The following is a 57,251-nucleotide window of genomic DNA, read 5'->3' on the forward strand; positions in this document are numbered from 1 at the left end:
GCCACCCCCGCCCGCCGGCGCGCTGCCCGGTTCACCCGCTGTCCGGACGTACGTCTATGTCGACGACCTGGACCGCTGCGACCCTGCCACCGCGGCTGGGGTGCTGCGGGCCGTCGACGAGCTGGGCGGCCAGGACGGCGTCGCGGTCGTCGCGGCGGTCGACGCGCGGGCGATGCAGAAGTCGCTCGAGGGCCGGGTGGCGGAGCCCGCGGCGTACATCTCTCGGGTGTTCGACGTGCCGTTCGCGATGCGCGCGTTCGCGGGCGACCCTGCGGTGCGTTTCATGCGGTCGCTGATGCGTCAGGCGGTGCCGTCGTGGCCGGCGGCGCTGGCCACGGGCTCCGGCGACCGGTCCGGGCGCCAGGTCGTGGTGGAGAGCTTCGAGCTGTCGCCCGGAGAGGCGCTCTTCACCAGCGAGCTTGCGAGGTTCTGCGCAACTCCCGGTGGCGCGAGGAAGCTGCTCACGGTCTACCGGCTGGCGCGCACGGCCCCGGTCGTGAGCGCCACCGCCGAGCCGTCGGTCCTCCGCGCTCTCGGGATCCTCGTCGCGATCCTGGTGGGAGCGCCGGCCCAGGCCGCCCAGGTCCTCGGTGCGGTGGTCGAGGAGCTGGCGGCCGGGGCCGAGGGAGCCACGTTCCAGAAGGTCCTCGAGAAGGTCGCACGCGAGCACACGGCCGGGTGTGGGCGGGCGACGTGCGGCTCGTGCGCCGATTGGTCGCGGGTCAACCGTGCCTTCGCCGACCTCGTCCGGGGGCAGGACGTGCCGATGGAGGTCGGGGCGTACGCCGAGTGGGTCGACGAGGTCGCCAGATTCGCTCTTCCCGGCTGACCCTTCCCGAAAAGTGAAACACGTTCTACTCTAGGCGCCATGACTGGACTCCTGGATGGCAAGGTCGTCGTGCTCTCGGGGGTCGGCCCCGGTCTCGGCCGCTCGCTGGGCGAGCAGGCCGCGCTGATGGGCGCCGACCTGGTGCTCGCCAGCCGCACCGAGAAGCGACTGCAGAAGATGGCCGGCGTGGTCGAGGAGCACGGACGGCGCGCGCTGGTCGTGCCGACCGACATCACCGACGAGGATGCCCGCCGGCACCTGGTCGACGCCGCGCTCGAGGAGTTCGGCCGTGTCGACGTGCTCCTCAACAACGCCTTCGGCATTCCGCCGATGGACCCCCTCACCCAGATTCCGCTCGACGCGCTCCGGCTCGCGCAGGAATCCAACGTCTACGCACCGCTGCGGCTCTCGGCGCTCTTCGCCGACGCGCTCGCGGCCACGCCCGACAAGCCGGGCGGCGCGATCGTGATGATCAACTCCGCGGTGCTCTACCAGAGCCAGCCCGAGTTCGCCGGCTACAAGCTCTCCAAGGGCGCCCTCGCCCACCTCGCCTCCTCGCTGGCGACCGAGCTCGGGCCCCGCGGCATCCGGGTCAACTCCGTCGCGCCGTCCTACATCTACGAGGACGTCAACAAGGCCTACTTCGACTGGATCGCCTCGGAGTCGGGGCGCACGCACGAGGAGGTGTACGCCGAGAAGGCCGCTCCCACCGACCTGAAGCGGCTCGCGACCCCGGAGGAGGTGGCCCGGGCGGCGCTCTTCCTGGGCAGCGACCTGGCCTCCGCGGTCACCGGGACCGTGCTCAACGTGGACTGCGGGGAGTTCCATGACTGAGGCGCGGCCGACAGAGACCATGCCCCGTGAGCGAGCGGACGTCGGGACGTACGAGGACATCTGCGCCGCCGCCACCCGCACCACCGGGCTCGACGACTTCGGAGGGACCGACCACGAGGAGGGGCTGCGGCTCCTCGTCGAGGACCTGGCCTCGCCCGAGGCCGGGCTGACCCCAGTCGGCAACTACTTCCACCGCGCCCAGGTGAAGTCCGCCCTCGTCGGCCGGCTCATGACCCAGGCCCGTTTCGCGGAGTTCCCCCAGCACCAGGACGTACGCATCGAGCGGCCGATCTTCGTGACCGGGCTCGTCCGCACCGGCACCACCGCGCTGCACCGGCTCCTGGCCGCCGACCCGGCACACCAGGGCCTGGAGACCTGGCTGACCGAGTTCCCGCAGCCGCGGCCGCCGCGCGAGACCTGGGAGGACGACCCGGTCTTCGACGCGCTGCAGAACGCCTACCGGCAGCACCACGTCACCAACCCCGAGTTCATGGGGATCCACTACATGGACGCCACCAGCGTCGAGGAGTGCTGGCGGGTGCTGCGGCAGAGCGGCAAGTCGATCTCGTTCGAGTCGCTGGCCAACGTCCCGCGCTACTCCGCCTGGCTGGCGAAGCAGGACTGGCGCGACGCGTACGAGCACCACCGGCGCAGCCTGCAGCTCATCGGGCTCAACGACACCGACAAGCGCTGGGTGCTCAAGAACCCCTCCCACCTGGTCGCGCTCGACGCGCTGATGGAGGTCTATCCGGACGCGCTCGTGGTGGTCACCCACCGGGACCCGGTGGTCTCGGTCGCCTCCGGTTGCTCGCTGTCCGCGGAGGCGACGGCAGGGATGTCGACCACGTTCGTCGGCGAGACGATCGGGGCTACCCAGCTGGAGATGCTCTCCCGGTCGTGGCGCTCCTTCGGCGAGGCCCGACAGCGCTACGACCAGGCGCAGTTCCTCGACGTCGACTACCGCGAGTTCGTGAAGGATCCGGTCGGCACGGTCGAGCGCATCTACGCCCACTTCGAGATCCCGTGGAGCGACGCCGCTCGCGCCGAGGTCTCGCGCATCGACGCCGAGTCGCGCACCGGGAGCGCACGGCCCCGGCACGACTACAGCCTGGCCGACTACGGGCTGACCGAGGACGAGGTTCGCCAGGCGTTCACCTCCTGATCCGGCGAGCGCCCTTCGCGGCTCACCGGACGTGCTCTAACGTGCGGCCCGAGCTCATGGGGGTGCGGCTCATGATGCTGCCCAACTCACGGGAGTCGTGTGATGAGTCACGCTGCGGTACTGGCCTCCGAGTCGACGGACGCGCCCGCAAGGCCGTCGGCCAGGCTGGTGGTCGTGCTCGCGCTGCTGGCCGCGTTCGCGGCCTCGATGAGCCTCTACTTCGCCACCACCCAGGCGCTCTCGTACCACGCGCGTGACGAGGGACCGAACGCGTCGTACGCGATCTCGCTCCACCGAGGTGAGCTGCCCACCATCGACTCGCCGGTCGCGCTCGACCGGGAGCGCTTCCCGCAGATCACCCGCGGCGCGAACCGCGAGGAGTTCGATCGTCACCGGCTGATCTGGACCGCCAACCATCCGCCGCTCTACTACCTGCTCGGGGTGCCGTGGGTCGCACTCGCGGACGCGCTCGACAACCCACACGTCCTGATCGCCGGGATGCGGGGCGTGAGCGCCCTGGCGTACGGGGTGCTGGTGTTCCTGGTCGGTCTGATCGCCTTCGAGGTCACACCGCGCCGCCCGGCGGCGGCGATGCTCGCGACCGCCATCACGGCCTCGCCCGCGGTCCTGGCGGTCGCGGCGGGGTTCATCATGAACGACAGCGTCGCGGTGGCGGCCTCGTCGCTGACCGTGCTCGCGACGCTGCGCATCCTAAGGCTCGGCGTGACCCGGAACCGGCTGATCGTGATGGCGGTCGCCGGCACGCTGGCCGCCGCGACGAAGGCGCCCGGCGTGATCACGGTGATCATGTGCGGGGCCGCGCTCGGGGTGACGCTGCTGCTCCGCGATCGCACCTGGAAGGGCTTGCGCCGGGCGACCTGGCTGACCGCGATCGCCACCGGGGTGCCGGGCCTGGCGATCGGCTGGTTCTACGTACGCAACATCGTGCTCTACGGCGACCCGACCGCGAGCTCGGCGCTCCTGGAGCGCTACCAGCGGGTGCAGGTGGACACCTGGTTCGAGGTGATGACCGCGCCCCGGTTCTGGCATGGCTGGTACGACCACCTGTGGGTGCCGCTGCCGCTGCGCGGCACCGGGCTGCACTGGGTGATCGACACGATCACCCTCGTCGCGCTGCTGGGGCTGGTGCTAGGCGTCGTGGCCCGGCTCCGTGACCATGGCCGGGAGCAGGGTCTCGTCGTCAGCGCGCCCCGGGTCCCGTCGGTGGCCACGGTCGGCCTGCTCGTGCTGATCGCGCACGCCTTCGTGATCGTCGTCAACCTCGCCCAGTTCCGCTCCGGCGGCGGCAACCCGCACGAGCGCTACCTGATGACGATCATGCCGCTGGTGGCCATCGTGCTGTCGGTGGGCCTCCTGGCCATCGTCGACGCGGTCCCGTGGGGCGAGATCCGCCGCCGCGAGGAGATCGCCGCAGCGGTGATCTCGGCGTTCCTGCTCGGGATGGCCGCGGCGACGTTCTCCGTCTCGGTGCGCACCCAGCTCCACCTGGGTCTCGACCGCATGCTCCCCGAGCTGCGGCCGCTGCCGGACGTCGTCCTGGTCGTCGGTGCGATCTGCGCGATGGTCGGCGTGGCCCTACCCCTGCTCTGGGGCCCGCCAGCGCTGAAGCGCCCCTCGTCCGGCCGCAGCGGAGTGATCACAACCGAAACTGTCGGTGGGGCCGCGTAGTCTCGTAACCATGCGTCCTGTCACTGATCTCGAGCGTCGTGTCGCCCCGTTCAAGGTGGTCTCCGACTACCAGCCCTCGGGCGACCAACCGGCCGCGATCGCGGAGATCACCAAGCGGATCCAGGACGGCGTCAAGGACGTCGTCCTGCTCGGCGCGACCGGCACCGGTAAGACCGCGACGGTGGCCTGGACCGCCGAGCAGCTGCAGCGTCCGATGCTGGTGCTGCAGCCCAACAAGACCCTCGCCGCCCAGTTCGCCAACGAGCTGCGCCAGCTCTTCCCGGACAACGCGGTCGAATACTTCGTCTCCTACTACGACTATTACCAGCCTGAGGCGTACGTCCCCCAGACCGACACCTACATCGAGAAGGACTCCTCGATCAACGAGGAGGTCGAGCGGCTGCGCCACTCGGCCACCAACTCGCTGCTGACCCGGCGCGACGTGATCGTGGTGAGCACCGTGTCGTGCATCTACGGTCTCGGCACCCCGCAGGAGTACGTCGACCGGATGATCCGGCTGCGGGTGGGGGAGGAGCACGACCGCGACTCGATCCTGCGGCGCCTGGTGGAGATCCAATACACCCGCAACGACCTGAGCTTCACCCGCGGCACGTTCCGGGTGCGCGGCGACACTCTCGAGATCTTCCCGGTCTACGAGGAGCACGCGGTCCGGATCGAGTTCTTCGGCGACGAGATCGAGCGGCTGATGACGCTGCACGCCGTCACCGGCGAGGTGCTCACCGAGGACCAGGAGCTCTATGTCTTCCCAGCGACCCACTACGTGGCCGGCCCCGAGCGCATGGAGCGTGCGATCAACGGCATCGAGGCCGAGCTCGACCAGCAGCTGAGCGCCTTCGAGAAGCAGGGAAAGATGCTCGAGGCGCAGCGGCTGCGGATGCGTACGACCTACGACATCGAGATGATGCGGCAGGTCGGCTCGTGCTCGGGCATCGAGAACTACTCGATGCACATCGACGGCCGCGAGCGCGGCTCGGCGCCCAACTGTCTGCTCGACTACTTCCCGGAGGACTTCGTCCTCGTCGTCGACGAGTCCCACGTCGCCGTCCCGCAGATCGGCGGGATGTACGAGGGCGACATGTCCCGTAAGCGCAACCTGGTCGAGCACGGCTTCCGGCTGCCCAGCGCCCAGGACAACCGCCCGCTGAAGTGGGAGGAGTTCCTGGAGCGGATCGGCCAGACGATCTACCTCTCCGCGACGCCCGGCGACTACGAGCTCGACAAGGTCGGCGGCGACACCGTCGAGCAGATCATCCGCCCGACCGGCCTGGTCGACCCCGAGGTCATCATCAAGCCGACCAAGGGTCAGATCGACGACCTGATCGGCGAGATCAACGACCGGGTCGCCAAGAACGAGCGCGTCCTGGTCACCACGCTCACCAAGAAGATGTCCGAGGACCTCACCGACTACCTGCTCGATGCGGGGATCCGGACCCGATACCTCCACTCCGAGGTCGACACCCTCAAGCGGATCGAGCTCCTGCGCGACCTGCGGCTGGGGGAGTACGACGTCCTGGTCGGCATCAACCTGCTCCGTGAGGGCCTCGACCTCCCGGAGGTCTCCCTGGTCTCGATCCTCGACGCCGACAAGGAGGGCTTCCTGCGCTCGGACAAGTCGCTGATCCAGACCATCGGTCGTGCGGCCCGAAACGTCTCCGGCCAGGTGCACATGTACGCCGACAAGATCACCCCCTCCATGGAGTCGGCGATCGAGGAGACCAACCGTCGCCGGGCGATCCAGATCGCCTACAACGAGGCCAACGGCATCGACCCGCAGCCGCTGCGCAAGAAGATCGCCGACATCACCGACATGCTCGCCCGCGAGGACGAGTCCACCCAGGAGCTGCTCAACACCTGGGCCGGCACCGAGGCCAAGGGCCGTGCGGGCAAGACGACCGCGAAGGCCCCGACCCCGATGCTCGGCGACGCCGCCCGCGAGGCCCGCGAGCGTGGCCTCGTCGGCCTCCCGTCCTCCGACCTGGCTCAGCTCATCGGCGACCTCACCGACCAGATGAAGGGCGCCGCCGCCGAGCTCCAGTTCGAGGTCGCCGCCCGGCTGCGTGACGAGATCTCCGAGCTCAAGAAGGAGCTCAGGCAGATGATGGAGGCGACGAAGTGAGCGCGCCGGCCACTAAGTAGCCAGATTGCGCGCTGGTCGAGCCGCGAGCGCCAGCGAGCGTGTCGAGACCAACACAGTCCTATCGAGCGCCGAGGGGACCGTGTGGGTCATCTCGACAAGCTCGATACAACGCTCGACACGCCTCCGCCTAGCGGCTCCGGCGGCTCGACCAGCGGGGCGTCGACAATCGCTCACCTGTCCGTCGCGCTCTGTTCACCCCCTGTGAGCCGTGGCCCGTGGGTTACGTCAGTTTCGCGCGTTACGGTCGTAATTGTGTCTGTTCCGCGGGTCTCCATGTCCCAGTCCACGATCTGCGTACTGCTGCTGGGCGTGCTCGGCTTCGCGATGAGCGCCCAGGTGGCGATCGCGATGCCGGCCCTGTTCAAGGCCGACGAGCGGGCGCACGCGGCGTACGCGGTGGCGCTCTCCCAGGGGACGCTGCCGACGATCGACACCGACATCCCCGACGACCCGGCGCGCTACCCGCAGCTGGCCGAGAGCCTCTTCGGGGCGGACGAGGCACACCGCGACATCTGGGTCGCCAACCACCCGCCGCTGTTCTATGTGATGAGCCAGCCCCTGGTCTGGCTCGGCGACGCGGTCGGCTCACCGGGACTGACGCTGCTGGGGATGCGGCTGCTCAACGCTCTCGGCTTCGCGCTCACCACGATCCTGGTGGGCCTGCTGGCGCGTGAGCTGGTGCCACGGCGCCCGGCGGTGCCGGTGATCGCCTCGGCGATGTGCATCGGCTGCGGCGCGATGACGTTCGTGGGCGGCGGCATCTACAACGACGGCTGGTCCTCGGCAGCGGCGTTCATGACGCTCTACCTCGGCTTCCGGATGATCCGGCAGGGCGTGACCCGCGAGCGCCTGATCGCCGCGGCCGCGGTCGGGGTGGCGGCCGCCGGCTTCCGCTCCACCGGCCTGGTGGCGGTGCTCTTCCTCGGCGCCTGCGTCCTGGTGGCCATGTGGCTGCGCGAGCCGTCGCTGCGTACGTTCCTGCGCGGCACGTTCTGGCGTGCCGTCGGGATCGCGGCATGCATCGGGATGGCGCCGGTGGTCGTGTTCGGCTGGTTCTACGTGCGCAACATCCAGCTCTACGGCGACCCGACGGCGTCGAGCTCGCTCTTCGAGAAGTTCGGGCGCGAGCCCAACGGCACCACGCTGTTCCAGCTGGTCAACCCGGAGTTCTACGGCCACCTCCTCGGCAGCCTGTGGACCGACGGCAACATCGCGAACCACTGGAGCCAGGCGGCCGCGATCGTGCTCACGCTGACCCTGGTCGGCCTCGTGCTCGACGCCGCCGCGAAGGCAAACCCGCGCAGCACGGGAGTCCTGCGGCGCATCCGGCTCGTCCCGCAGAGCACGATGCAGCACCGCCAGGACCTGGCGATCTGGGCGCTCCTCGGCGGCTACTGCCTGCTGATCCTGATCAACGTCGCCGGGTTCATCGCCGGCGGCGGCTGGATCCACGCGCGCTACGCGGTGCCGTTCCTGCCGTTCCTCGCCGCCGGAGCCGGGATCGCCGCGCTCCGCCTGGGACGCATCCTGCCGCTGCGGGTGTCGACCGGCCCGACCACCGGTGAGACCGCGCTCGACGAGGCACGCGACCTGCGGGTCGGTCTCGGCGTCTCGCTCGCCTTCATGGTCGTCGGCCTGGTGTGCCACCTCGACACCGAGCAGTACGTCGACGGCCCGGTCAGCAGCACCTTCGCGCTGGTCGCGCTGGTGGCTGCCGACCTGGTGATGTTCGCGGTCGCCGCGTACGTCGCCACCGAGCTGCGCCGCCGGATGCGGCCGGGCACGTTCGACGCCGCTCCGGCTCTCGTCGCGCCCGTGACGGCAGGTCCTGTGACCGATGTCGCGCCGAGGCGTCCACGGGAGAGCACCGGCGGCTCGGCTACCCCGAAGGCGCCGTAACCTCTCTGTGTGAGCCACGAAGATCCCCAGTCCTCCGCCCGCTCATGGCTCGTGTGGGGCATCGGCGTAGCGGTCTACGGCTTGGCGGTCTTCCATCGCAGCAGCCTGGCGGTGGCCGGCCTGGTGGCCACCGAGCGCTTCGGGATCGGCGCCAGCCAGTTGGCCGTCTTCACGATGCTCCAGCTGCTCGTCTATGCGTTCATGCAGGTCCCGGTGGGGTTGCTGGTGGACCGGTACGGGTCGCGTACGGTCCTCTCTGCAGGCGCCGTGATCCTGGCTCTGGCACAGACCGGCTTCGCGTTCGCCGACTCCTACCCGCTGGCGCTGCTGGCACGTACGTTCGTCGGGATGGGCGACGCGATGACGTTCATCTGCGTGCTGCGGCTGGTGCCGTCGTGGTTCCCGGCCCGCAAGGTGCCGCTGGTCAGCCAGCTGACCGGCACCGTCGGCCAGATCGGAGCGATCGCCGCCGCCGTCCCGATGACCTGGGCGCTCGGCCACCTCGGCTGGACCCGCGCCTACCTGACGGCCGCCCTCATCGGCCCGGTCCTCCTGGTCCTGCTGTTTTTCTTCGTCCATGACGGTCCCGGCGCCCGGCACCGGCGTGGCACCGCCCTCAAGCCGCGGGAGGTCGGCCGCAGCCTCAGGGCGTCCTGGTACCAGCCGGGAACTCGCCTCGGCTTCTGGATCCACTTCTCCACCCCGTTCAGCTCCCACCTGATGGGGCTGCTGTGGGGCTTCCCGTTCCTCGTCACCGCCGAGGGGCTCTCCGACACCCTCGCCGGCACCCTGCTCTCCGTCACCGTCGTCGCGGCCCTGGCCGCGGGCCCGGTGATGGGCGTCCTCGCCGGACGACACCCATGGCACCGTTCGACGGTGGCGCTGACGATGATCGCTGCGATCGCCTCCGTCTGGACCGTCGTCCTCGCCTGGCCCGGCGAAGCGCCGCTGCCCGTGCTGCTGCTCCTGATGTGCGTGGTCGGTGTCGGCGGCCCGGCGTCGATGATCGGTTTCGACGTCGGCCGCACCAGCAACCCGCCGGCACGGATGGCGAGCGCCAGCGGGATCATCAACCAGGGTGGCTTCGTCGCCGCGCTGCTGGTGATCGTGCTGGTCGGCTGGATCCTCGACTGGCGTACGCCGGGGGCCTCGACCACCTACACGCCGGAGGCGTTCCACTGGGCGATGTCGGTGCAGTACCTGTTCTGGGGTCTCGGCGCGGTGCAGATCTGGCGTCACAGGCGCGATGTGCGGCGGCGTACGACCAGGGAGCAGGTCGCGGCCGGCTCCTCGATGGTCGCCGACTGAAAGCGGTCGACCGTTTGCCCGCTCGTCACCTGGACGGCACCCCGAACCACTAGCTTGTCGAGGTGTCTACGCTCACGCGCTCGCTGCCCCAGGTGACCGTTTGCCTGCTTCTGCTGGGGGTGCTCGGCTTCGCGATGAGCGCGCAGTACGCGATCGGGATGCCGCCGCTGCTGAAGGCCGACGAGAAGCAGCACGCGGCGTACGCCATCGTCCTGTCCCAAGGCGTGCTGCCGACGATCGACACGAACACCCCCTCCGACCCGGTGCGCTACCCGCAGTTCGCCGAGGCGCTCTTCGGGCTCGACGAGCCGCGACGTGACATCTGGGTCGCCAACCACCCGCCGCTGTTCTACGTGATGAGCCTGCCGCTGGTCTGGCTCGGGGACGCGGTGGGCGGTGCGGCCGGGGTCGGCGTCACGCTTCTGGGGATGCGCCTGCTCAACGCGCTCGGCTACGCGCTGAGCATCATTCTGGTCGGGCTGCTCGCGCGTGAGCTGGTGCCCAGGCGCCGCGTCGTCCCGGTGCTCGCCGCAGCCATGGTGCTCGGCTGCGGCGCGGTGACCTACGACGGGGGAGCGATCTACAACGACGGCTGGGGAACGGTCGCCGCCTCGCTGACCCTGCTGCTCGGCTTCCGGATGGTCCGCGAGGGCGTCACCCGCGACCGGCTGGTCTGGGCCACGGCCGCGGGTGTCGCCGCGGCCAGCTTCCGCTCGACCGGTCTGGTCGCGGTGCTCGTGCTCGGTGGCTGTGTGCTGGCTGCGCTGTGGCTGCGCGACCCGACCATGCGTACGTTCCGACGGGGTGTGCTCCTGGCCGTCCGGATCGGGCTGGCGCCGGTGATCGTGATCGGCTGGTTCTACGTACGCAACATCGTGCTCTACGGCGACCCGACCGCCTCCGCGGCGCTCTTCGAGAAGTTCTCCCGGCAGACCCACGGCGACACTCTCTTCCAGCTGGTCAACCCGGAGCTCTACCTGCACCTGTACGGCTCGCTGTGGGCCGACGACGTGATCCCGAAGATCTGGATCGTCGCTGCCGCGGCGACGCTGGTCGTCACCGTGACGGGCATGGTGCTCGACGTCAACGCGAAGGCTCGGCCGCGGCCGGACGGGGTGATGCGCCGGGTGGTGATCCCGGGACCGGAGCCGACGCTCCTGGAGCGGCGCCTGGACCTCGCCGTGCGCGCCCTGATGGGCATCTACTGCGTGATCATCATCGTCAACCTGGCCTCGTTCCATGCCGGCGGCGGCTGGATCCACGCCCGCTACGCGGTGCCGTTCCTGCCGGTGATCGCGGCGCTGACCTCGCTCGCCCTCCTCCGCGTCGGCCGGCGCTGGGTGACCGGTGCCGACGAAGAGCGCGTCGACCTTCGGATCACCCTCTACGCCTCTGTCGGGTTCATCGTCTCGGCGATGGTCGCCCACCTCCACATCCAGCAGCGGATCGACGGCCCGGCCGACGCCGAGTGGCTCTTCGCCCTGATCGCGGCCGATCTGGTGATGTTCGCCGTCGCCGCGTACGTCACCGCGCAGCTGCGCCGCCGACTGCGGCTGGAGGTGTTCGACGGCGAACTCTTCGCCAGCCGGTCATCTGACGACCAGTCACGTGTTGCCGCAGTGAACGCCTGAGCGGGGATGGTGGGCGCCCACCCCCACCTGAAGGAGCTCCTGTGGTTGACATCGATCGTCGTCGGTTCCTCGGTCTCGCAGGCGGCGCGGCCGCTCTGACCATGCTCGACCAGAGCATCGCGCGAGCCGCGTCCATCCCCGCCGCCCGGAGGACCGGCACGATCCGCGACATCGAGCACGTGGTCGTGCTGATGCAGGAGAACCGCAGCTTCGAGCACTATCTCGGCACCCTGCGCGGCGTCCGTGGCTTCGGCGACCCGCACCCGGCGATCCTGCCCTCGGGCAATCCGGTGTGGCACCAGCCGAACGGAGACGGGACGCTGCTCCCGTTCCACCCCGAGGTCGACGACCTGGGCGCCGCCTTCCTCGAGGGGCTGCCGCACAGCTGGACCGACGGCCAGCAGGCGATCAACGGCGGTCGCTACGACCAGTGGGTGCCGGCCAAGGGCACGACGACGATGGCGTACCTCGAGCGGCAGGACGCGGCGTTCCACTTCGCCCTGGCGGACGCGTTCACGGTGTGCGACGCCTACTACTGCTCGTTCATCGGCAACACCGACCCCAACCGCTACTACATGCTCAGCGGATGGACCGGCAACGACGGCAAGGGCGGCGGGCCGGTGCTCTTCAACGACGAGGCCGGCTACGACTGGACCACCTACGCCGAGCGGCTCGAGGCCGCCGGGGTGAGCTGGAAGGTCTACCAGGACGAGGGCAACGGCCTCAACGCCGAGGGCGACAACTGGTGGGGCTGGACCAAGGACCCCTACATCGGCAACTACGGCGACAACTCGCTGCTCTACTTCAACCGGTTCCAGGACGCCCAGCCCGGCGGCCCGCTCTTCGAGAAGGCCCGTCGCGGGACCCGCGCCGTCGACGGTCAGGACTACTTCGAGATCCTGCGCGCCGACGTCGAGGCCGGCAACCTGCCCTCGATCAGCTGGATCGCGGCGCCGGAGGCGTTCTCGGAGCACTCGAACTGGCCGACCAACTACGGCGCGTGGTACATCGCCAAGGTCCTCGACGCGCTCACCTCCAACCCGGAGGTGTGGGCGAAGACGGCGCTGTTCATCACCTACGACGAGAACGACGGCTTCTTCGACCACCTCGTCCCGCCGCACATCAACAGCCCGCTGGTGCCGGGGGAGTCGACCGTCTCGACCGAGCACGAGCTCTACACCGGCTCCCAGGGCGACGGTCACTACGGCCTCGGCCCCCGGGTGCCGATGTTCGTCGTCTCCCCGTGGAGCGTCGGCGGCTGGGTCTCCTCGGAGACCTTCGACCACACCTCGATCCTGCGGTTCATGGAGAAGCGCTTCGGCGTCACCGAGCCCAACATCACCCCCTGGCGCCGAGCGGTCTGTGGCGACCTGACCTCGGCCTTCGACTTCTCCCGCACCGCCGAGCCGCCCACGCTGCCCGACACCAGCGGCTGGGCGCCGACCGACCGCGAGCGGCACCCGGACTACGCGCCCGAGGCGCCGGCGAACGGGAAGATGCCGAGGCAGGAGCGCGGCACCCGCCCGGCGCGGCCCACGCCCTACCGGCTCGAGGTGGTCGAGCTCCCCGCCACCGGTGAGATCGCCGTCGAGATCCACAACACCGGCAGCGTCGGCGCCCACTTCCAGGCCCGACTCCTCGCTCCGGAGGGCGCGCCGCACAGCTACACCGTCGGCGCCGGTGACAGCCTCTCGGTGCGCTGGCCGGTCAGCGGCGACTACGAGATCCACCTGCACGGCCCCAACGGCTTCTTCCGCTCCTACGCCGGCACCGCGGGCTCCGACCCGGCTCCTGCCGGCCTGCGGCGCGAGGGCGGCTCGCAGCGGCTCACCGTGACCGCCCCGCGGAAGGCCGAGATCACCAGTGCGTACGCCGGCCGGATCCGCTCCGGCCACCTGGACACGCGCGCCACCGGTGGCTGGTACGACGTGACGCTCACGATCCCGGGCACGACCTGGGTGCGCGGGTTCGCCGGCCACCTGGAGAACGGACGTCCCTCCGTGAGCGACCCGCAGCTGGGTGCCTAGCCGGGCTCACGAGGGATCGGCGGGCCGGTCCTTCTCCGATCGCTCCGCCGGCGGGTCGAGGATCGGGGCGGCAGTCTCGGGGGCTGCCTCGATCTCGGCCCGCGCGGCCTTCTTCGCCGTCTTCTTGGCGGCCTTCTTCTCGAGGCGGTGAACCTCGCGCTCCACGATCGCCTCGCGGCGTACGCCGGTGCCGACCAGGTTCACGACCAGGAAGAGCATCGGGTAGATCGGCCAGGGGTGACCGTCGGGGGCGGTGGTGAACGCCCAGATTCCCCAGGTGATGAGGCTGACCATCAAGAAGGTGGCGAGCGCCTCCTGCAGCTCCTTGCGGTAGGCCGCCGCCCCCTGCTCGCGGAAGCTGAGCGTCTCGGGCAGGTGCGTCCCGTCCACGGCGGGGACGGGCGTGAGGACCACGAGGTCGTCCACGAGCCCGGGCAGCTCGCCGAGCGTACGGGCCTCGAGCAGGGTGCCGACCCGCTCCTCGTGCTCCTCACGGGTGAGCCGGCCGTCGGCGAACGCGTCGGCCAGGACGGTGCGTACGACCTCCCGATCGGCATCGGAGGCGCGCATGTGTGCGTTGTCGGCCTGCCTCGGGTCGAGGCGGAACCGGGTCCAGAAACCCTCCACGACACCAGCCTAGACGCCCAGCCGGACACCGTCTGTTGAAGCGGCTGCATTAGAGTGACTGGCGCTGGCTACCTGCTAGTATAGAACACGTTCTAGTTTTGTTCAGCCTGGTTTCGAGGGAGGTGGCGGATGCGGATCGCTCTGCTGTCGTATCGCAGCAAGCCGCATGTCGGCGGTCAAGGCGTCTATATCCGCCATCTGAGTCGAGAGCTCGCCAAGCTGGGGCACACCGTCGAGGTCTTCTCCGGGCAGCCCTATCCCGAGCTCGACCTCGAGGGGGAGGGGGTCACCCTCACCAAGGTGCCGAGCCTGGGCCTCTACGAGGAGCCCAACCCGTTCGGCAACCCGAAGCTCTCCGAGATCCGCGACCTGGTCGACGTCGAGGAGTGGGTGCGGATGCGCACCGGCGCCTTCCCCGAGCCGCTGACCTTCGCCAAGCGGGTGGTCAAGGTGCTGAAGGAGCGGAAGGACGACTTCGACATCGTCCACGACAACCAGACGCTGGCCACGCCGCTGCTGAGCATCGAGCCCGAGCTGGGGCTTCCGCTGGTGACCACCATCCACCACCCGATCTCCTTCGACCGGCGCATCGAGTTGGAGAGCGCCGAGGGGTGGAAGAAGAAGTTCGGCGTCTGGCGCTGGTACTCGTTCGTGAAGATGCAGGCGAAGGTCGCCGCGCAGCTCCGCCACGTGATCACGCCGTCCGACAACTCCAAGCGCGACATCCTGACCGACTTCGGCGTTCCGTCCGAGCGCGTGCAGACCGTGCACCTCGGCGTGCCCGAGGAGTTCGTCCCGCCGACCGGGCCCCGTGTCCAGGGCCGGATCCTGGCCATGGCCAGCGCCGACGCCCCGCTCAAGGGCATCGCCTTCCTGCTCGAGGCCTTCGCCAAGCTGCGCACCGAGCGCGATCTGGAGCTGGTCCTGGTCTCGAAGCCCAAGAAGGGCGGTCCGACCGAGCAGCTCGTCGAGAAGCTGGCGATCGAGGACCACGTACGTTTCGTCAACGGCATCTCCGACGCCGAGCTCGTCGAGCTGATGGGCTCGGCGGAGATCGCCTGCGTGCCTTCGCTCTACGAGGGCTTCTCGCTGCCCACCGCCGAGCTGATGGCGTGCGGCACCCCGCTCGTGGTCTCCCGCGCCGGCGCGATCCCGGAGGTCGTCGGCCCCGACGACCTGTGCGCCAAGCAGGTCACCCCGGGTGACACCGAGGAGCTGGAGCAGGCCATCGCGGCGCTGCTCGACGACCCCGAGCGCCGGGCTCGCTACTCGGCCGCCGGGCGCGCCCGGGTCGAGGAACACTTCTCCTGGCACGCCGTGGCCGAGCGGATGACGACGCTCTACCAGCAGACGATCGATGGATTCTCGAAGGAAAGGAAGTGAGCCGTGCTCACCGTTGATTTCGACCGCCTTGGCCTGAAGGCAGGGGAGCGCGTGCTCGACATGGGTGCCGGCGGTGGCCGGCACGCCTTCGAGATGTACCGCCGTGGCGCCGACGTGATCGCGTTCGACCAGGACGCCGAGGAGCTCGCCAAGGTCTCCGAGTGGTTCTTCGCGATGCGCGACGAGGTCCCTGCTGGAGCCAACGCGGAGGTCAAGGAGGGCGACGCCCTGTCGCTGCCCTTCGCCGACGGTGAGTTCGACCGGGTCGTGGCTGCTGAGGTGCTGGAGCACATCCACCACGACGTCGACGCGATCAAGGAGCTCGTCCGGGTGCTCCGCCCGGGCGGCACGATGGCCATCTCGGTGCCGCGCTGGCTGCCCGAGGTCGTCAACTGGAAGCTCTCGGCCGACTACCACAACACCACGGGCGGCCACATCCGCATCTACACCGACCACGAGCTCATCGACAAGGTCACCAAGGCCGGCCGTCCCAACGACGGCACCCCGGGCGAGGCGATGATCTTCGAGGGCAAGTCCTACGCCCACGGCCTGCACGCGCCCTACTGGTGGCTGAAGTCGGCCGTCGGCGTCGACAACGACAAGCACCCGCTGGTGAAGGCCTACCACCAGGTCCTGGTCTGGGAGATCATGAAGAACCCGCTGCCGCTGCGGCTCGCCGGGAAGGTCCTCGACCCGGTGATCGGCAAGAGCATGGTGCTCTACTTCCGCAAGCCGGGCCCCATCGCCACGGACCCGACCCCGGCCGGCTGATCCTGGGATGAGAGTGGAGATCCCGTACGTCGACGGGGTGCTGACCCCTGCCCAGGTCGCGGCCACGGCCGGGGCCATCGCCCGTGCCCAGGAGTCGTCCGGCGCGATCCCGTGGGTCCCGGGCCAGCACACCGACATCTGGAACCACGTCGAGGCGGCCATGGGCCTGCTCGTCGGTGGCCTGGTGGAGGAGGCCGAGGCTGCGTACTCGTGGATCCCGTCTCTACAGAACCCCGACGGCTCCTGGCCGATGAAGATCGTCGCTGGGGCTCCGGTCGAGACGATCGGCGAGTCCAACATGTCCGCCTACTTCGCGGTCGGGCTCTGGCACCACTGGCTGATCCGGCGTGACCGGGCGTTCGTGGAGCGGCACTGGCCCTCCGTACGCGCCGGGCTCGACTTCGTGGTCGGCCTGCAGCTGCCCTTCGGTGGGATCGCGTGGACGCCGCGAGACCCGTTCGCCCTGCTCACCGGCTCGTCCTCGATCTACCAGTCACTGCGCGCCGGCGTCGCCCTCGCCGACCTGATGGACGACCCGCAGCCGGAGTGGGAGATCGTCGGCGGCCGCCTCGGCCACGCGCTGCGCCACCACCGCGACGCGTTCGAGGACAAGTCGCACCACTCGATGGACTGGTACTACCCGGTCCTCGGCGGTGCCGTCACCGGTGCCGCCGGGCGGGATCTCATCGAGTCGCGCTGGGACCATTTCGTGCGCCCCGGCCTCGGCGCTCTCTGCGTCGACACCAACCCCTGGGTCACCGGCGCGGAGACCTGTGAGCTGGTGATGGCGCTCGACAACCTCGGCGACCATCGCCGTGCGCTGGTGCTGCTGACGGACATGCAGCACATGCGGGCCGACGACGGCGGCTACTGGACCGGCTGGGTCTACGAGTCGCCCGACTACCCCAACCCGAACCCCAACGCGTTCTGGCCCGAGGAGCACTCCACCTTCACCGCCGCCGCCGTCATCCTCGCCGCGGACGCCCTCGGCGAACGCTACGGCGGCTCCACCCCGGGCTCCGGCATCATGCGCGGCACCTCCCTCGCCGCGGGGTTCGAGGAGCTGGCGTTGGAGTGTGGGTGCGAGACGTCAGGGGCGGCGCAGCACGCGTAGCGAACCGACCGCGTCGATCTCCTCGAACTGCTTGGAAGCGAGCGCGGGAAGGTAGATCTCCTCGTACGGAGGCCGACCACCGTCGGCAGGGTCGGGGAACACGTCGTGGACCAGGAGCAGGCCGCCGGGCATGACCTTCGGCGCCCAGCCGCGGTAGTCCTGCTGGGCGGGCTCGACGCCGTGGCCGCCGTCGATGAACAGGAACGAGACCGGCGTGGTCCACCACCGGCTGACGGTCGTCGAGGCGCCGATCACGGCGACCACCTCGTTCTCGAGGCCGGCCTGCTCGATGGTGCGCCGGAAGGTCGGGAGGGTGTCCAGCCGCCCGGTGGACGGATCGACCAGGGTGGTGTCGTGGTGCTCCCAGCCCGCCTGGTTCTCCTCGCTGCCGTGGTGGTGGTCGACGGTGAACACCGTGCCGCCGGTCAGCTTCGCCGCGGCGCCGAGGTAGACCGACGACTTCCCGCAGTAGGTGCCGATCTCGACCGCGGGCCCGTGCGGCAGCCGCTCCACGGCGTACTCGAACAGCGCGATGCCCTCCTCGGGGGGCATGAACCCGGTGGCATCGAGAGCGTGCTTGAGCAGTTCCGCGGGCATCTCAGGCGTAGACACCCGGGCACCCTAGCCGAGCCGTCGGGCGTCGGCGACAATCCGGTCCATGACGAACACCGAGAAGTCCGCGACCGCACCGGCCGGGCACTCGGTGCTCGTCGTCCCGGTGCCCGAGCTTGAGACGTACGTCCTGGAGCGGACGCGGCACTACGACGACTCGTTCGTCTCCTCGGACCCGGCATTCGTCCACGCGCACATCACCCTGCTCACACCGTTCCTCAGCTCACCCGAACCCGCCGATCTGGAGCGGGTCGAGAAGATCGCGACCGCGGCCGCGGCGTTCGACTTCGTGCTCGAGGACGTACGCGTCTTCGACGGTGGCACGATCTATCTCCGTCCCGAGCCGGCGGAGCCGTTCGCGGCGTTGACCGCCGAGCTGAGCGCGGCGTTCCCGCAGTGCCCTCCCTATGCGGGGCTCTTCGAGCCGCTGCCACACCTGACCGTCGACCACGTCGCCGGGGGAGCGGACCTCGGCTCGACGCGTTCGTCCCTGGCGCGGTTCCTCCCCGCGCGGTGCCGTGCGGACCGGATCAGCCTGCAGTGGTACGCCAACCACGGCTGCCGGGTGATCGCGGAGTGGCCGCTGGGCGGGTGAGCCCCGCGTCAGGGCGCGGGTGCGGACATCGCCTGCATCACGTAGCCGATGACGACCAGCATCGTGAGGGTGCTGATGGCGATGCCGGCGACCGCGGCCCAACGACCGCGGCGCTTGTCGTCGGCGGTGCGGGCCAGGCCGATGATGCCGAGGATGAAGCCGAGCGGGCCGCACAGGAGCACGCTCGCGATCAGGGAGGCGACCGAGACGCCGTCGAGCGGCACCGCGTAGAGCGACCAGGCGCTTGTCGGCTTCTTGGGCGCGGCGGCCGCGGGAGGTGGCGTCACCGGCTGCGGGTTCGCTGGCGGTGGAGTCGCGGGCCGGGGACTCGCGGCCTGCGGGTTCTCGGCTGGCTGGACGGTGGGCTGCGGTCGAGGAGGCTTCGGCGCCGCAGGCCGTAGCCGGGCGGACAGGGCAGGGTTGGCCGCCCGAGCCTGTCGGGTGGCCTGACGCAGGCGGCTGGCCGAAGGGCGCACCCGAGCGGGCGGCGGTGGCACCGGTCCCGGGGAGCTGCTACCCGCGGGCGGAGCGGTCCAGGGAGCTCGGGAGCCCCACTCGGCCCGCCAGCGCCGGTCGCGGCTGAGTGGCGGAGAACCGGGAGCCGTGTCCGGCTTGGCGTCCTTCGGCTCGGCCGGAGCGGCCGTTCGCCGGCGACGGGCGAGCTCCTCGTCGAGGGTTGCGCGGGCCACCGGGTCGAGCAGCACGTCGCGCGCCCGGTTGATGCGCATCATCAGCTCGCCGTCGGCGGCACGGCCGCCGCGGTCGGGGTGGAACTGCTTCGCGAGCTCACGGTGGCGTGCGCGCACGGCCGCGTCGTCCGCATCCGGTCCGATCTGGAGCACGGAATAGGCGTCGATGAACTTCCCGCTCACTCAACGCCCCCCCACGCACAGTCCTTCGGTTGTCGGCCTCGACCTGGGCTCTCATCCACTCCCGGTGCTCAAGAAATCCAAGAGCAGTGAAATCCTAGAGCAGTCGTGGCGAGATGCTGGTTTCGCCACGGGAAATTGACCGAGGGCCGCCCGGCGGGGCGGCCCTCGATGTGGAGCGGACGACGAGGCTCGAACTCGCGACCTCAACCTTGGCAAGGTTGCGCTCTACCAACTGAGCTACGTCCGCTTGCGAGAAGAACAGTAGCGGATGTGGTCGGCCGAGCTCCAACTGGGGTCCCGCGTGTCATGAACCCGCGTCGGGGGCATCCGTTGACGGCGTACGTCGCTCCAGCTGTTCCAGCAGCTGAGCGACCTGGGCCTGGTGTGCGGCCCGCAGGTCGTCGAGCCGCTGGGCCGCATGGGCGCGCTCGCGGTCGAGCTCGGCGCGGGTGGCGTCGCGGTCCGCCTTGGCCGCCGCCTCGCTGCCTCGCAGGTCGGCGAGCTGGTCCCGGAGTGTGTCGATCTGCTCGCGGGCGGTGTCGCGCTGCGTACGCAGGCTCGAGGTCGTCGCCTCCGCGCTGGCCGCCGCCTTCTCGGCTGCCTTCTTCTCCGCGATCAGCTGCTCCTGCAGGCGCGCCATCGCCTTCTCGGCATGATCGGCGCGGGCGGCCTCGCTCCGGCGGCGCTGCACGGCCGAGGCGTGCTCCGCCTGTGCCTTCTCGAGCTTCTCGGCGAGGGACGTGCGCTCGGACGCCATCTCGTCGAGTCGTTTCTCCAACGACGCGATCGTCGAGGCGGCGGTCTGAGCCGCGGTCGCGGCGGAGGCTTCGGCCGTCTCCAGCGCCGCCTGTGCGGCCTGGCGGGACTCCTCGGCTGCCGCGGTGGCCGCCAGGGCCTCTCGCAGGATCTCGGCGGAGCGCTCGGCCTCCTCCGACGCCTCCGCGGCGGCCGCATCCGCCTCGTCCCGCTCCGCCTCGGCAACGCGCCGGGCATGCTCGGCCCGCACTGCGCGAGCGGTTGCTGCCGCGATCTGCTCCTGCGCCTCGCTCTGCACAGTGGCGATCTGCGCCTCGGCCGCGGTCGGGTCGCCGAGCGTACGTAGTTCCTCCAGCGCCTTCGGGAGCTGGTCGAGGAACCGGTCGGCGAGCTGGGTCAGCTGCGTGGTGATCTCCGCGGCCCGTTGCTGTGCGGCCTGCACCGGGCGGGCGGTCTCCTCGGGCGGCCGGGACTCCGCGAGTCGTTGCAGACGCTTCCGCTCGCGCCAGGCGGCGGCGCGGTTGTGGGCGGGATCCTCGCAGTACTCCGGCGGCCGGCCGCTCCCGCTCTCCGATGCCGCCGCCGGAAGGGGACAACCGGGGAAACGGCAGAGCTTCTCGTCGACCACAATCGTTTCGGTCATTCCGTCATCCTAACGTGACGAAAGACGTAACGAATACTAAATGGGCCAAGAATGAGATCCGATGAGGGCACACAACATAACCGGCATTATGATGTGTGCCGTGAGCGCGATCGACCACCGCCCCGAGACCCCCGCCACCGACGTCGCGGTGACGGAATCCGTCAGAGAGCTGTTCCTCGGAGACCTGACGGACCTACCCCACGAGAAGAGGGCCGAAGCGCTCGCCCGACGGTTCCTGCTCTCGTACGCCGGGCACACCCGCGCCGCGTACACCCGCGACCTCGCCGACTGGTTCGGCTGGTGCGCAGCCCTGGAGATCGACCCGCTGTCCGCGAACCGGGCGATGGTGGACGGGTACGCCCGCCACCTGGAGACGCGACGGAGCCCGGCGACGATCGCCCGTCGCCTCTCCGCGATCGCCGGCTTCTACCGCTACGGCGTGGCCGAGGGCGTCCTGAGCGCCTCGCCGGCCGAGCACATCAAGCGTCCCAAGACCAGCAACGACTCCCAGACGCTGGGCATGGACAGGGGAGAGGCACGAGCCTTCCTCGCCGCCGCCCGCGACCACTCCAGCCGTGCCGCGGCACTGGTGACGCTCCTGCTCCACGACGGACTGCGCATCTCCGAGGCCCTGGGAGCCGACGTGACCGACCTCAGCCACTCGCGCGGCCACCGCATCCTCACGATCACCCGCAAGGGCGGCGCCCGGCGCGACGTCGTGCTCAACCCGGCGACCTCACAAGCCCTCGACGCCTACCTCGACGCCCGCACCGACGGCCCGGTCTTCGTCACCAGCACCGGCAACCGCTGGCACCGCTCGGAGGCCTTCCGCCTCATCCGCCGGCTCGGCGCCTCAGCGGGCATCGAGCACGGCGACAAGCTCTCGCCGCACAGCCTGCGTCACACCTTCGTCACCCTGGCCCGCGAGGCCGGCGTACCTCTGGAAGACGTCCAGGACGCCGCCGGCCACGCGGACCCACGCACCACCCGACGCTACGACCGCGGCCGCCACAACCTCGATCGCCACCCCGCCTATGCCTTGGGTGCGTTCCTCGCCGAGTGAGAGCGAAGACCGGCCCGCAGCGTACTGACTCAACCTCTCCCCAACCACACCTCGGCGACGGTAGCCTGCCGAGAGCCGTCATCGTTGACGAAGGAGATCCGGTATGAGCCAGGAACCGACCAGCGACTACGTGGTGGTGGGGGCCGGATCGTCGGGCGCCGTGCTCGCGGCGAGACTCAGCGAGGACCCAGGGGTCCAGGTGACGCTGCTCGAGGCCGGGCCGCGTGACAAGGGCATGAACATCCACATCCCGGCGGCGTTCTCGAAGCTGTTCCAGACCGAGCACGACTGGGACTACTCCACCGAGCCGCAGCCGGAGCTCGGCGGACGCCGGATCTACTGGCCGCGCGGCCGCATGCTCGGCGGCTGCTCCTCGATGAACGCGATGATGTGGGTCAAGGGCCTCCAGGCCGACTACGAGGAGTGGGGCGCCGCGGCCGGACCCGAGTGGGGCTGGGACGCCGTGAAGAAGGCGTACGCGAAGCTCGAGGATGTCGAGGACGCCACCGCCCTGGACGGCACCGGTGGTCCGGTGCGGGTCGAGCGGCAGCGAAGCCCGCGGCCCTACACCGAGTCCTTCCTCCAGGCCGCCGAGCAGGCCGGCTTCACCCGCGGGAGGGCCAACGGCCCCAACCCGGAGGCGTACGTCGAGACCATGGTCACCCAGCGCCGCGGCGCCCGATGGAGCACTGCCGCGGCCTACCTCAAGCCCGCTGCCAAGCGCGCCAACCTGAACGTGGTCACCGGCGCCCAGGTCTCCCGGGTGACCTTCGACGGACGCCGCGCCACCGGTGTCGAAGCCGTCATCGACGGCCAGCGGACGACCGTCACCGCGCGGCGCGAGGTGATCCTCTCCGGCGGCGCGGTCAACACCCCACAGCTGCTGATGCTCTCCGGGATCGGGCCGGCCGCCCACCTGACGGACCTCGGCATCGAGATCGTCCACGACGCCAAGGAGGTGGGGGAGAACCTCACCGACCACCTCGTCGCCGGCCTCGGCTGGGAGGTCGAGCAGGGCTCGCTCGCGACCGCGGAGTCGCTGCGCCACCTGGCCAACTACCTGCTGCGCCGACGCGGGATGCTCACCTCCAACGTCGGCGAGGCCTACGGCTTCCTCCGCTCGCGCCCCGACCTGGAGGCGCCCGACATCGAGATGATCTTCGCGCCGGTCGGCTTCTTCGACGAGGGTCTGGTGCCGCACGTGGGCGAAGCGGTCGTCGCCGGTCCGATCCTGGTCGACCCGGCCAGCCGTGGCCGGATCACGCTCGCCGCCACGGACCCGGCCGCCAAGCCGATCATCGACCCGCGCTACCTCTCCGACCCGGAAGGCAACGACCGGGCCGCGATGGTCGAGGGCGTCCGGGTCGCCCTGGACATCGCCTCGCAGCCCGCGCTCAAGCCGATCCTAGGCGACCTCCTGCGTCCCGATCTTCCGTCGGACGCGACCGCGGAGGAGGTTGCCGAAGCGCTCCTGGCGCGTCACGCGCACACCCTCTACCACCCGACCGGCACCTGCCGGATGGGCACGGACGAGGCGAGCGTGGTGGACCCGAGCCTGCGCGTACGTGGCGTCGAAGGCCTTCGCGTCGCCGACGCCTCGGTCATGCCCAGGATCGTCCGCGGCCACACCAACGCGCCCGCCATCATGATCGGCGAGCGGGCCGCCGACCTCATCAAGGGCGCCTGAGACTCAGGTCAAAGACGCCGCGGCGACGGCGGTCTGGTCGCCGTCGAGGGTGATCTCGACCCGCTCCACCTCGGATATCGGCACCGCCGAGGAGGCGTCCAGCCCGAGCGTCTCCCCACCTGACCACGTCCAGGACCCGGCGACCGTGCGGGATCCGTCGCGACCGACCAGCACCAGGTCGTACGTCACCGGCGCCCCCTGATAGTCGGAGGACGTCGGCGGGGTCTTCCCGGGCGCGGGCGGGTAGTGGCAGCTCCAGGTGAGCTTGGTGCCCCACGACGTCGGGGTGACGACGAGCTGGGCCCACATGTCGACGCTGCCCACGGGGCGCAGGTCGACGGTGCGGACGTCGGCACCCTCGGAGACCGTCGGCGTGACCGAGGCAGAGGGCGCCGCGGCTGGCTCGCCGCTACCGTCACGGTCGAGCAGCAGCCCGCCGATGGCCGTGCCACCCGCGAGCAGGACGACGGCAGCGGCGACCGCGAACGCCCGGCGACGCAGTCGCGACCTGCGTACGGCTCCGGCGAGGTCGGCGAGCGGGGGCAGGTGGACCTCGGCAGGGGCGTCGTCGAGAAGCTCCTCGGCCTCCTCGCGGGAGAGCACGCCGAGCAGACCGGGCATCCCCGCGAGTTCGGCGACGGCGTCGCGGCACACGCCACAGCCGGCCAGATGCCGTTCGAAGGCCCTCCGGTCGCTCGGGCTCAGCGCACCGAGCACGTAGGAGGCGTCCCAGTCGGCGAACGCCTCGTGCCCGGAGGCGTCCAGGTGGTCGTTCATGAGGTGACCCCCTTCTCTTGCAGGGCGAGACGCAGCGCTCGCAGACCGTAGTGCAACCGAGACTTGACCGTGCCGGGCGGGATGTCGAGCTCGTGGGCGAGCTCGGCGACCGACCGGCCGCCGTAGTAGGCCCCGACCACCACCGCCCGGTGATCGGCGGAGAGGTCGAGCAGCGCATCGGCGACGACCCAGGAGTCGAGCACCGCCTGGGTCTCGTCCGCCCGCGTCGTCTCGGGCGGTGACTCGGCGGCGTACTCCCGCTTCCGGCGCGCGCTGCGCAGGTCGTCGATGACGAGGTTGCGGGCCGTGGTGAACAGCCAGGCGCGTACGCCGTCGTCGGGCCGCTGCAGCACCTCCGGGTTGCGCCAGGCGCGCAGCAGCGTCTCCTGCACCACGTCGCGCGCCTCCTCGGCGTCGCCGGTGCGGCGTACGACGTAGCGGTAGAGCGCCTCGGAGTGGGCGTCGTGCACCGCTACGAGCAGCTCGTCCTCCGCACCCATGTCACCTCCCCGCACCAGCCCAGGATCCCAGAGCCCGGGTCAGCCCTTGACCAGCTCGAGCGAGAACTCGACGCTGCCGGTGTCCTCGACGCTCACGAAGCCCAGGTTCGGGGCCTCGACACCGAAGTCGGCGAAGGTGATCGGCACGCTCCCGATGACCTGGAGGGCGTTGGTGCCGTCGCCGCCGACCTCGGCGTCCACGGTCACCGACCTGGTCTCGCCGTGCACGGTCAGGTCCCCGACCAGCTCGACCTCGGTCGCGCCCTCCGTCAGGGTTGCGGGTTCGGTCAGCACGAAGGTGGCGGTCGGGAACTGCTCGGCCTCGATCGCATTCTCGCGGAAGTAGCCGTCGCGGTTGCCGGAATCGGTGGCGATCGTGGCCACCTTCACCTCGATGCTCGCCTCGGTGACCTCGCTCTCGGCGATGGTGACCTCACCGGTCACGTCCTCGGTGCGGCCGGTGACCGTGACGTCCTCGCCCCGGAGCACCTCGTCGACGCGGTAGCCGGCGTACGAGCCGTCCGAGACGGTCCAGGTCCCGCTGCTGTCGGCACCCTCAGCAGGCGCCGCAGATGCGCTCAGGCTGGGCTCCGCCTCGGCGTCGTCTGCAGCCTGATCCGCGTACCACCCGGGCCCGAAGATCGCCGCGACGCCTCCGACCACGACCACTGCCGCGCCGATCCCGATCACTGCCTTCGTACGTGTCCGCACGCCGTTTCCTCTCGCCTGGAGACCGACCCGATGCCGGCCTGCACCCCTACTACGGAGCGGTGGGGCGAACGGTTCAAACCAGGCACGAAGCTCCTCGAGAGCCGTCGTTCAGGGAAAGGTATCGATCCATGCCCAAGTGGAACTCACGCTCGTCAGAGCCGGTATTGAGCCGCCCTGACCCAGCAGCATCATTGCGTGACGTACGTCACAGCCATAGCCTCCGATCGTCCGACTCAAGGCACCGCGAGTCCGGTGTCGATCCTCCTGGGAGGCGTTCACCATGCCCCACCTCGACCGCCGCAACCTGCTCGCCCTCGGTGGGCTCGCGGCAGGCGCCGCGTTTCTGCCCGCCACCTCTGCCCAGGCTGCGACGCGCGGCGCGACCGCGATGCCCACGCCGGGCGGGGCCGCACTGTGGCGGGAGTACCTCGCAGCCCCCGACACCCATCCGCAGATCCCCAACGTCTCCTACGCCGGCTACGGCCGCGGGGATCGACCGATCCCACGACCTCGGGTGGTCGCCAACGTCATGCAGTACGGTGCGCGCGGTGACGGCCGTGCCGACGACACCGACGCTCTCCGGCGGGCGGTCACTGCCGCCGGCGCGGCGGGCGGAGGGGTCGTGCTCCTTCCGCCGGGCACCTACCGAACCACCGGAATGATCCCGGTGCACGACTCCGGTGTGGTCATCCGCGGGGAGAGCCCGGAGGAGACCGTCATCTACTGCGAGAACTCGCTCGACGACGGCTACATGCTCAACCGGCGCGGGTGGATGAGCCAGTGGAGCTGGATGGGCGGTCAGATCTGGTTCGTGCCACGCCGCCGACTGGCGTCGCTGCGCGAGGCGGGCTTCGTCGGCAACGAGGCCTGGATGGACAACGATGCACTCACCACGCTCGCTCCCGCCTCCCGCGGGGACCGCGAGCTCGAGGTCGCCGACGCGACCGGACTGCGCGCCGGTGACACCGTGCTGCTGACGCTCCGCAACCTGCCCGACAACAGCCTGCTGAAGCACCTGTGCGGTGACATCCCCGGGGCCGACGACTACGACTGGGAGACCAGGTCTCGACGGCTGCGGCCCGAGATCAGCGACTGGACCGGCGCGCCCAACTTCGAGCACTACCGCTGGCCGGTCGAGGTGACCGCCGTCCATGACGACGGCCGTATCACCCTGGCACAGCCGCTGCGGGTGGAGTTGCGCCCTGAGTGGGAACCGACGCTGACCACCCTGGGCCCGGTGATCCGCAACGCCGGGATCGAGAGCCTGACCATGCGGATGCGGGAGATCCCCACACCCCAGCACAGCGTCGAGCCCGGCTTCAACGGACCCTGCTTCCAGGCGGCCATCGACTGCTGGGCGCGCGACGTGCACGTCGAGCACGCCGACAACGCCTTCGGCCTCGTCGGCACCAAGAACATCTCCATCGTCGGGGCCCGCGTCTCGGGGCGCCGCGGCCACCACCCCTTCATGTGCCGCGTGCAGTCCCACGACAATCTCGTCGCCGACTTCGAGATCGCCGGGCCCACCCAGCACGGCCTCAACGTGGAGGGATGGTCCTCCGGCAACGTGTGGGCCGGCGGCACGATGGCCCACGGCACCCTCGACTCGCACAAGCTCATCCCCACCGATGCGGTACGCACCGCGATCACCATCAACAACGACGGGAACACGGGCGGCGCCGGCGACGCCGGCCCCAACTGGGGAGCCCGCTTCACTCACTGGAACATCGAGGTGACCAACGGCCGCTCGCACGGTATCCGGATCGAGGAGAACTCGCCGCGTAGTGCCGTCGTGGGTGTCACGGGCACCACTGGCCCGACCAACCACGCGCGGGACTTCTCCGGGCCGCTCAGCTCGGTCACCGAATCTCTCGACGCCACTGTGCTGCCGAAGAACCTGTATCTGGCCCAGCTCCGCCACCGGCGGCGTACCGAGGGTTGACCCTGCGGCGAACGGTTCGAACGGGTTCCCGTGACGGGTGACACAATCGGCAGGCGCCCCGATCGAACCCAAGGAGACTCCCCATGCCCCAGACCCCGCTCGAGCTCTTCGGCACCGAGACCCTCATCGGCGATGAGGACCGCGCGATCCGCGACACGGTGCGATCGTTCGCGGAGAAGGAGATCAAGCCCCACCTCGCCGACTGGTTCGAGGCGGGCTCGGTCCCGGTCAAGGAGCTGGCCCCCGAGCTCGGCAAGCTGGGAGTCCTCGGGATGCACCTGGACGGCTACGGCTGCGCGGGCACCAGCGCCACGGCGTACGGCCTGGCCTGCCTGGAGCTCGAGGCGGCCGACTCCGGGATCCGGTCGCTGGTGTCCGTGCAGGGTTCGCTGGCGATGTTCGCGATCTGGAAGTGGGGGAGCGAGGAGCACAAGCAGGAGTGGCTGCCGCGGATGGCGGCCGGCGAGGCGATCGGCTGCTTCGGGCTGACCGAGCCAGACTTCGGCTCCAACCCGGCCGGGATGCGTACGCGTGCCCGCCGTGAGGGCGACGACTGGGTGCTCTCGGGCACCAAGATGTGGATCACCAACGCCCCCGTCGCGGATGTCGCGGTCGTGTGGGCTCAGACCGACGAGGGCGAGAACGGCAAGGGCATCCGTGGCTTCGTCGTCCCCACCGACACCCCGGGCTTCTCCGCGCCGGTGATCAAGCAGAAGCTGTCGCTGCGCGCCTCGGTCACCGGCGAGATCGTCCTGGACTCGGTCCGGCTCCCGGCTTCTGCCGCGTTCCCCGAGGTCAGAGGGCTGAAGGGCCCGCTGTCGTGTCTCAACGAGGCCCGCTTCGGCATCGTCTTCGGCGCCGTCGGCGCGGCCCGCGACTGCCTGGAGTCGGCCATCGCGTACGCCGCCTCGCGCGAGATCTACGACAAGCCGCTCGCCGGCTACCAGATCACCCAGACCAAGCTCGCCGACATGACCCTCGAGCTCGGCAAGTCGATGCTCCTGGCGTTGCACCTCGGGCGTCTGAAGGACGAGGGCACCCTCCGCTCCGAGCAGATCTCGCTCGGCAAGCTCAACAACGTCCGCGAGGCCATTGCCATCGCCCGCGAGTGCCGCACGATCCTCGCGGCCAACGGCGTCACGCTCGAATACCCGGTCCTGCGCCACGCCAACAACCTCGAGTCGGTCCTGACGTACGAGGGCACCAGCGAGGTCCACCAGCTGATCATCGGCCAAGCGCTCACGGGGGAGTCCGCCTTCCGCTGACCGGGCCTTGCTCGAGCAGCGCCAACGCTCGCCGTGCTCTGACCGCGTCAGTCGCGCGGGACCAGGAAGGACGCCCGCCAGATCTTGCGATCCTTCTCCGACACCATCCCGTGCTCGGTGAGGTACGGCATCATCTTCTCGCCCATCCAGGCCAGCGTGGCGCGGTAGTGCTCGTTGCCGAGCGCCTCGCGGCGGGCGGCCATCGGGTCGAGCCCGACAGCTGCGTAGCAGTCCGGGTGGACCAGCGAGCGGGCCATCACGTAGGCCGAGCGGGCGGTGAGGTTCTGGTGGAGCCGGAGCTGCGTACGCCCGATCTTCTGCGACATCGCCGCGGCCAGCTCCTCGCGGGCGAAGGTGACGTGACGGGCTTCCTCGGTGACGTGGATGCGGGAGGCCATCCGGGTCAGCGGCTGGCAGCGCTCGTCCTTCATCAGCTCGCGCTGCCACCGGTCGAGCGGCTCCTCGCCGACCAGGGTCGCGGAGAAGACGCTCGCGCCGTGGAGCAGCGGCGCGAGCCTGCCGATGCGAAGGACCGCGGGCCGGGGCCCGTACGCCGGCGCACCCATCGCCGCGATCGCGCGGCCGAACATCACCGAGTGGCGGGTCTCGTCGCCGATCTCGGTCAGGGCGTACTGCGTGCGCGCCGCCCGCGGGTCGGCCCCGTAGACCTCGCGGAGCAGGAGCTGCATCAGCAGCACCTCGAACCACAGCCCGACGCTCATGATGCTGGCCACCTCGTGCTTGGAGAGCTCGATCTGCTGCTCCAGGCTGAGCCGGTCCCACGTCGGGGTGCCGTAGAGGGAGACGCGCTCGGGCTGCATCCACCACAGTCCCTCGACAGGCGCGGCGTCCCAGTCGAGGTCGACCTCCGGGTCGTAGGACTGTCGCGCGGTCGAGCGCAGGAGCCGGTCGGAGGTCGGGTCGGTGATCGTCATGCTTCTCCCCACTGAGTCCAACTAAGTGTTACCTAGGGTTACGGATAGTTGTTAGAGTGCAGGACATGACACGGAAGGTCAAGGACGACGGCCGCTCCTCCCGCTGGGACGCCCACCGCGAGGCGAGGCGCGCGGAGCTGGTCGCGGCGGCCGTACGCGCCGTCGATTCCGCCGGCGCCGAGGTCTCGATCGGCGACATCGCCGCGGAGGCCGGGGTCAGCAAGCCGGTGCTCTACCGCTACTTCGCCGACAAGGCGGAGCTGCACGGCGCGGTGGGCATGTGGGCGGCGCGGCAGATCCTCGAGGCGGTGGTGGATGCGGTGCTCGCGCCCGCGCCGACCCGCGAGCGGGTGACCGCCGGGGTCGCGGCGTACGTCGACACGATCGCCGAACACCCCAACGTCTACCTCCTCCTGGTGCGCCAGCACACCGGCGGCACCGACCCGCTCGCCGACGGCAAGCAGCTCATCGCGGCGACCTTCGCGCGGCTGCTGGGAGACACCTTCGGCCGCCTCGGGGTCGACGCGGCCGGCGCCGAGCCGTGGGCGCACAGCCTGGTCGGGATCGGCGAGTCCGCGGGCCAGTGGTGGCTCGACCGACGGACCATGTCGCGCGCCGCGTTCACCCGCTACCTGAGCGAGTTCGTCTGGCACGCGCTGGAGGGCACCACCGCCGAGTACGGCGTCGACCTGAGCGCCCTCGACCGCCCCGAGATCGTCACCCCGCTGCGAAAGAGCCCCCGATGAGCGAGCACGAGCCCCAGCACCTCTACGACGGCCCCGCCCACCTCGAGTGCGAGCACGGCGCCTGGGACGTCGGCGTCGCGCTGCGCGGTGTGTTCCAGCCGATCGACGGCCACTTCCACTGGTACGGCCGGGTGGGCACCACCCTCGACGGCGTACGCAACGGCCAGACGGTCACGGTCCGCACCGACCACGGCGAGGCGCAAGGACGGCTCTCCGACCTCGATCCGTGGGGACGCTTCCGGATCTCCGGGACGGGGAAGCCGCCGTTCTGACCTCAGCGGACGAGCATGAGCGTTGCGGCGCCGATCCCGACGACGACGATCAGCGAGCGTAGGACCGTGGCCGGCAGCCGCCGGCCGATGTGGGAGCCGACGTATCCACCCACGACCGACCCTCCGGCGAGCAGTCCGACGGCCAGCCAGTCGAGGTCGGCGATCGCCAGGAAGATCACCGTCGCGACCACGTTCGCGGCCATCACCGCGAAGGTCTTGAGGGCGTTGACCGTACGGAACTCCAGATCGGTCCCCAGCCCGAGCACCGCCATCATCATCACCCCGGAGCCGGCGCCGAAGTAGCCCCCGTAGACCCCGGTCAGGGTCGCGAAGACCGTGGTCAGCCCCGAGATCCGCTCCCGAGGCTCGGCGTCGGTGGCGTGCTGGCGCAGGAACCGGCTCAATCGCGGCTGCACCCCGACGAGTACGCAGGTGCCGAGGATCAGCCACGGCACGATCGCCTCGAAGACCGATCCCGGCAGCCAGAGCAGTAGTAGCGACCCGGCGATGCCGCCGCCGCCCGCGGTGATCAGGACCGTCGCGGTCACGCCCGGATGCTCGGCGAGCTCGCGCCGATAGCCGAAGGAGCCGCTGAGCCCGGCGGGCGCCATCCCGACCGTGTTGGACGTGTTGGCCACCACCGGTGGCAGGCCGACCGCGACCAGGACGGGAAAGCTGAGCAGCGAGGCGACGCCCACCGTGGAGGTGAGGATGCCCGCGCCCAGGCCCGCGACGAGCACCGCGAGCTGATCGAGCCAGGTCATCTGTCGCGGAGCAGCGCGACGTCGCTGACCAGCATGACGTGTCCGTGCATCGCGGCCGCAGCGGCCTCCGGGTCACCCGCGGCGATCGCGTCGGCGATCTTCTGGTGCCCGGCGAGCGAGGTGCGCGGCCGGTCGGGCTGGGAGAGCGACTCGATGCGGGTCTCCCGGATCAGCTCGCTGATCTCCGACATCATCTGCTCGAGCAGGGGGGAGTGGGCGGCCTCGGTCACCGCGCGATGGAAGAGCTCGTCGCCCTGGACGCCGCGCCCCCCGCCTTCGATGTCGTCCAACATCGCCTTCAGGGCGGCCTGGATGTGGTCCAGGTCCTCCTGCGTACGTCGTTGTGCCGCGAGCGCGGCGATCTTCGTCTCCAGTGCGTCGCGGGCCTCGATGACATCGGGGATCCGCTCCGCGTGGGCCCGGATCGCATCGGTGATCCGCTCGGCTCTCGGCTTGTCGGTGAGCACCGTGCCGTCGCCGTGCCGCACCGCGACGACGCCGATCACCTCGAGCGCGACCAGCGCCTGACTGAGGGTCGCCCGGCTCACTCCGAGGCTGGTGGCGAGCTGTCTCTCCGGCGGCAGCCGGTCGCCGGCCTTCAGGTCGTTCTCCGAGATCCAGGCCGTGATCTGCTCCGCGACCTGCTCGTACAGGCGGGTTCGATGCAGGGGTCGCGGAAAGCGCGAGGACTCACTCATGGCTACAGGGTATTGACGTTCGTCCGATTGTCCTATTGGCTAGGCCACTGAGCCGCCGTGATCCGGGTCACAAACCATGCGGTGTCATCTGGGGGCCAACAGAAGGGAAGTCCGATGGGACCGGAATGGGTGGCGATCATCGCCTTGGTCGCCCTGTTCGTGGCCGGCACGCTGCTGCCGATCAACATGGGAGCTCTGGCGTACGTCGCGGCCTGGCTGGTCGGGATGTTCGCGCTGGACCTCGACGAGAAGGAGATCCTGGCCGGCGTCAGTGCCGACCTGATCCTGACGCTGATAGGTGTCACCTATCTGTTCGCGATCGCGAGGAACAACGGCACGGTCGATCTGATCGTGAGCAGTGCGGTGCGCGCCGTCGGCGGCCGGGTCGCCCTCATCCCGTGGGTGATGTTCGGCGTGACCGCTCTGCTGACCGCGATGGGCGCCGCCAGTCCGGCGGCCTGCGCGATCATCGGTCCGGTGGCGCTCGGGTTCGCGGGCCGCTACAAGATCAACCCGCTGATGATGGGCATGTTCGTCGTGCACGGCGCCCAGGGCGGCGGATTCTCGCCGATCAGCATCTACGGCACGATCACCAACTCGGTCATGGTCGACAACGGCCTGCCCGCCAGCGAGATGACCGTCTTCCTGACCAGCCTGGTCGTCAACCTGATCATGGCGGCGATCCTGTTCTTCGCCCTCGGCGGACGGTCCCTCATGTCCATGCGGCTCGACCCCGACGAGGCGGCCAGCGCCGCCGCCGGCGTACCCGGAGAGCTGAACGAGGGCGGCGTGACCGTCCCCGCCCGCGGCTACGGAACCGTCGCCCCGACCGGCACCAAGCCCGGCATCCGCACCGAGCAGGTGCTGACCCTGGCCGCCTTCGTGATCGTCGCCGCCATCGCCCTGTTCTTCGACAAGAACATCGGCTTCGCCTCGATCACCGCGGCGACCGTCCTCGCGGCGCTCTCTCCGAGCCAGCACAAGGACGCCATCCGCCAGATCGCCTGGCCGACCGTGCTCCTGGTCGCCGGCGTCTCGACGTACGCCACGATCCTGAACACCGCCGGATCGCCGGAGTTCGTGGGTGGCTGGGCCGCCGGCCTGGGCGTCGCCGCGATCGGCGCGCTCATCCTCTGCTACGTCGGCGCAGTGGTCTCCGCCTTCGCCTCCTCGACAGCCCTGCTCCCGATCATCATCCCGATCGCGGTGCCGCTGATCGCCGAAGGCGGGATCTCGGCGGCGATGTTCGTGGCCGCGCTGGCGATCTCCTCGACCATCGTCGACGTGAGCCCGTTCTCCACCAACGGTGCGCTGATGCTGGCCAACCGGCCCGAGACCATCACCGAGGAGCGCTACTACAAGCAGATCCTCGGCTACAGCGTCATCGTGGTGCTCGTGGGTCCGCTCCTGGTCTGGGCCACCATGGTCCTTCCCGGGTGGTGACGCGCATGCGTGGACCGCTCGACGACGTCGTCGTCCTCGACCTCTCCCGTGCGCTGGCCGGACCGCACGCGGCGATGATGATGGGCGACCTCGGCGCCCGCGTGATCAAGGTGGAGGCGCCGGGGCACGGCGACGACACCCGGGGTTGGGGCCCGCCGTTCGTGGGGGAGGAGGAGCAGCGGGAGGCGACGTACTTCCTCTCGGCCAACCGCAACAAGGAGTCGATCACCCTCGACCTCAAGAACACCGAGGACAAGGACGTGCTGCTGCGGCTCGTCGACCGTGCCGACGTGCTCATCGAGAACTTCCGCACCGGCGTCCTCGACCGGCTCGGGCTCGGCTTCGACGTGCTCCAGGCCCGCAACCCCCGGCTCGTGGTGCTCTCGATCACCGGGTTCGGCCACGACGGTCCCGAGGGCGGGCGGTCCGGCTACGACCAGATAGCGCAGGGCGAGGCCGGGCTGATGTCGCTCACCGGTTCGGGACCGGACGATCCTCAGCGGGTCGGCACGCCGATCGCGGACCTGCTGGCCGGGATGTACGGCGCCTACGGCGCGCTCGCCGCTCTCCACGAGCGGGACCGCACCGGCCGCGGCACCGTGGTCCGCACCTCGCTGCTCTCCGCGGTCGTGGGTGTCCACGGGTTCCAGGGCACCCGCTGGACGATCGCCGGCGAGGTCGGCCGCGCCCAGGGCAACCACCACCCGAGCATCTCGCCGTACGGCCTGTTCCGCTGTGCCGACGGGACCGTGCAGATCGCGGTCGGGAGCGAGGGGCTGTGGCGGCGGTTCTGCACCGCCTTCGACATCTCACCCGACCAGGAGGGGATGGCCACCAACCCCGAGCGCGCCGCGAACCGGGAGAAGGTCGTCGAGCTGGTCGAGTCGCTGTTCGCACCCTGGCCGGCCGAGGAGCTGCTCGCCAAGCTCGCCGAGGCCGGGGTCCCGGCCGGCAAGGTGCGCTCCCTCGACGAGGTCTACGCCTGGGAGCAGACCGCCAGCCAGGGCCTGCTCATCGACGTCGACCACGCGACGCTCGGTCATCTGACGCTGCCGGGACCGCCCCTGCGGTTCTTCGCCGAGGGAGCCGAGGTGACACCCACCGGCCACGCCGCGCCACCGACGCTCGACCAGCACGGCTCTCAGCTGCGTACGTGGGTGGCGGATCAGCCCTGAAATGAGGAGAGGGAGGGGCGCTCGACTGGGATACTCCAGGACCATGGACGAGTCTCCGAGTGATGGCGCCCCTCTCCGGCTGGGCAGCGCCCAGGGTCGCTGGGTGCTGGCGACGACGGTGCTGGGCTCGGGCCTGGCGATGCTCGACTCGACCGTCGTCAACGTGGCCCTCGGCCGGATCGGGGAGGATCTGGACGCGGGCTTCTCGGGTCTGCAGTGGACGGTCAACGCCTACACGCTGAGCCTCGCGGCGCTGATCCTTCTCGGTGGCTCGCTCGGCGACCGCTTCGGGCGACGCCGGGTGTTCCTCGTCGGCGTGGTGTGGTTCGCCATCGCCTCGCTGCTGTGCGGGCTGGCTCCCGACATCGACCTGCTGATCGCGGCCCGCGGCCTGCAGGGTGTCGGCGGGGCGCTCCTGACGCCGGGCAGCCTAGCGATCATCGCGGCTTCGTTCCATGCCGAGGACCGGTCCGCGGCCGTGGGCGCCTGGTCGGGCCTGAGTGGGATCGCGGCCGCGGTCGGACCGCTGGTCGGGGGCTGGCTGGTGGAGATCGACTGGCGGCTTGTCTTCCTCATCAACGTCCCTGTCGCGGTGCTCATCGTGGTCGTCGCACTCCGCTACGTGCCCGAGAGCCGCGACCCCGACGCGGGTGGCCGGCTCGACCTGACCGGCACCGTGCTCGCCGCCGCCGGGCTCGGCGCGCTGACGTTCGGGCTCACCAGGGCGGGCGAGGTGGGCTTCGGCGCCTCCGTGGCGACGACCGTCGTCGCCGGGGTCGCCTGCCTGGTCGCCTTCGTGGTCGTGGAGGCGCGCTCGACCCATCCGCTGGTCCCGCTCGTGCTGTTCCGCAACGCCCAGTTCAGCGCGGCCAACGCCGTCACGCTGCTCGTGTACGCAGCGCTGGGCGTGATCTTCGTGCTGCTGGTCCTCCAGCTCCAGGTCGTCAGCGGCTGGTCGCCCCTCGCCGCGGGATCGGCGCTGCTGCCGGTGACCGTGGTGATGCTGCTCTTCTCGTCCCGCGCGGGTGCGCTGGCGCAACGCATCGGGCCACGGATGCCGATGACGCTGGGGCCGTTGCTCGCGGCCGGCGGGGTCCTCTGGATGGGAAGGATCGGCACGGGGGCGTCCTACGTCCTCGACGTGCTCGCGCCGGTCCTGCTCTTCGCCGCCGGACTCACCCTGCTGGTCGCGCCGCTGACCGCCACCGTGCTCGACGCGGCCGACGACCGGCACGCCGGCATCGCCTCGGGGATCAACAACGCTGTCGCCAGGACCGCCGGGCTGCTCGCCGTGGCCGTGGTCCCGGCGGCGGTCGGGATCGCCGGCGACGACTACACGAACCCGCGCGCCTTCGACGACGGCTACGGCATGGCGATGATCCTCAACGCCGCTCTCCTGCTCCTCGGCGCCGCCCTCGCGCTGGCCTTCGTACGCCGCCCGCTGGCGGCCGAGGCCGAGCCGGACGAGCACCGGGTGCACATCGAGACGTGTGCCCACTGCGGCGTCACCGGGACGCAGCTCCACCCGGCAGATCACGACCATTGAGGGCATGACCTGAGCCGCATCCGGTTACCGGGCTCGCGTGGATTCTCCGTGGTGGCGTGAGGCCGTGACGTACCAGATCTATCCGCGCTCGTTCGCCGATGCGGACGGGGACGGCACGGGCGATCTCGCCGGGATCACCTCGCGGCTGGACCATCTGGCCGACCTCGGTGTGGACGCGATCTGGCTCTCGCCGTTCTACCCGTCGCCGCAGCACGACTACGGCTACGACGTCGTCGACGCCCGCGGCGTGGATCCGCTGTTCGGGACGCTCTCCGACGCCGAGGATCTGCTCACCAAGGCCCACGAGGTGGGCCTGAAGGTGATCATCGACCTGATCCCCAACCACACGTCCTCGGAGCACCCGTGGTTCGCCGAGGCGCTCTCGGCCGGTCCCGGATCGCCCGAGCGCGACCGCTACATCTTCCGAGACGGCCGGGGAGAGGACGGCGAGGAGCCACCGACGAACTGGCAGTCCGTCTTCGGCGGGTCGGCCTGGACCCGGGTCGAGGACGGGCAGTGGTACCTCCACATGTTCGCGGAGGAGGAGCCCGACCTCAACTGGCGCCATCCCGAGGTGGCCGAGGAGTTCCGCTCCGTGCTGCGATGGTGGCTGGACCGGGGCGTCGACGGGTTCCGTGTGGACGTGGCCCACGGCCTGGTCAAAGCCCTGCGCGACCAGAAGGTCCCGGAGGGACGATCGCCCAACTCCGACCCGGCGGTGATGTACGACACCGGCATCGAGGACGACCCGATGTGGGACCACCCCGACGTCCACGGCGTCTACCGCGACTGGCACGACGTCATCTCGTCCTACCCCGGTGAGCGGATGCTGATCGCCGAGGCCTGGACCCAGGGGCCGGCGGACCTGCGGGGCTACCTGCGCACCGACGAGTTCGAGCAGGCCTTCAACTTCCAGTGGCTGCAGGCACACTGGTCGGCGCGCGAGTTCATCGAGGCGATCACGTCGACGCTGGACGCGCTGAGCCCGTCCCGCGCCTGGCCGACGTGGGTGCTCTCCAACCACGACGCGGTACGCCACCGGACGCGCTACGGCGATGGCGAACAGGCGCTCGACCGGGCGCGCGCGGCGACGCTGACGATGCTCGGGCTGCCGGGGTCGGCGTATCTCTATCAGGGCGAGGAGCTCGGGCTGCCGCACGTGGAGATACCGCCGGAGCACCAGCAGGATCCCTGGGCCGAGGGTGGCAACGGCCGTGACGGCTGCCGGGTCCCGCTGCCGTGGAGCGGCGACGCCCCGCCCTTCGGCTTCGGTCCCGGCGACGGACAACCGTGGCTGCCGCAGCCGACCCAGTGGGCCGACCTGACCGTGGCTGCGCAGACCGGCCGGCCGGGGTCGACCCTGGAGTTCTACCGCTCGGCGATCGCCGCACGTCGCCGCTACGCCCGCGGCGGCGACGTGCGGTTCCTCGACATGCCCGACGATGTGATCGCCTTCCGCCGTGGGCGGCTGACGGTCGTCCTCAACTGCGGCTCGGTCCCCACGCCACTGCCACCGGGCGACGTGGTGGTCTGCAGCGGCGACCAGGTCGCCACCGAGCTGCCGCCGGACTCGGCGGTGTGGTTGCTCGGCGACGACTGAGACCGACTGAGACCGGCTCAGCGGCGATAGACCCGTGACTCCCACGGCGCCATCACGGAACCGTGGCCGGACCCGATCACGAGGTCGCCACGGCACTCCCCGGCGAGCTCGCCCAGGTCCGCCTCGGCGCCGCTGAAGTTGGCGAGCACGACCAGCTGGCCGCTCTCGTGGCGCCTGCGGAAGGCGAAGACCTGGGGATGGCTGTCGGTCAGCAGGGTGAAGTCGCCGTCGACCACGGCCGGGTCCTCGTGCCGAAGCCGGATCAACCGGCGGTAGTGCGAGAGCACCGAGTCGGGGTCGTCGCGCTGCGCCGCGACGTTGACCTCGGTGTGGTTCGGGTTGACCGCGAGCCACGGCCTCCCGGTGGTGAAGCCGGCGTTGGGGGAGTCGTCCCACTGCATCGGCGTACGCCCGTTGTCGCGGGACATCGCTCGCAGCGAGCGGATCACGTCCTCGGGCTCCATGCCCAGGGCGATCGCCTCGTGGTAGTAGTTCACCGCCTCCACGTCGTCGAACTCGTCGATCGATGCGAACGGGTAGTTCGTCATCCCGATCTCGTCGCCCTGGTAGACGAACGGCGTGCCCCGCTGCAGGTGCAGGACGGTCGCGAGCAGCTTGGCCGACTCGGTGCGCCAGCGCCCGTCGTCGCCGTACCGCGACACCACCCTCGGCTGGTCGTGGTTGTCCCAGTAGAGACTGTTCCAGCCGACATCGGCGAGCCCGGTCTGCCAGGCCGCGAGCCGCTCACGGAGCCGACCGAGGTCGAAGGGACGTACGTCCCACTTGAAGGTGCCGTGATCGATCTCGACATGCTCGTAGTGCAGGACCATGTCGAGCTCGCGGCGAGCCGGATCGGTGTATTTCCGGCCCTCCTCGACCGTCGTCTCCCCGGTCTCCCCGACGAGCAGCAGGTCGCGGTCGTCGTAGCGGTCGAAGACCTCGCGGTGCATCTCGGCGAGGAACTCGTGGACGCGCGGGCCGTCGAGCACCGACGCGCGCATGTTGCCGTAGCGCTGCCCCGGCATGACCGGTGCCTCGGGGAGCTCGGGGTCCTTGGAGATCAGGTTGATCACGTCCATCCGGAAGCCGTCGACGCCGCGGTCCAGCCACCAGCGCAGGACGTCGTACACCGCGTGCCTGACCTCGGGGTTCTCCCAGTTCAGGTCCGGCTGCTTCCGGGTGAACAGGTGCAGGTAGTACGCGGCCCTGCCCTCGCTGTAGGTCCAGGCGGGTCCGGAGAAGAACGACCCCCAGTTGTTGGGCTCGTCGCGCCACCAGTACCAGTCGCGCTTCGGGCTCTCCGGGCTCGAGCTCGACTCGACGAACCACGGATGCTCGTCGGAGGTGTGGTTCGCGACGAGGTCCATCACCAGCTTCATCCCGCGCTCGTGGAGCTCGGCGATCAGCGCGTCGAGCTCGGCAAGCGTCCCGTACGTCGGGTCGACATCGAGATAGTCGCTGACGTCGTAGCCGTTGTCGGCCATCGGTGAGGGATAGACGGGGGAGATCCACAGCACGTCGACCCCGAGCCACTCCAGGTGGTCGAGGCGCTCCCGGATCCCGCGCAGGTCGCCCACCCCGTCGCCGTTGCCGTCGGCGAAGCTGCGCGGGTAGACCTGGTAGACGACGGCGGAGCGCCACCAGCCCGGCCCGGTACGTCCAGAGGGTTCGATAGCGGTCATGACGTACGCGGTAACCGGGCGAACCGCGGTGCATGCTCGACCCGGCGCTAGCGTGTCCGCATGGCACTGACCCACGACTACACGGTCTCGGTGGAGTGGACGGGCAACCGTGGCACCGGGACGAGCGGCTACCGCGACTACGCCCGCGACCACGTCGTACGCATCGACGGACTGCCCGACATCCTCGGCTCCTCCGATCCGACCTTCCGCGGCGACGCGAGCCGGCACAACCCTGAGCAGCTGCTGCTGACCTCGCTGGCGCAGTGCCACATGCTCTCCTACCTGCACCAGGCGGTGAAGGTGGGCATCGTCGTCATCGACTACCACGACGCCGCGACCGCCACCATGGAGACGCAGGGGACCGGCGGCCGGTTCACCCGGGCCGTGCTCCACCCGGTCGTCACCGTCACCGACGAGTCGATGATCGAGGCCGCCACCTCCGCTCACCACCAGGCCCACCTGGACTGCTTCATCGCGAACAGCGTGAACTTCCCGGTCGACGTCGAGCCGACCGTCATCGTCGGCGGGCTAACCCGGTAGCCCCCCCTCTTCCGGGGGTAGGGCGGGAGCGGTCTCGCCAGGAAGATGCCGTCATGACGAGTACGACTTCGACGGATGCCCTGCTGGCCGCCCGGGATGCGCTGATCGCCCAGCGCCTCGACTACACCGGGGCGCTCGACACCTTCCGCTGGCCCGACGTGGGGGAGAGCTTCAACTTCGCCCACGACTGGTTCGACCCGATGGCACGGGGCAACGACGCTCCGGGGCTGGTCATCGCCGAGCCGGACGGGTCGCGGGCGGCGTACTCCTTCGACGAGCTGTCCCGGCGGTCGAACGCGGTGGCGCGCCACCTCCAGCGGCTCGGTGTCGGCCGGGGCGACAGCGTGATCGTCATGCTCGGCAACCAGGTCGAGCTGTGGGAGACGATGCTCGCGGCGATGAAGGTCGGCGCCGTCCTGATGCCGACGACGACAGCGGTCGGCACGGCCGAGCTGGCGGACCGTCTCGACCGCGGCCGGGCGCGGGCGGTGGTCTGCAACGCCGAGGACACGGCGAAGTTCGACGGCGTCCCGGGCGACTATCTCCGGGTCTGCGTGGGGGAGCAGCAGGGCTGGCACGGGTACGCCGCGGCCGCCGCGGAGAGCCAGGAGCCGCTCGAGCACCCGGGCAACGCCACCAGCGACGCGCTGCTGCTCTACTTCACCAGCGGCACCACCAGCCGCCCGAAGCTGGTGGAGCACACCCACTACACCTATCCGGTCGGGCACCTGTCGACGATGTACTGGCTCGGGCTCCGCCCCGGCGACGTGCACATGAACATCTCCAGCCCGGGCTGGGCCAAGCACGCCTGGTCGAACTTCTTCGCTCCCTGGCTCGCCGGCGCGACCGTCTTCGTCCTCAACTACACGCGCTTCGAGGCGGCCACGCTGCTGCAGCGGATCCGCGAGGAGCACGTCACCAGCATGTGCGCCCCGCCGACGGTGTGGCGGATGCTCATCCAGGCCGACCTCAGCGGCGGCTGCGGGTCGCTGCGCGAGGCGATCAGCGCAGGGGAGCCGCTCAACCCCGAGGTCATCAGCCAGGTACGCCAGGCCTGGGGCCTCACCATCCGCGACGGCTTCGGGCAGACCGAGATGACCGCGACGATCGCCAACAGTCCCGGCCAGCCGGTCCGTCCGGGCTCGATGGGACGCCCGCTCCCCGGCGTCCCGGTCGTCCTGGTCGACCCGGTCGAGGGCACCGTGATCGATGGCCCGGGCGAAGGCGAGCTCTGCCTCGACCTCTCCTCGCGGCCCGCCACCCTGATGACCGCCTACCGCGACGACGAGAAGCGCACCGCCGACGCGATGCGCGGTGGCTTCTTCCATACCGGCGACGTCGCCAGCCGCGACGCGGAGGGCTACATCACCTATGTCGGTCGCACCGACGACGTCTTCAAGGCCTCCGACTACAAGGTCTCGCCGTTCGAGCTCGAGTCGGTCCTGATCGAGCACCCCGCGGTGGCCGAGGCGGCGGTCGTCCCCGCCCCGGACCCGGTGCGGCTCGCGGTCCCCAAGGCGTACGTCTCGCTCACCGCCGGCCACGAGCCGACCGCCGAGACCGCCCGGGCCATCCTCGAGTTCGCCCGCGACCACCTGCCGCCCTACCTGCGGGTGCGCCGCCTGGAGTTCTTCGACCTGCCCAAGACGATCTCCGGGAAGATCCGCCGCGTGGAGCTCCGGGTGCGCGAGCAGGACGTCGTCGACCAGCGGCCAGTCGGCGAGCACCGCTACGAGGACTTCTTCTCCCGCAGCTAGCGGGACGCCCTAGGCCTGAGCCACCAGGCGCCGGACGCTCTCGACGACGATCTCCCGGCAGCGGGCACGGCTCGGCCGGCGTACGAGGGCCAGCTCCGGGGTGTGCAGGTGCCAGCTCATCGCGAGGGCGCGGACCTCGGTGAGCAACTCGAGCGGGGAGTAGGCCGACGTGAGCCTCCCGGCGCGCTGCGCCTCCTCGATCTTGGCGAGCTTCGCGTCGTTGGAGGCGACGATCGCCGGGAGCTTCCCGTCAGGCCGCTCGAGCTGGTACCACGTGGTCAGCCGCAGCGTCGTGGGGAAGCGCTCGTAGAGGTCGAAGGAGCGTCCGGCGTAGCCGGGAAGGTCGGTGGCGTCGAACTCGACCTCGTCGACGAACGCGAGCACCCGGTGGGCGAAGACGGCGTCGAAGAGCTCGTCCTTGGTGCCGAAGTACTTGTAGATCAGCGCCTTGTTCGCCTGCGCCGCATCCGCGATCCGGTCGACGCGTGAGCCGGCGATGCCGTACGCCGCGAACTCGGCCTCGGCGGCGTCGAGGATGCGTGCGCGGGTCGCCTCGGAGTCTCTGGCCATGCACCCACTCTAAAGCAAGTAACTAGTTAGTTGTCTTTTCTCGCGATCGGTGTTTCACTGAAAGCAACCAACTCGTTAGTTACTTAGGAGCAGTGCACCCATGTTTCCAACACGCCCGAGCGGCGCCCGGCACCGAGCGATCGTGCTCATGGTGATCCTCGGCTGCCAGCTGATGATGACCCTCGACGCCTCGATCGTGACCACGGCACTCACCCACATCAAGGCAGAGCTCGGGTTCACCGACTCGTCGTTGTCGTGGATCCAGAACGCGTACGTCCTCGCCTTCGGCGGCCTCCTCCTGCTCGGCGCTCGTGCTGGTGACCTGCTCGGCAGGCGCCGCGTGTTCATCGCCGGCACGGTGCTGTTCACGGCTGCCTCGCTCCTGGCCGGGCTCGCGCCGTCCGCCGGTCTTCTGATCGCAGCGCGGGCACTGCAGGGGCTGGCCTCGGCGTTCGCCATCCCGTCGACGTTGGCGCTCCTCATCACGAGCTTCCCCGAGCCCGAGGAGCGCACCCGGGCCATCGCGATCTACAGCGCGGTGATCGGCGCCGGCGCCAGCGTCGGGATCATCGTCGGCGGCGTCTTCACCGAGTATCTCTCCTGGCGTTGGGGTCTCCTGATCAACGTCCCGCTCGGAGTCGTGATCCTGGCGCTCTCACCGCGCTTTCTGCCGGAGACCGAGCGTCAGCCCGGCCGGGTCGACATGCTGGGCGCCCTGACCGTCACGGTCGGCATGTCGGCACTGGTCTACGGACTGGTCGAGGCCGCCGAGATCGGCTGGGCGAGCGCTCGCACGCTGCTCCCGCTGACCGCGGCCGTGGTCCTGCTCGCCGCCTTCGTGCTCATCGAGCTGCGAGCCACCCAGCCGATCGTGCCGATCCGGCTCTTCGCCAGCGTGCAGCGCTCGGGGGCGTACGTCAGCCGGATCCTGATCGTCGGCGCGATGTTCTCGACGTTCTACTTCCTCTCGCAGTATCTGCAGAACGTGCGTGGACTCAGCCCGCTCGCCACCGGCCTCGTCTTCATCCCGTTGACGGGCATGTTCTTCGCGATGGTGTACGTCGTGCGCCGGGCCACCCCGATGGTCAGCAGGTCCGGGCTGCTGCTGACCTCGCTGGCGACCGCTGGGATCGGCATGGCCTGGCTGAGCCGGATCGACGCGACGACCTCGGTCGCCTCGATCCTGCCGCCGTTGCTCGTCCTGGGCGTGGGCCAGGGCATCGCCATCATCCTCCTCACCGACTTCGGCATGGCGGAGGTCGACCCGGGAGACGCGGGCGCGGCCTCCGGTCTGGTCAACACGGCCCATCAGCTCGGCGGGTCGATCGGGCTCGCGCTGCTCACCGTCGTCTACGGCAGCGCCGTCCACCACGACCCGGCTCCGGACGCCGTCACCCAGGCCCATGGCTTCGCGGCCGTCTTCGACGTCGCGACCGGGTTCTACGCCCTGGCCGTCGTGGTCGCCCTGGTCGTCCTCGTGGCCGACCGCCGGCGAGCGGGTCGGCCGAGGCCGTCGGCGCCGGTGGTCGCCGCGTCCCGGTGACCAGCTGTCACGGGCGCACGGTCAGGCACTGCGTACTGATGCCGAAGACGCCCCGCTCGTCGTGGAGCACGGTGGTGGTCACACCCGCCCCTTCCGGGCCGAAGGAGACCGTCGTGTCGAGCCCGAGCCAGCCGTCGGTCGGCGCCCGGAAGAGGTGCGCGGTGAGGTCGAGGTTCGGAAAGCTCACGTCCTCCGGGTCGACGCGGACGGCGACACCGTTGGTGATGTCGAGAAGGCCGGCGACCTGCGCCAGCCGGCTCACGTCCTCGTCCACGACGAGCGGGTGCGGCGTACGCACCCAGGCCTGCGCCCGTCCCGGGCCGAGGTCGTGACGGCGCACCTCGACGGAGGCGATGAAGCCCCCGTCCCACACCGTGGTCATGTCCCAGTCGGGCAACGCGTCCGGTGCGGGCAGGGGCGCGTGGTGGGTGCCCGAGAGGTCCGCGGTCGGGTAGCCGGCGGTCAGCCAGGCGCGCATCAGCACGACGGGCCGTCCGCCGTGGCAGGCCCGCGCCTCGACGAGCTCGATCGTGCGGCCGGCGCGGAGCACGGCGACCTCGACGTGGACCGGCTCGAGCGGGATCGTGCCGAGGATGTCGTAGCTGATCCGGGTGACCTGGAGCCCGTCGTCACGGCGGGCGTCACGGTCGCGCTCGACCTCGTGCGCGAGCACCCCGAGCAGGGTGGCGATGTGCTGCGTGCCCGGGTCCCAGGCGCCGCCGACGTGCTCGGTCGGGGTGAACGTGTGCGGACCGGTCCGGTGCCAGTAGCCCATCAGAGGCCGAGCAGCGCGACGCTCTGCTCGCGCATGTCGATCTTGCGGACCTTGCCGGTCACCGTCATCGGGAACTCGTCGACGATGAGGACGTAGCGCGGCGACTTGTAGTGCGCGAGCTTGCCGTGGGCGAAGGCCCGGACGGCGTCGGCGTCCAGCGGCTCGGCGCCGGGGCGCATCCGGATCCAGGCGCAGAGCTCCTCGCCGTACTTCTCGTCCGGGACGCCGACGACCTGGGCCTCGGCGATGTCGGGGTGGGTGAAGAGGAACTCCTCGATCTCGCGCGGGTAGATGTTCTCGCCGCCGCGGATGACCATGTCCTTGATCCGGCCGACGACCACGCAGTAGCCGTCCTCGCGCATGACGGCCAGGTCGCCGGTGTGCATCCAGCCGTCGGCGTCGATCGCCTCGGCGGTCTTCGTCTCGTCGTCCCAGTAGCCGAGCATCACCGAGTAGCCGCGGGTGCAGAACTCGCCTGCGGTGCCGCGGGGGACGACCTCGCCGGTGGCCGGGTCGACGATCTTGATCTCGACGTGCGGCGCGGCCCGACCGATCGTCTCGGTGCGCCGCTCGAGGTCGTCGTCGGTGCGGGTCTGGCAGGAGACGGGCGAGGTCTCGGTCATCCCGTACGCGATCGCGACCTCGCTCATGTGCATCTCGCTCACGCAGCGCTTCATGACCTCGATCGGGCACAGCGCGCCGGCCATGATCCCGGTGCGCAGCGTGGAGAGGTCGAACGAGGCGAACTCCGGGTCGTCCTGCATCGCGATGAACATCGTCGGCACGCCGTAGAGCGCCGTGCACTTCTCGTCCTGGACCGTCTGCAGGGTCGTACGCGGGTCGAAGCCGGGGCCCGGAATCACCATGGTGGCGCCGTGGGTGGTGCAGCCGAGGTTCGCCATCACCATGCCGAAGCAGTGGTAGAAGGGCACCGGGATGCACAGCCGGTCCTGCTCGGTGAAGTGGATCGTCTCGGTGACGAAGAAGCCGTTGTTGAGGATGTTGCGGTGCGACAGCGTCGCGCCTTTCGGGAAGCCGGTGGTCCCCGACGTGTACTGGATGTTGATCGCGTCGTTCGGGTCGAGCGGGTAGTCGACGTGGTCGGCCAGCCGCTCGCCGCGGCCCGCGGACAGCAGGGCGTCCCACTCCGGCGTACCCAGGAAGATCGTCTTCTCCAGGGCACCGCAGTCGGCCTCGACCTCGCCGACGAGCTTCACGTAGTCGCTGGTCTTGAACGACGTGGCGCTGATCAGCAGGCGCACCCCGGACTGGTTGAGCGCGTAGGCGAGCTCGTGGGTGCGGTAGGCCGGGTTGATGTTGACCAGGATCGCGCCGATCTTCGCGGTGGCGAACTGGACCATCGTCCACTCCGCGCAGTTCGGAGCCCAGATGCCGACCCGGTCACCCTTGCCGATGCCCGCCTTGCGGAGGCCGACCGCGAGGGCGTCGACGTCCGCGTTCAGCGACGCGTAGGTCCAGCGGCGTCCGCTGGCGATCTCGACGAGCGCCTCACGGTCGCCGTGGCGGGCGACGGTGCGCTCGAAGTTGGCTCCGATCGTCTCCTCGAGCAGCGGGACGTCGATGTCGCCGCGAGCCGACGATGCGGTGATGGGTGAGGTCTCGGTCATGCCGCGAGCATGACCGAGACCGTGGTGTCCGCCACACCCCCGAAAGAGGGTGGATCAGGCGGGGACCGGCTCCGCGTCGAGCTCCACGCGGCTGGTCTCCTTCGCGACCAGCAGGCAGACGACGCTCAGCAGGGCCAGAGCGGTGAGGAAGTACGCGATCCCGTCGGTGCCCCACCGGGCCAGCAGGTCCTCGGCGATGACCAGCGGGACGGCGCCGCCGAGGATGCCCGCGATGTTGTAGCCCAGACCGGCGCCGGTGTAGCGGTACTTCGCCTGGAACGTCTCGGGCAGGAACGCCGCGATCGGACCGTAGTTGAGGCCGAGCACGCACAGCAGCAGGCTGTTGCCGAGCGCGAAGCTCGCGAAGCTGCCCGGCTCCATGACGCCGAACGCCAGCGGGCCGGCGACCACGCCGAAGGCGGCGCCGAGGAGCAGCACCGCACGGCGGCCGAGCACGTCGGAGAGCCAGGCGGAGAGGATCACCGTCACGCTCATCGCGAACGCGGCCACGATGACGCCGAGCAGCGCCTGGGTCATGCTCAGGCCGAGGGTGCCGACGGCGTGGGCGACCATGAAGCTCGCGCCGGTGTAGAAGGCGCCGAAGACGATCGCCATGATGCCGCCGCCGAGCAGCACCTGGCGCCACTGGTCCCGGATGCAGCCGAGGAACGGGAGCGCGCTGCGGGTGCCGGCCGACTGCACCTTCTTGAACGACGGGGTCTCGGCGATGTTGAGCCGCACCCACAGGCCGACACCGATCAGCACGGCGCTGGCCAGGAACGGGATCCGCCAGCCCCAGGCGGCGAAGGCGTCGGGCTCCATGAGCCGGAAGGTGGTCAGCATGGCGCCGGCGGCGATGATCAGGCCCAGGCTGGGACCGAGCTGCGGGAACATGCTGTAGCGGCCGCGCTGGCCGTGGGCGGCGTACTCCGTGGTGAGGAGGGCCGCGCCGGCCCACTCGCCGCCGAGCGCGATGCCCTGCAGGGCGCGCAGCACGACCAGGATCACCACGGCGCTCTTGCCGATCGTCTCCACGCTCGGGATGAGGCCGATCGCGAACGTCGAGGTGCCCATGATCAGCAGGGTCGTGATCAGCGTCGCCTTGCGGCCGATCCGGTCGCCGTAGTGACCGAAGAGGATCGCCCCGAGCGGCCGGAAGACGAACGCGACACCGAACGTCGCGATCGAGGCCAGGGTGCCTTCCGGACCGCCCATGGACGGGAAGAAGATGGCGTTGAAGACGAGTGCTGCGGCGAGTCCGTAGATGAGGAAGTCGTAGAACTCGATGGTGGTGCCGGTCAGTGACGCCGTCGCGACGCGGCGCATGGTGCGCCCGTCGACCTCGGCTCGGTTAGCCGCGATTTGGGCCATGATCGTGCCTCCTACTCGGATTGGTGCACCGAGTGTTGGGGCAGTCACAACGTGTCCGATACCCCCGGACGAGTGCCCTCGAAAGAGGGGGTGTGCCTCTTGTTGCCTGTGATGATCGTCACTTACGCTCGGCGTCATGAGCACCAGCACCATCGCCGCAGAGGCGCCGTACGACGGGTCCCGGATCGCCCAGACGCTGGCCTCGTTCCGGACCGCGTCCGGGCTGGATCTCGCCTTCGGTGGTCCGGTCCGCGGTGACGGCACCGCCATCGACATCACCGCGACCTGCGGCGCGAAGGGCGCCTCGCTGCGCGGTCTCCGGGTCGTCAACGGGGAGGGCCTGGGTGGGAAGACCCTGCAGACCCGTCAGCCCGGCTCGGTCGACCACTACTACAGCGCGCGTGGGATCACCCACCTCTACGACACCGCCGTCGCTCAGGAGCAGATCCAGACGGTGGCCGCCCTGCCGATCCTGGTCGACCGGAGTCCGCGGATGCTCATCTACCTCGCCTCCCGGTCGCGGGTCGGTCTCGGCGGCGTCTGGTTCGACGCGCTGCGACCGCTGATCCGCACGCTCGAGCGGGAGATCCTGATCGACGACGAGGTGCGCAACCGGCTCTCCAGGCTGGCCCCTGCACCCTCTCCGGCTCCGAGCGCGGTCGACGCCGCGGCGAAGCGTGATCTCGCCGAGCGCCGGGAGATGGCCGCGGAGCTCACCGACCTGGCCGGCCAGGTGATGGACCCGGACGTACGCAGCCGCCTGGAGGCCATGGTGCAGCGGCTCACCGGCGCGCCGGGGGAGCGGAAGCCGGCTCAGCTGGCCCCCGTCGTACGGCTGGCGGCGCGCGAGATCGACGTGCTCCGGCAAGTGGCGCTCGGGAGCAGCAACCGCGAGGCGGCCGAGGCTCTCGGGATCGTGGAGAGCACCGTGAAGTCCTATCTCAAGAGCGCGACCCGCAAGCTCAACGCGAACAACCGGGTCCACGCCGTGCGGATGGCGCGCGAGGCCGGACTCATCGACTGACGCCGCCCTCCTACGGGGGTACCGCCCGACGAGCCGGGTGCGCAGTATCTCGGCATGACGCATGGTGACTCGGGCGGAGTGTCGGAGAGGTGGCGTACCGCGCTCGCGGACGCCTTCGCAGGACTGCAGGCCGAGCGGCTGCCACCCGGGCAGAGCGTGCTGCCCGGCCCGTTGGCCGGGGCGATCGAGCACGCGAGCCTGGGACGCGTCGACGCGTTCCGGGTCGGCGGCACCCCGCAGGTCGTACGCCGAACCCGCCGTTCCCTCGCCGACGTACCCGACGAGCCGTTCAAGGTGTGCGTCCAGCGCCACGGGCGGTCCGTCGTCCGGCAGGGCGGCACCGAGATCGTGCTGAGGCCCGGTGACATCGCGATCTACGACACCAGCCGCCCCTACGAGCTGCGCTTCGACGAGCGGTGGGAGGTTCTCGCGATGACGCTCCCGCGCCGTGCGCTCGCCGCGTCGGACTCGGTTATCGAACGGTCGATGTCGCACGGCTGGACTACGGCCGACGGCCGGACCGGCGTGCTCGGGCACCTGCTGGGAAGTGCGGTCCGGGACACGCCGCAGCCCGGGGGAGCGACGCATCTGGGTGAGGCCGCGATCCAGCTGCTCTCGAGCCTCGTCGGGGGAGGGGACCAGACGGACCCGGGAGAGGCGCTCCGGGCCCGCGTGATCGCCCATGTGGAGGCGCACGCCTCCGACCCCGACCTCAGCCACGACGCCGTCGCGGCCGCCCACGGGCTCTCGCCACGAAGCCTGCACCGACTCTTCGAGGGCCAGCCGCTCTCAGCGATGGCGCATCTGCGCGAGTTCCGGCTGCTCGCGATCCGGGCCGCGCTGCTCGACCCGGCCCAGGCCAGCTGCTCGACCGCGACGATCGCGAGCCGCTGGGGATTTCCCGACCCGTCCCACTTCGCCCGGACCTTCCGGTCCCGCTTCGGAGTCACGCCGGGCTCGCTCCGTAAGGGCTCTCTGACCTCGGTGTGAGCCGATCGTCCGAGCTGGCGCGGAAAGTCAACGAAGTTGGCGTTCCAGGGCGACACAGGTGTGACGCGCCACACATAACGTGACCAGGACCCCGACCGGACCAACGGAGGAAACCGCCTTGTCAACACATCCCGAGACGTCATCAGGCCTGTCGGTAGCGGGTCTCGCCGAGCACGAGATGGGCCGCCGCCGCTTCGTCGGCTACCTCCTGGCCGCGGCCACCGTCACCGGCGCCGCCCAGATCGGCATCGGCCTCGGCACTCCCGCGGCCGCGGTCGTCCCCGGCGTACCGCAGCCGGCCGATCTCTACGACCTCAACGACCTGCTCACCGACGCCGCGCGCCCCACGGCGAACCTCATCCAGGTCGTCGTCGAGAAGGACGGCACCGCGTCGTTCGAGCTGCCCCGCGCCGAGGTCGGCCAGGGCATCACCACCTCGATCGCGATGCTGATCGCCGAGGAGCTCGACCTGCCGCTCGGCAAGGTGAACGTCACCCTGTCCAAGGCACGTCCCGAGCTGATCTGGAATCAGATGACGGGTGGCTCCAACACGATCCACGCGATGTACACGCCCGTACGTGTCGCCGCGGCCATCGCCCGCCGCGTGCTGCTCGACGCCGCGGCGATCGCTCTCGCGCAGCCTCACGACACCCTCTCCGTCTACGAGGGCGTGATCACCGCCCCCGGTGGCGCCTCGATCTCCTACGGCGAGCTGGCCACCTCCGCGGCCGCCCTGGTGACGAAGGTCGTCGACGTCGACCTCAAGCCGAAGTCCGACTTCGCGGTGATCGGCACCCCGCGCCGCCGCAAGGACGCCCTGGACGCGGTCACCGGCAAGAAGCAGTTCGCGATGGACCTCGACGTTCCCGATGCCCTGCCGGTAATGGTCTGCCGCGCTCCCGAGCACAACGGCACGGTGCGGTCCGTACGCAACAAGGCAGAGGTCGAGGCGATGCCGGGCGTGACGCACGTCGTCACGATCCCGACCGGCGTCGCCGTACGCGCCGGCACCTTCGGCCAGTGCATCAACGCCGTCCGCGCCCTCGACGTCGAGTGGAACCCCGGCACCGTGAGCGGCAGGTCCGACGCCGACGTCCTCGAGGAGCTCCGCGGCATCCAGCGTCCGATGGCGGTGCCGAACGTGGAGGAGCTCCTCGGCACCGTGACCGACGCCGTGGGCGGGCTCACCGGCGGCCTCACCGCTGCCGACGTCAAGACGCTCGACACCGACTTCGTCTTCTACACCCGCAGCGGCTCGCCACTGGAGACCAACTGCGCGGTGGCCGACGTCCGTGCCGACAAGGCGACGATCTGGGCCGGCTCGAAGACCCCGATCGTGGCCGCCGAGAGCATTGCGCTCGAGCTCGGACTGCCGCCGACGGCCGTGACGTTCAACGTCGTCGAGTCCGGCGGCTCGTTCGGCCGCAAGCTCTTCTGGGACGCCGCGCTGGAGGCTGCCCTCGTGTCGCAGAAGTGCAAGGCGCCGGTCCGGCTGATGTGGCACCGCGCCGACGAGCCACGCCAGGGCCGTAACCATCCGATGGCGACCTCCCGGGTGCGTACGGTCTGGGCGGGCGACAACATCCTCTCCGTCGAGCAGCAGCACACCTGCACCGCCACCGACTACCGCCACGGCTTCGGCGAGATCCTGACCTCGTCCGCCATCTCGCTCCCGGCCGGCGTGAGCAACCTGGGCGTCTCGGAGACCATCTTCGTGACCTCGCAGCAGGTGCCCTACGACTTCGGCCTCACCACCCAGGGCCTCATGGAGACGACCAGCAAGGCGATCAACTCCGGCGCGGTGCGCAACGTCTACTCACCCGACGTACGCGCGGCCCTCGAGCTGACGATCGACCAGGTCGCCAAGAAGATGCGGCTGAACCCGGTCGAGTTCCGCCTCAAGTACGCCAAGGAGGACCGCTTGCGCCGCGTCATCAAGCAGGTGGCGGCGGCCGGCAACTGGGGCAGGTCGATGCCGGCTGGCACGGCCCAGGGCATCGCGGTCCACCAGGAGTACAAGGGCTACTCCGCCTGCCTGGTCGAGATCGACTGCCGCCCGGAGACCGTCAACCGGAAGATCTACAACGCCGTCACCGGCCCTCGGGTCACCAAGGTCACCTTCGCCATCGACTGCGGCGAGGTCATCAACCCCAAGGGCGTCGAGGCGCAGATGCAGGGCGGGATCATGGACGGCATCGCGCTCGCGCTGACCGCCAGCACCCACCTCGAGGACGGCCACTACCTCGAGGCCAGCTGGGACAACTACTTCTACACCCGGCAGTGGAACACCCCGCCCGACGTACGCGTCTTCGTCATGGATCCGGTCACCGACATCCCCGGAGGCGCGGGTGAGGCCGGGGTCGCGGCCTCGTTCGCTGCGGTGGCCTGCGCCTACGCCCGGGCGACGGGCACCACGCCGACCTCGTTCCCGATCAACCACCACGATCCGATCTCGTTCGAGGTGAAGTCGTTCGTCCCGCCCGTGCCCGCCTCGCCGACCGACGGCCTCAGCTACACCTACTGAACAGGGGAGAGACCATGCCCAACTACACCTTCAAGCTCAACGGGGAGAAGGTCACGGTCGACGTCGAGGACAGCGAGCGCCTGCTGTGGGTGCTGCGCGACGTGCTCGGCGTGCGTGGCCCCAAATACGGCTGCGGCATCAACGTCTGCAAGGCCTGTACGTCCCACATCAACGGCAAGGCGTTCAACCCGTGCGCGACCCCGATCAGCGCTCTGGACGAGGACGACGAGATCACCACGATCGAGGGCCTCGCCGACACCGTGCCGGGCGACGGCCTGCACCCCATGCAGGAGGCCTGGCTCGACGCCGACGTCGCCCAGTGCGGCTACTGCCAGCCCGGCCAGATCATGGCCGCCGTCGCGACCGTCAACAAGGCCCACGCCGAGGGCCGCTCGGTCACCGACGCCGACATCGACGAGATCCGCAACATCTGCCGCTGCGGCACCTATGTCCGCATCCGCGAGGCGATCAAGGCCGGTGCCGGCAAGATGGGCTGAACCTTCGGTCACGTACCCTCACGGGGTGGCCATCATCGGAGTCATCGCCTGCGCCGCGGGCGGTGTGGAGCAGCTCCACGACGAGCTGGTCGTGCCTCTGGTGGACGCCGGTCACCAGGTGCCGGTGACGCTGACGCCCACCGCGTTCTCCTGGCTCAGCGCCAACGGGGAAGCCGACCGCATCGAGGCGGCCACCGGCTTCCCCGGCCCGTACACGGCGACGTGACTCGCCTGCCCTGGGAGCCGCGCACCCACCCGGCACAGCTCGACGCCATCGTCGTAGCGCCCGCGACCTTCAACAGCACCGCGAAGATCGCCCTCGGCCTGGCCGACAACCAGGCCCTCACGGTCGTCACCGAGAGCCTGACGACCGTCCCCGTGGTGCTCTTCCCGCTCATCAACGCCGCTCACGCCGAGCACCCCGCCTGGCCGTCCCACATGGCAGCCCTCCGCGCCGCCGGCGTACACCTCATCGAGGGCCCCGATCTCTGGCCCCTCCACCCGCCTCGCCAGATGCCTCCGGACCAGAAGCTGCCGTGGCGAGCGATCCTCGAGGCCGCCCAGCGAGGGACAGGCGGAGACGAACAGCGCGGGTGACGGCGTCCGCCCACCGCCAAAAGGCCCGGAAACCGCTTCTGTTCGTCGGTGTCGCTGTGATCAAACTGAGCTATCGCGTTTTGCCTCGAATAGGCGATATCCGCGCGGCGACCTTTGTTGTTTCCTGGATTTGAGTTCAAGTCTCGGAGTTCGCGGATGGTTATCGACCACGGCTTGTCAGGCCGTCGGATCGACTTGTCATGACAAGAGCACCTCCATGGAGAACGACGATGAGCAACGACGGAACCTCGCCACTCGCGACACCCGCGTCGAAGCAATGGAACGACGTGGACAGGCCGGTGGACTGGCAGCTCAGGGTCTACGGGCTCGTCGTGCACACCACGGGAAGTGGGCTTCCCGAGAGCGCGCGCAAGAAGGGGATCTCCCACACCGAGCGCGCGGTCGACCACTACTCTCAGTCGCACGGCTGCCACTACGTGAACGGTTGGGGCGGCTCCGAGGGCGGCGAGCTGTTACAGATGGCCAACGAGAGCGAACAGGCCATCGGCGTGGGAATGTCCAACAAGGACGACCCGTCGAAGGACCAGAAGCTCTCCGTGGAGAGGGGCAACTGGGAGGGCGACCTGCCGGCTGTTCTGGTCGACCACTGGCACGCTCGCTGGCCCGGCAAGGACAACCCGATGCAGCTGCTGCCGGGCACCAAGACGGCGAACTCCTGCTACGTCCACGTCGAGTGCGTGCCCTGCGTCTATCACTACGACGGCCCCCTCACCACCGACGCCACACCGCTGCGTCCTGGCCTGCGCTTCACGCAGGCCCAGCACGACACGGTTGCCGCGCTGGCGGTCGACATCGCAGAGCGCAACGGCTGGCCCACCGACCAGCAGTGGTGGCGTACGCCGCGGCTGCTGGGCCACGAGGACCTGACCCCGATCGCTCGGTGCGATCCGAAGGGCGGCTGGGATCCGGGCGGGCTGCGCGACCAGCCGTACTTCGACTGGGACTATGTCTACGCGAGGATCGAGGAGCTCGTCTCCGGCGGCGGAACGCTCCCCGAACCGGAGGACCCGATGCCGCTGGAGGAGCCGTCCTCCGTGTTCGCGGTCCTGGGCGACTCGGCCGACCATTTCCTCTCGCTGGTGAGCGACGGCGATGACGTCGGCGCCGTCATGATCGCGTACGACGCGGGTGTCCAGGAGTCCAAGGAGCTCACCAATCTGCTGTTCTTCGCCCGGCATCCGGAGATGAACGGCCGCAGGATCGAATCACATGAGACAGAGCTCGCCGATGAGTGGCTCTCTCTCCGGGACGACATCGTGGATCCTCAGCTGGCTGCGATGTCCGGCGGATAGCGACGGCGGTCTGCTATCACGAATCGCTTCGCGCATTCACAGTTTTCCTCCTGGAAACGGGAACACCGATGCACGCTCAGATCAGGGATTACTGGGTGACCTTCAACGCTCCGCTCGAGGGCGTCGTGAACTGGCTCTACTGCGATCGTCGCGGCTGGGTCAGCACCGGAATCGGAAACAAGATGGACGAGACGGCGCAGGAGATGTCCGCGCCCAGCGAGCAGGAGCGAGCGGCCTCTCTCCGACTGGCGAACGAGGTCGTGTGGACCCATGGTGACGGCGGCCCGACCGCGACCGAGGACGACGTCGCTCTGGGATGGGACGCGGTCAAGAGCCGGCTCGATCTCGCAGCGCATGGTCACCTCGCCTACGAGGATCTCTCCGATCTGAGGCTCTCGCGGGACGAGATCGACTCCTTGGTGCTGCGCAAGCTCGACGCCATGGAGTCTGTGCTGGTCGGACGGTCGGAGTTCGCGGCCTTCGCCGACTGGCCCGCGAACGCCCAGCTCGCCACCTTGAGCACGTGCTGGGCGCTGGGACCGATGTTCCGGTTCCCGAAGTTCCAGACTCACGCGGCCGCCGCGGACTGGTCCGGCTGCGCCGAGGAATGCGCGTTCGGGCCGCACGAGGGCACGATCGTGATCCGGAACGCGCTCGACCGGGAGCACTTCCTGCTCGCAGAGCGTGTCACCGCCGAGGGGCTGCCGTTCGAGTCGATCGCCATGGATCTCACGACGGTCTTCGGCGTACAGGGCGCTTTGATCGCGCTCGGCTACCAGCCGGGCAGTCAGGACGGCGCCGACGGGCAACGAACGCAGGCAGCGACGAGCAAGTTCGAGGCCGACCAAGGCCTGCAACCGACCGGCTCCACCACCGACAGGGCGTTCCTCGACGCCCTTGTGTCCAGGCTCGCCGAGTCTGGGTTCAACCCTTTGACCACGTGATCCCAAGGAGCAGCACGATGGCTGCTTTCGACATCGACCTCATGAGCCCGCTCGGGTCCGGATTCACCCGGACGCTCGGCGGACCGAACTCGGGTGGTCACGTTCCCCCCGAGTGGTACATCCAGTTCGGCATGGACCTGGGAGCACCGTCAGGGACGCAGGTCCGAGCCGCGTTCGACGGACAGGTCTCTCGGTTCCATCCCCACGACCCGGCCACCGACAGCGGGAAGGTGTACGGCGCCCAGATCTTCGTGCGTGACAAGAGCGACAGGATGGGGTGCTTCTACACCCATCTGACCAACGTCCCGGAGACGCTTGCTCAAGGCGGTGCGGTCTCGCGAGGCGAGGTCATCGGCGAAGTCTTCGAGTTCGGTGGCATCCCGGGCCACGTGCACATGGCGGTGTGCGAGATCTTCGGCGATGTCGCGACGGGTCAGCGGGTCGGCGTGGATCTCCACGACCTCTTCGTGGCGCTGTCGGGCACCGACGAAACGGCGACGGTGACCTTCTTCCAGGAGAGCGGGCGCGCACCCCAACGCTCCGGCGCGGGCGGTGAACCGGCAGCCACCGTGCTCGATCTCAGCACCGTCCATGGCATCCAGCAGGCCCTGACCGCGCTCGGCTTCGACCCCGGCCCGATCGACGGTCTCGACGGCCCCAAGACCCAGGCCGCGGTGGCCGCGTTCCAAGCCGCCAACGGACTCGCCGACCAGGACGGCACCACGACACGGGACACGGTGGCGGCCCTGGCCGCCCACCTCGACCAACACGGCATCGGATCCATCGGGATCGACGGCTGAGGCCGCCGCGGAACCTTCGGGCAGGGAGCAGGCATGGGACTCAACAGCAGACTGGCGGGGTTCGTCGCTCCGGACAAGGACAAGGCGTACTTCTTCCTCGGCGACCAGTACGTGCGCTACGACGCGGCCGCCGACGCCGTGGACGCCGGCTATCCCCGGCCGATCGCAGAGGACTGGCCTGGGCTGTTCCCCGAGGACATCGACGCGGCACTGTGCTGGCCCGATGGCAACGTCTACTTCTTCCAGGGCGACCTGTACGTCCTGTACGACTGGGCGTCGGGCAAAGCGGCCGAGGGCTACCCGTTGCCGATCGCGACGATGTGGCCCGGCGTATTCGAGTCAGACCTCGACGCGGCCGTGCGCTGGCCGGGTGACGTTGCGTACTTCATCAAGGACGCGGAGTGCCTCCGGTACGACGTGATCGCGGACGAGGTGGACGGCCCGCCGACGCAGGTCGCCGAGATCTGGCCGGGGGTCGTCGAGGCAGGCATCGACGCCGTCCTCGTGTGGCCGACCGGCATAGCCCACTTCTTCCACGGGAGTGGCGCATACACCGCCTATGACATCGCTGCCGGATCCGTGGTCGACGGGTACCCCCGGCCGATCGAGGGCAACTGGACAGGCCTGCACATCGAGAGCACGCGCGCAGGTCTGCGGTTCGG

Annotated in this window: 51 protein-coding genes and 1 tRNA gene (1 of these 52 running past the window's edge); 36 read left to right on the plus strand and 16 right to left on the minus strand. The window is 70.0% G+C overall.

The window, feature by feature from the left end:
* From G5C66_RS22715 to G5C66_RS22755, 9 genes are all read left to right on the plus strand, one after another.
* The coding region (locus G5C66_RS22715) for a P-loop NTPase fold protein (RefSeq protein ID WP_206444462.1) at positions 1-829 on the plus strand (829 nt) is incomplete at its 5' end.
* A 39-nt stretch (positions 830-868) separates the two neighbouring features.
* Positions 869-1,663 carry an SDR family oxidoreductase gene (locus G5C66_RS22720; RefSeq protein WP_165113411.1) on the plus strand — a complete coding sequence of 265 codons (795 nt, stop codon included), beginning with the start codon at positions 869-871 and terminating at the stop codon, positions 1,661-1,663.
* Positions 1,656-2,825, plus strand: coding sequence for a sulfotransferase family protein (locus tag G5C66_RS22725; RefSeq protein WP_206444463.1), 1,170 nt, complete (start codon positions 1,656-1,658; stop codon positions 2,823-2,825). The genes G5C66_RS22720 and G5C66_RS22725 overlap by 8 nt, the downstream gene beginning before the upstream one ends.
* A gap of 102 nt (positions 2,826-2,927) precedes the next feature.
* Entirely contained in the window at positions 2,928-4,514 is a 1,587-nt protein-coding gene (locus G5C66_RS22730; RefSeq protein WP_165113413.1) for an ArnT family glycosyltransferase, read from the plus strand.
* A 10-nt stretch (positions 4,515-4,524) separates the two neighbouring features.
* Positions 4,525-6,651: an excinuclease ABC subunit UvrB gene (gene uvrB / locus G5C66_RS22735; RefSeq protein ID WP_165113415.1), complete on the plus strand. Its 2,127-nt coding sequence runs from the start codon at positions 4,525-4,527 to the stop codon at positions 6,649-6,651.
* Positions 6,652-6,924: 273 nt separating this feature from the next.
* On the plus strand, positions 6,925-8,571 hold the full coding sequence (locus G5C66_RS22740) for a hypothetical protein (RefSeq protein ID WP_206444464.1): 1,647 nt from the start codon (positions 6,925-6,927) through the stop codon (positions 8,569-8,571).
* Positions 8,572-8,580: 9 nt separating this feature from the next.
* A complete protein-coding gene (locus tag G5C66_RS22745) occupies positions 8,581-9,879 on the plus strand; it encodes an MFS transporter (protein WP_338144285.1) in 1,299 nt (432 codons plus the stop codon).
* Positions 9,880-9,941: 62 nt separating this feature from the next.
* The gene (locus G5C66_RS22750; protein ID WP_165113417.1) at positions 9,942-11,510 is read left to right on the plus strand and encodes a phospholipid carrier-dependent glycosyltransferase; all 1,569 of its coding nucleotides are present in this window, start codon (positions 9,942-9,944) and stop codon (positions 11,508-11,510) included.
* A gap of 41 nt (positions 11,511-11,551) precedes the next feature.
* On the plus strand, positions 11,552-13,537 hold the full coding sequence (locus G5C66_RS22755) for a phosphocholine-specific phospholipase C (protein ID WP_165113419.1): 1,986 nt from the start codon (positions 11,552-11,554) through the stop codon (positions 13,535-13,537).
* A gap of 6 nt (positions 13,538-13,543) precedes the next feature.
* Here G5C66_RS22755 and G5C66_RS22760 read toward each other — a convergent pair whose 3' ends face one another.
* Positions 13,544-14,164, minus strand: coding sequence for a DUF1707 SHOCT-like domain-containing protein (locus G5C66_RS22760; protein WP_338144286.1), 621 nt, complete (start codon positions 14,162-14,164; stop codon positions 13,544-13,546).
* Positions 14,165-14,293: 129 nt separating this feature from the next.
* On the opposite strand from G5C66_RS22760, the gene G5C66_RS22765 reads away from it, so the two are divergent.
* The 3 genes from G5C66_RS22765 to G5C66_RS22775 are packed head-to-tail and all read left to right on the plus strand — an operon-like array spanning position 14,294 to position 17,432.
* On the plus strand, positions 14,294-15,547 hold the full coding sequence (locus tag G5C66_RS22765) for a glycosyltransferase family 4 protein (protein WP_165113421.1): 1,254 nt from the start codon (positions 14,294-14,296) through the stop codon (positions 15,545-15,547).
* A 3-nt stretch (positions 15,548-15,550) separates the two neighbouring features.
* Positions 15,551-16,318, plus strand: a complete 768-nt coding sequence (locus G5C66_RS22770; RefSeq protein WP_165113423.1) for a methyltransferase domain-containing protein — start codon at positions 15,551-15,553, stop codon at positions 16,316-16,318.
* Positions 16,319-16,325: 7 nt separating this feature from the next.
* Positions 16,326-17,432, plus strand: a complete 1,107-nt coding sequence (locus G5C66_RS22775; RefSeq protein WP_165113425.1) for a prenyltransferase — start codon at positions 16,326-16,328, stop codon at positions 17,430-17,432.
* On the opposite strand, the gene G5C66_RS22780 is transcribed toward G5C66_RS22775, so the two are convergent.
* A complete protein-coding gene (locus G5C66_RS22780; RefSeq protein ID WP_338144287.1) occupies positions 17,409-18,044 on the minus strand; it encodes a class I SAM-dependent methyltransferase in 636 nt (211 codons plus the stop codon). The two genes, G5C66_RS22775 and G5C66_RS22780, sit on opposite strands and share 24 nt — an antisense overlap.
* Positions 18,045-18,090: 46 nt before the next feature.
* On the opposite strand from G5C66_RS22780, the gene G5C66_RS22785 reads away from it, so the two are divergent.
* Positions 18,091-18,639, plus strand: a complete 549-nt coding sequence (locus tag G5C66_RS22785) for a 2'-5' RNA ligase family protein (RefSeq protein ID WP_165113427.1) — start codon at positions 18,091-18,093, stop codon at positions 18,637-18,639.
* Between the two features lie 8 nt (positions 18,640-18,647).
* Here G5C66_RS22785 and G5C66_RS22790 read toward each other — a convergent pair whose 3' ends face one another.
* From G5C66_RS22790 to G5C66_RS22800, 3 genes are all read right to left on the minus strand, one after another.
* The gene (locus G5C66_RS22790) at positions 18,648-19,511 is read right to left on the minus strand and encodes a DnaJ domain-containing protein (protein WP_165113429.1); all 864 of its coding nucleotides are present in this window, start codon (positions 19,509-19,511) and stop codon (positions 18,648-18,650) included.
* 171 nt (positions 19,512-19,682) lie between these two features.
* Positions 19,683-19,758, minus strand: a tRNA-Gly gene (locus G5C66_RS22795).
* A 57-nt stretch (positions 19,759-19,815) separates the two neighbouring features.
* Positions 19,816-20,910, minus strand: a complete 1,095-nt coding sequence (locus tag G5C66_RS22800) for a hypothetical protein (protein ID WP_165113431.1) — start codon at positions 20,908-20,910, stop codon at positions 19,816-19,818.
* 100 nt (positions 20,911-21,010) lie between these two features.
* Between G5C66_RS22800 and G5C66_RS22805 the strand changes: the two genes are divergently transcribed.
* Both G5C66_RS22805 and G5C66_RS22810 read left to right on the plus strand, forming a co-directional pair.
* Positions 21,011-21,973: a tyrosine-type recombinase/integrase gene (locus tag G5C66_RS22805; protein ID WP_206444465.1), complete on the plus strand. Its 963-nt coding sequence runs from the start codon at positions 21,011-21,013 to the stop codon at positions 21,971-21,973.
* Between the two features lie 103 nt (positions 21,974-22,076).
* Positions 22,077-23,660, plus strand: coding sequence for a GMC family oxidoreductase (locus tag G5C66_RS22810; RefSeq protein ID WP_165113435.1), 1,584 nt, complete (start codon positions 22,077-22,079; stop codon positions 23,658-23,660).
* A 3-nt stretch (positions 23,661-23,663) separates the two neighbouring features.
* Here the strand turns inward: G5C66_RS22810 and G5C66_RS22815 are convergent, their stop codons facing one another.
* From G5C66_RS22815 to G5C66_RS22825, 3 genes are read right to left on the minus strand one after another with little or no spacing between them, the layout of a single operon-like run.
* Positions 23,664-24,437, minus strand: coding sequence for a zf-HC2 domain-containing protein (locus G5C66_RS22815; RefSeq protein WP_165113437.1), 774 nt, complete (start codon positions 24,435-24,437; stop codon positions 23,664-23,666).
* Positions 24,434-24,952 (minus strand): sigma-70 family RNA polymerase sigma factor, encoded by a 519-nt coding sequence (locus G5C66_RS22820; protein WP_338144288.1) that lies wholly within the window; start codon positions 24,950-24,952, stop codon positions 24,434-24,436. The genes G5C66_RS22815 and G5C66_RS22820 overlap by 4 nt, the downstream gene beginning before the upstream one ends.
* A gap of 24 nt (positions 24,953-24,976) precedes the next feature.
* Positions 24,977-25,648 carry a YceI family protein gene (locus G5C66_RS22825; RefSeq protein ID WP_165113439.1) on the minus strand — a complete coding sequence of 224 codons (672 nt, stop codon included), beginning with the start codon at positions 25,646-25,648 and terminating at the stop codon, positions 24,977-24,979.
* Between the two features lie 280 nt (positions 25,649-25,928).
* Here G5C66_RS22825 and G5C66_RS22830 point away from each other — a divergent pair, with 280 nt between their 5' ends.
* Complete coding sequence (locus tag G5C66_RS22830) at positions 25,929-27,590, plus strand: glycosyl hydrolase family 28-related protein (RefSeq protein ID WP_165113441.1); 1,662 nt, start codon at positions 25,929-25,931, stop codon at positions 27,588-27,590.
* Positions 27,591-27,673: 83 nt separating this feature from the next.
* A complete protein-coding gene (locus tag G5C66_RS22835; RefSeq protein WP_165113443.1) occupies positions 27,674-28,855 on the plus strand; it encodes an acyl-CoA dehydrogenase family protein in 1,182 nt (393 codons plus the stop codon).
* Between the two features lie 47 nt (positions 28,856-28,902).
* Here G5C66_RS22835 and G5C66_RS22840 read toward each other — a convergent pair whose 3' ends face one another.
* Entirely contained in the window at positions 28,903-29,790 is an 888-nt protein-coding gene (locus G5C66_RS22840) for an AurF N-oxygenase family protein (RefSeq protein ID WP_165113445.1), read from the minus strand.
* 65 nt (positions 29,791-29,855) lie between these two features.
* Between G5C66_RS22840 and G5C66_RS22845 the strand changes: the two genes are divergently transcribed.
* Both G5C66_RS22845 and G5C66_RS22850 read left to right on the plus strand, forming a co-directional pair.
* Entirely contained in the window at positions 29,856-30,536 is a 681-nt protein-coding gene (locus G5C66_RS22845; RefSeq protein ID WP_165113447.1) for a TetR/AcrR family transcriptional regulator, read from the plus strand.
* Entirely contained in the window at positions 30,533-30,808 is a 276-nt protein-coding gene (locus tag G5C66_RS22850; RefSeq protein WP_165113449.1) for a DUF4873 domain-containing protein, read from the plus strand. Before G5C66_RS22845 ends, G5C66_RS22850 begins: the two co-directional genes overlap by 4 nt.
* A 2-nt stretch (positions 30,809-30,810) precedes the next feature.
* Here the strand turns inward: G5C66_RS22850 and G5C66_RS22855 are convergent, their stop codons facing one another.
* Positions 30,811-31,572 (minus strand): sulfite exporter TauE/SafE family protein, encoded by a 762-nt coding sequence (locus G5C66_RS22855; RefSeq protein ID WP_165113451.1) that lies wholly within the window; start codon positions 31,570-31,572, stop codon positions 30,811-30,813.
* Positions 31,569-32,270, minus strand: coding sequence for a FadR/GntR family transcriptional regulator (locus G5C66_RS22860; protein ID WP_165113453.1), 702 nt, complete (start codon positions 32,268-32,270; stop codon positions 31,569-31,571). Before G5C66_RS22860 ends, G5C66_RS22855 begins: the two co-directional genes overlap by 4 nt.
* 114 nt (positions 32,271-32,384) lie before the next feature.
* Here G5C66_RS22860 and G5C66_RS22865 point away from each other — a divergent pair, with 114 nt between their 5' ends.
* The 4 genes from G5C66_RS22865 (at position 32,385) to G5C66_RS22880 (ending at position 38,034) form a co-directional block, all read left to right on the plus strand.
* Positions 32,385-33,713, plus strand: coding sequence for an SLC13 family permease (locus G5C66_RS22865; protein WP_165113455.1), 1,329 nt, complete (start codon positions 32,385-32,387; stop codon positions 33,711-33,713).
* Between the two features lie 5 nt (positions 33,714-33,718).
* Complete coding sequence (locus G5C66_RS22870; RefSeq protein ID WP_165113457.1) at positions 33,719-34,888, plus strand: CaiB/BaiF CoA transferase family protein; 1,170 nt, start codon at positions 33,719-33,721, stop codon at positions 34,886-34,888.
* Positions 34,889-34,931: 43 nt separating this feature from the next.
* A complete protein-coding gene (locus G5C66_RS22875) occupies positions 34,932-36,434 on the plus strand; it encodes an MFS transporter (RefSeq protein ID WP_165113459.1) in 1,503 nt (500 codons plus the stop codon).
* Between the two features lie 64 nt (positions 36,435-36,498).
* On the plus strand, positions 36,499-38,034 hold the full coding sequence (locus G5C66_RS22880; RefSeq protein WP_338144289.1) for a glycoside hydrolase family 13 protein: 1,536 nt from the start codon (positions 36,499-36,501) through the stop codon (positions 38,032-38,034).
* A gap of 17 nt (positions 38,035-38,051) precedes the next feature.
* Here G5C66_RS22880 and G5C66_RS22885 read toward each other — a convergent pair whose 3' ends face one another.
* Positions 38,052-39,716, minus strand: coding sequence for an alpha-glucosidase (locus G5C66_RS22885; protein ID WP_165113463.1), 1,665 nt, complete (start codon positions 39,714-39,716; stop codon positions 38,052-38,054).
* A 60-nt stretch (positions 39,717-39,776) separates the two neighbouring features.
* On the opposite strand from G5C66_RS22885, the gene G5C66_RS22890 reads away from it, so the two are divergent.
* Both G5C66_RS22890 and G5C66_RS22895 read left to right on the plus strand, forming a co-directional pair.
* Positions 39,777-40,256 carry an OsmC family protein gene (locus G5C66_RS22890; protein ID WP_165113465.1) on the plus strand — a complete coding sequence of 160 codons (480 nt, stop codon included), beginning with the start codon at positions 39,777-39,779 and terminating at the stop codon, positions 40,254-40,256.
* 53 nt (positions 40,257-40,309) lie between these two features.
* Positions 40,310-42,013 carry an AMP-binding protein gene (locus tag G5C66_RS22895; protein ID WP_165113467.1) on the plus strand — a complete coding sequence of 568 codons (1,704 nt, stop codon included), beginning with the start codon at positions 40,310-40,312 and terminating at the stop codon, positions 42,011-42,013.
* Between the two features lie 9 nt (positions 42,014-42,022).
* Here the strand turns inward: G5C66_RS22895 and G5C66_RS22900 are convergent, their stop codons facing one another.
* Positions 42,023-42,583, minus strand: coding sequence for a TetR/AcrR family transcriptional regulator (locus tag G5C66_RS22900; protein WP_165113469.1), 561 nt, complete (start codon positions 42,581-42,583; stop codon positions 42,023-42,025).
* Positions 42,584-42,683: 100 nt separating this feature from the next.
* Between G5C66_RS22900 and G5C66_RS22905 the strand changes: the two genes are divergently transcribed.
* Positions 42,684-44,126, plus strand: a complete 1,443-nt coding sequence (locus G5C66_RS22905; protein WP_165113471.1) for an MFS transporter — start codon at positions 42,684-42,686, stop codon at positions 44,124-44,126.
* Between the two features lie 7 nt (positions 44,127-44,133).
* On the opposite strand, the gene G5C66_RS22910 is transcribed toward G5C66_RS22905, so the two are convergent.
* From G5C66_RS22910 to G5C66_RS22920, 3 genes are read right to left on the minus strand one after another with little or no spacing between them, the layout of a single operon-like run.
* Positions 44,134-44,901, minus strand: coding sequence for a thioesterase family protein (locus tag G5C66_RS22910; RefSeq protein ID WP_165113473.1), 768 nt, complete (start codon positions 44,899-44,901; stop codon positions 44,134-44,136).
* Positions 44,901-46,529, minus strand: coding sequence for an AMP-binding protein (locus G5C66_RS22915; RefSeq protein ID WP_165113474.1), 1,629 nt, complete (start codon positions 46,527-46,529; stop codon positions 44,901-44,903). Before G5C66_RS22915 ends, G5C66_RS22910 begins: the two co-directional genes overlap by 1 nt.
* 54 nt (positions 46,530-46,583) lie before the next feature.
* Positions 46,584-47,900 (minus strand): MFS transporter, encoded by a 1,317-nt coding sequence (locus G5C66_RS22920; protein ID WP_165113476.1) that lies wholly within the window; start codon positions 47,898-47,900, stop codon positions 46,584-46,586.
* A gap of 136 nt (positions 47,901-48,036) precedes the next feature.
* Here G5C66_RS22920 and G5C66_RS22925 point away from each other — a divergent pair, with 136 nt between their 5' ends.
* The 10 genes from G5C66_RS22925 to G5C66_RS22965 form a co-directional block, all read left to right on the plus strand.
* Complete coding sequence (locus G5C66_RS22925) at positions 48,037-48,924, plus strand: helix-turn-helix transcriptional regulator (RefSeq protein WP_165113478.1); 888 nt, start codon at positions 48,037-48,039, stop codon at positions 48,922-48,924.
* 54 nt (positions 48,925-48,978) lie between these two features.
* Positions 48,979-49,914: an AraC-like ligand-binding domain-containing protein gene (locus tag G5C66_RS22930; protein ID WP_165113481.1), complete on the plus strand. Its 936-nt coding sequence runs from the start codon at positions 48,979-48,981 to the stop codon at positions 49,912-49,914.
* Positions 49,915-50,032: 118 nt separating this feature from the next.
* The gene (locus G5C66_RS22935) at positions 50,033-52,438 is read left to right on the plus strand and encodes a molybdopterin cofactor-binding domain-containing protein (RefSeq protein WP_241248776.1); all 2,406 of its coding nucleotides are present in this window, start codon (positions 50,033-50,035) and stop codon (positions 52,436-52,438) included.
* Positions 52,439-52,452: 14 nt separating this feature from the next.
* A complete protein-coding gene (locus tag G5C66_RS22940) occupies positions 52,453-52,935 on the plus strand; it encodes a (2Fe-2S)-binding protein (protein WP_165113483.1) in 483 nt (160 codons plus the stop codon).
* Between the two features lie 25 nt (positions 52,936-52,960).
* A complete protein-coding gene (locus tag G5C66_RS26225) occupies positions 52,961-53,161 on the plus strand; it encodes a hypothetical protein (protein WP_241248777.1) in 201 nt (66 codons plus the stop codon).
* Positions 53,158-53,532, plus strand: a complete 375-nt coding sequence (locus tag G5C66_RS22945; RefSeq protein WP_338144290.1) for a flavoprotein — start codon at positions 53,158-53,160, stop codon at positions 53,530-53,532. Before G5C66_RS26225 ends, G5C66_RS22945 begins: the two co-directional genes overlap by 4 nt.
* A gap of 230 nt (positions 53,533-53,762) precedes the next feature.
* Positions 53,763-54,845 (plus strand): peptidoglycan recognition protein family protein, encoded by a 1,083-nt coding sequence (locus G5C66_RS22950; RefSeq protein WP_165113485.1) that lies wholly within the window; start codon positions 53,763-53,765, stop codon positions 54,843-54,845.
* Between the two features lie 95 nt (positions 54,846-54,940).
* The gene (locus tag G5C66_RS22955; RefSeq protein ID WP_165113487.1) at positions 54,941-55,789 is read left to right on the plus strand and encodes a peptidoglycan-binding protein; all 849 of its coding nucleotides are present in this window, start codon (positions 54,941-54,943) and stop codon (positions 55,787-55,789) included.
* A gap of 17 nt (positions 55,790-55,806) precedes the next feature.
* Positions 55,807-56,589, plus strand: a complete 783-nt coding sequence (locus G5C66_RS22960) for a M23 family metallopeptidase (RefSeq protein WP_165113489.1) — start codon at positions 55,807-55,809, stop codon at positions 56,587-56,589.
* Between the two features lie 33 nt (positions 56,590-56,622).
* On the plus strand, positions 56,623-57,251 hold the 5' portion of the coding sequence (locus G5C66_RS22965) for a hemopexin repeat-containing protein (RefSeq protein ID WP_165113491.1). It continues 25 nt past the right edge of the window; only the first 629 of its 654 coding nucleotides appear in the window; the start codon lies at positions 56,623-56,625; its stop codon lies beyond the right edge, outside the window.

Source organism: Nocardioides turkmenicus (genome assembly GCF_011045035.1).
GTDB classification, from domain to species: domain Bacteria; phylum Actinomycetota; class Actinomycetes; order Propionibacteriales; family Nocardioidaceae; genus Nocardioides; species Nocardioides turkmenicus.

What these genes read in the sequence shown, in the direction of transcription:
- G5C66_RS22720 (WP_165113411.1), top strand. Translation starts at nt 869, where the DNA reads ATGACTGGACTCCTGGATGGCAAGGTCGTCGTGCTCTCGGGGGTCGGC.
- G5C66_RS22725 (WP_206444463.1), top strand. Translation starts at nt 1,656, where the DNA reads ATGACTGAGGCGCGGCCGACAGAGACCATGCCCCGTGAGCGAGCGGAC.
- G5C66_RS22730 (WP_165113413.1), top strand. Translation starts at nt 2,928, where the DNA reads ATGAGTCACGCTGCGGTACTGGCCTCCGAGTCGACGGACGCGCCCGCA.
- uvrB (WP_165113415.1), top strand. Translation starts at nt 4,525, where the DNA reads ATGCGTCCTGTCACTGATCTCGAGCGTCGTGTCGCCCCGTTCAAGGTG.
- G5C66_RS22765 (WP_165113421.1), top strand. Translation starts at nt 14,294, where the DNA reads ATGCGGATCGCTCTGCTGTCGTATCGCAGCAAGCCGCATGTCGGCGGT.
- G5C66_RS22775 (WP_165113425.1), top strand. Translation starts at nt 16,326, where the DNA reads ATGAGAGTGGAGATCCCGTACGTCGACGGGGTGCTGACCCCTGCCCAG.
- G5C66_RS22785 (WP_165113427.1), top strand. Translation starts at nt 18,091, where the DNA reads ATGACGAACACCGAGAAGTCCGCGACCGCACCGGCCGGGCACTCGGTG.
- G5C66_RS22800 (WP_165113431.1), bottom strand. Translation starts at nt 20,910, where the DNA reads ATGACCGAAACGATTGTGGTCGACGAGAAGCTCTGCCGTTTCCCCGGT.
- G5C66_RS22810 (WP_165113435.1), top strand. Translation starts at nt 22,077, where the DNA reads ATGAGCCAGGAACCGACCAGCGACTACGTGGTGGTGGGGGCCGGATCG.
- G5C66_RS22815 (WP_165113437.1), bottom strand. Translation starts at nt 24,437, where the DNA reads ATGAACGACCACCTGGACGCCTCCGGGCACGAGGCGTTCGCCGACTGG.
- G5C66_RS22830 (WP_165113441.1), top strand. Translation starts at nt 25,929, where the DNA reads ATGCCCCACCTCGACCGCCGCAACCTGCTCGCCCTCGGTGGGCTCGCG.
- G5C66_RS22835 (WP_165113443.1), top strand. Translation starts at nt 27,674, where the DNA reads ATGCCCCAGACCCCGCTCGAGCTCTTCGGCACCGAGACCCTCATCGGC.
- G5C66_RS22840 (WP_165113445.1), bottom strand. Translation starts at nt 29,790, where the DNA reads ATGACGATCACCGACCCGACCTCCGACCGGCTCCTGCGCTCGACCGCG.
- G5C66_RS22845 (WP_165113447.1), top strand. Translation starts at nt 29,856, where the DNA reads ATGACACGGAAGGTCAAGGACGACGGCCGCTCCTCCCGCTGGGACGCC.
- G5C66_RS22850 (WP_165113449.1), top strand. Translation starts at nt 30,533, where the DNA reads ATGAGCGAGCACGAGCCCCAGCACCTCTACGACGGCCCCGCCCACCTC.
- G5C66_RS22855 (WP_165113451.1), bottom strand. Translation starts at nt 31,572, where the DNA reads ATGACCTGGCTCGATCAGCTCGCGGTGCTCGTCGCGGGCCTGGGCGCG.
- G5C66_RS22860 (WP_165113453.1), bottom strand. Translation starts at nt 32,270, where the DNA reads ATGAGTGAGTCCTCGCGCTTTCCGCGACCCCTGCATCGAACCCGCCTG.
- G5C66_RS22865 (WP_165113455.1), top strand. Translation starts at nt 32,385, where the DNA reads ATGGGACCGGAATGGGTGGCGATCATCGCCTTGGTCGCCCTGTTCGTG.
- G5C66_RS22870 (WP_165113457.1), top strand. Translation starts at nt 33,719, where the DNA reads ATGCGTGGACCGCTCGACGACGTCGTCGTCCTCGACCTCTCCCGTGCG.
- G5C66_RS22875 (WP_165113459.1), top strand. Translation starts at nt 34,932, where the DNA reads ATGGACGAGTCTCCGAGTGATGGCGCCCCTCTCCGGCTGGGCAGCGCC.
- G5C66_RS22885 (WP_165113463.1), bottom strand. Translation starts at nt 39,716, where the DNA reads ATGACCGCTATCGAACCCTCTGGACGTACCGGGCCGGGCTGGTGGCGC.
- G5C66_RS22890 (WP_165113465.1), top strand. Translation starts at nt 39,777, where the DNA reads ATGGCACTGACCCACGACTACACGGTCTCGGTGGAGTGGACGGGCAAC.
- G5C66_RS22895 (WP_165113467.1), top strand. Translation starts at nt 40,310, where the DNA reads ATGACGAGTACGACTTCGACGGATGCCCTGCTGGCCGCCCGGGATGCG.
- G5C66_RS22900 (WP_165113469.1), bottom strand. Translation starts at nt 42,583, where the DNA reads ATGGCCAGAGACTCCGAGGCGACCCGCGCACGCATCCTCGACGCCGCC.
- G5C66_RS22905 (WP_165113471.1), top strand. Translation starts at nt 42,684, where the DNA reads ATGTTTCCAACACGCCCGAGCGGCGCCCGGCACCGAGCGATCGTGCTC.
- G5C66_RS22910 (WP_165113473.1), bottom strand. Translation starts at nt 44,901, where the DNA reads ATGGGCTACTGGCACCGGACCGGTCCGCACACGTTCACCCCGACCGAG.
- G5C66_RS22915 (WP_165113474.1), bottom strand. Translation starts at nt 46,529, where the DNA reads ATGACCGAGACCTCACCCATCACCGCATCGTCGGCTCGCGGCGACATC.
- G5C66_RS22920 (WP_165113476.1), bottom strand. Translation starts at nt 47,900, where the DNA reads ATGGCCCAAATCGCGGCTAACCGAGCCGAGGTCGACGGGCGCACCATG.
- G5C66_RS22925 (WP_165113478.1), top strand. Translation starts at nt 48,037, where the DNA reads ATGAGCACCAGCACCATCGCCGCAGAGGCGCCGTACGACGGGTCCCGG.
- G5C66_RS22930 (WP_165113481.1), top strand. Translation starts at nt 48,979, where the DNA reads ATGACGCATGGTGACTCGGGCGGAGTGTCGGAGAGGTGGCGTACCGCG.
- G5C66_RS22940 (WP_165113483.1), top strand. Translation starts at nt 52,453, where the DNA reads ATGCCCAACTACACCTTCAAGCTCAACGGGGAGAAGGTCACGGTCGAC.
- G5C66_RS22950 (WP_165113485.1), top strand. Translation starts at nt 53,763, where the DNA reads ATGAGCAACGACGGAACCTCGCCACTCGCGACACCCGCGTCGAAGCAA.
- G5C66_RS22960 (WP_165113489.1), top strand. Translation starts at nt 55,807, where the DNA reads ATGGCTGCTTTCGACATCGACCTCATGAGCCCGCTCGGGTCCGGATTC.